Origin of the sequence: Enterobacter cloacae complex sp. P27C (assembly GCF_014895705.1) — a bacterium.
Classification (GTDB): domain Bacteria; phylum Pseudomonadota; class Gammaproteobacteria; order Enterobacterales; family Enterobacteriaceae; genus Enterobacter; species Enterobacter bugandensis.
The window spans coordinates 562562-619003 of the sequence record NZ_JADBQB010000001.1; the positions used below are offsets into that span (position 1 = coordinate 562562).

The 56442-nt window shown below is 57.2% G+C and carries 52 protein-coding genes and 1 pseudogene (1 of these 53 running past the window's edge); 19 read left to right on the forward strand and 34 right to left on the reverse strand.

Going from position 1 to position 56442, the window contains the following annotated elements; translation table 11 throughout:
* From fnr to IM291_RS02840, 5 genes are all read right to left on the reverse strand, one after another.
* Positions 1 to 651 carry the 5' portion of a fumarate/nitrate reduction transcriptional regulator Fnr gene (fnr, locus tag IM291_RS02820; protein WP_006174991.1) on the reverse strand. It extends 102 nt beyond the left edge of the window, so only the first 651 of its 753 coding nucleotides appear in the window; the start codon lies at positions 649 to 651; its stop codon lies off the left edge, out of view.
* A gap of 183 nt (positions 652 to 834) precedes the next feature.
* Positions 835 to 1350 carry a methylated-DNA--[protein]-cysteine S-methyltransferase gene (gene ogt, locus IM291_RS02825; protein WP_045261474.1) on the reverse strand — a complete coding sequence of 172 codons (516 nt, stop codon included), beginning with the start codon at positions 1348 to 1350 and terminating at the stop codon, positions 835 to 837.
* 10 nt (positions 1351 to 1360) lie between these two features.
* A complete protein-coding gene (gene abgT, locus IM291_RS02830) occupies positions 1361 to 2887 on the reverse strand; it encodes a p-aminobenzoyl-glutamate transporter (RefSeq protein ID WP_045261473.1) in 1527 nt (508 codons plus the stop codon).
* 41 nt (positions 2888 to 2928) lie between these two features.
* Entirely contained in the window at positions 2929 to 4374 is a 1446-nt protein-coding gene (locus IM291_RS02835) for a M20 family metallopeptidase (protein ID WP_192986072.1), read from the reverse strand.
* Complete coding sequence (locus IM291_RS02840; protein ID WP_192986074.1) at positions 4374 to 5684, reverse strand: M20 family metallo-hydrolase; 1311 nt, start codon at positions 5682 to 5684, stop codon at positions 4374 to 4376. The genes IM291_RS02835 and IM291_RS02840 overlap by 1 nt, the downstream gene beginning before the upstream one ends.
* Before the next feature lie 175 nt (positions 5685 to 5859).
* On the opposite strand from IM291_RS02840, the gene IM291_RS02845 reads away from it, so the two are divergent.
* The gene (locus tag IM291_RS02845) at positions 5860 to 6771 is read left to right on the forward strand and encodes a LysR family transcriptional regulator (RefSeq protein ID WP_045261470.1); all 912 of its coding nucleotides are present in this window, start codon (positions 5860 to 5862) and stop codon (positions 6769 to 6771) included.
* A gap of 355 nt (positions 6772 to 7126) precedes the next feature.
* The gene (gene smrA / locus IM291_RS02850) at positions 7127 to 7690 is read left to right on the forward strand and encodes a DNA endonuclease SmrA (RefSeq protein WP_045261469.1); all 564 of its coding nucleotides are present in this window, start codon (positions 7127 to 7129) and stop codon (positions 7688 to 7690) included.
* A gap of 27 nt (positions 7691 to 7717) precedes the next feature.
* On the opposite strand, the gene IM291_RS02855 is transcribed toward smrA, so the two are convergent.
* A complete protein-coding gene (locus tag IM291_RS02855) occupies positions 7718 to 9379 on the reverse strand; it encodes a methyl-accepting chemotaxis protein (protein WP_028012952.1) in 1662 nt (553 codons plus the stop codon).
* 143 nt (positions 9380 to 9522) lie between these two features.
* Here IM291_RS02855 and IM291_RS02860 point away from each other — a divergent pair, with 143 nt between their 5' ends.
* Positions 9523 to 10389, forward strand: a complete 867-nt coding sequence (locus IM291_RS02860; RefSeq protein ID WP_028012953.1) for an aldo/keto reductase family oxidoreductase — start codon at positions 9523 to 9525, stop codon at positions 10387 to 10389.
* Positions 10390 to 10435: 46 nt separating this feature from the next.
* Here IM291_RS02860 and IM291_RS02865 read toward each other — a convergent pair whose 3' ends face one another.
* Positions 10436 to 10636: a hypothetical protein gene (locus IM291_RS02865; RefSeq protein WP_028012954.1), complete on the reverse strand. Its 201-nt coding sequence runs from the start codon at positions 10634 to 10636 to the stop codon at positions 10436 to 10438.
* Between the two features lie 309 nt (positions 10637 to 10945).
* Between IM291_RS02865 and umuD the strand changes: the two genes are divergently transcribed.
* The gene (umuD, locus tag IM291_RS02870) at positions 10946 to 11380 is read left to right on the forward strand and encodes a translesion error-prone DNA polymerase V autoproteolytic subunit (RefSeq protein ID WP_028012955.1); all 435 of its coding nucleotides are present in this window, start codon (positions 10946 to 10948) and stop codon (positions 11378 to 11380) included.
* Entirely contained in the window at positions 11364 to 12626 is a 1263-nt protein-coding gene (gene umuC / locus IM291_RS02875; RefSeq protein WP_045630206.1) for a translesion error-prone DNA polymerase V subunit UmuC, read from the forward strand. Before umuD ends, umuC begins: the two co-directional genes overlap by 17 nt.
* An 83-nt stretch (positions 12627 to 12709) precedes the next feature.
* Here umuC and IM291_RS02880 read toward each other — a convergent pair whose 3' ends face one another.
* Positions 12710 to 13690 carry a nitronate monooxygenase family protein gene (locus IM291_RS02880; RefSeq protein ID WP_059356975.1) on the reverse strand — a complete coding sequence of 327 codons (981 nt, stop codon included), beginning with the start codon at positions 13688 to 13690 and terminating at the stop codon, positions 12710 to 12712.
* 136 nt (positions 13691 to 13826) lie between these two features.
* Here IM291_RS02880 and IM291_RS02885 point away from each other — a divergent pair, with 136 nt between their 5' ends.
* A complete protein-coding gene (locus IM291_RS02885; RefSeq protein ID WP_045261464.1) occupies positions 13827 to 14711 on the forward strand; it encodes a LysR family transcriptional regulator in 885 nt (294 codons plus the stop codon).
* Here the strand turns inward: IM291_RS02885 and IM291_RS22070 are convergent.
* The 5 genes and pseudogenes from IM291_RS22070 to IM291_RS02905 form a co-directional block, all read right to left on the reverse strand.
* Positions 14645 to 14827 (reverse strand): annotated as a pseudogene (locus IM291_RS22070) (hypothetical protein); the annotation flags it as partial. The gene IM291_RS02885 and the pseudogene IM291_RS22070 overlap by 67 nt on opposite strands.
* A 73-nt stretch (positions 14828 to 14900) precedes the next feature.
* Entirely contained in the window at positions 14901 to 17978 is a 3078-nt protein-coding gene (locus tag IM291_RS02890) for an efflux RND transporter permease subunit (protein ID WP_192986076.1), read from the reverse strand.
* Complete coding sequence (locus tag IM291_RS02895) at positions 17975 to 19123, reverse strand: efflux RND transporter periplasmic adaptor subunit (RefSeq protein WP_192986078.1); 1149 nt, start codon at positions 19121 to 19123, stop codon at positions 17975 to 17977. Before IM291_RS02895 ends, IM291_RS02890 begins: the two co-directional genes overlap by 4 nt.
* Before the next feature lie 78 nt (positions 19124 to 19201).
* The gene (locus tag IM291_RS02900; protein WP_045630209.1) at positions 19202 to 20398 is read right to left on the reverse strand and encodes a cell wall metabolism sensor histidine kinase WalK; all 1197 of its coding nucleotides are present in this window, start codon (positions 20396 to 20398) and stop codon (positions 19202 to 19204) included.
* Entirely contained in the window at positions 20395 to 21090 is a 696-nt protein-coding gene (locus tag IM291_RS02905; protein ID WP_192986080.1) for a response regulator, read from the reverse strand. The genes IM291_RS02900 and IM291_RS02905 overlap by 4 nt, the downstream gene beginning before the upstream one ends.
* A 124-nt stretch (positions 21091 to 21214) precedes the next feature.
* Here IM291_RS02905 and IM291_RS02910 point away from each other — a divergent pair, with 124 nt between their 5' ends.
* Positions 21215 to 22000, forward strand: a complete 786-nt coding sequence (locus tag IM291_RS02910) for a MipA/OmpV family protein (protein ID WP_192986081.1) — start codon at positions 21215 to 21217, stop codon at positions 21998 to 22000.
* Between the two features lie 28 nt (positions 22001 to 22028).
* Here IM291_RS02910 and yajD read toward each other — a convergent pair whose 3' ends face one another.
* Complete coding sequence (gene yajD, locus IM291_RS02915) at positions 22029 to 22376, reverse strand: HNH nuclease YajD (RefSeq protein ID WP_003857471.1); 348 nt, start codon at positions 22374 to 22376, stop codon at positions 22029 to 22031.
* A gap of 177 nt (positions 22377 to 22553) precedes the next feature.
* Between yajD and IM291_RS02920 the strand changes: the two genes are divergently transcribed.
* Positions 22554 to 23579 carry an LLM class flavin-dependent oxidoreductase gene (locus tag IM291_RS02920; protein WP_048956325.1) on the forward strand — a complete coding sequence of 342 codons (1026 nt, stop codon included), beginning with the start codon at positions 22554 to 22556 and terminating at the stop codon, positions 23577 to 23579.
* Between the two features lie 28 nt (positions 23580 to 23607).
* Entirely contained in the window at positions 23608 to 24555 is a 948-nt protein-coding gene (locus IM291_RS02925) for a zinc-dependent alcohol dehydrogenase family protein (protein ID WP_192986083.1), read from the forward strand.
* 3 nt (positions 24556 to 24558) lie between these two features.
* On the opposite strand, the gene IM291_RS02930 is transcribed toward IM291_RS02925, so the two are convergent.
* The gene (locus IM291_RS02930; protein ID WP_028012964.1) at positions 24559 to 25593 is read right to left on the reverse strand and encodes an AI-2E family transporter; all 1035 of its coding nucleotides are present in this window, start codon (positions 25591 to 25593) and stop codon (positions 24559 to 24561) included.
* A gap of 422 nt (positions 25594 to 26015) precedes the next feature.
* Between IM291_RS02930 and mdtJ the strand changes: the two genes are divergently transcribed.
* On the forward strand, positions 26016 to 26378 hold the full coding sequence (gene mdtJ / locus IM291_RS02935) for a multidrug/spermidine efflux SMR transporter subunit MdtJ (protein WP_028012965.1): 363 nt from the start codon (positions 26016 to 26018) through the stop codon (positions 26376 to 26378).
* Complete coding sequence (gene mdtI, locus IM291_RS02940) at positions 26365 to 26694, forward strand: multidrug/spermidine efflux SMR transporter subunit MdtI (RefSeq protein WP_028012966.1); 330 nt, start codon at positions 26365 to 26367, stop codon at positions 26692 to 26694. Before mdtJ ends, mdtI begins: the two co-directional genes overlap by 14 nt.
* A 38-nt stretch (positions 26695 to 26732) precedes the next feature.
* Here the strand turns inward: mdtI and IM291_RS02945 are convergent, their stop codons facing one another.
* The 9 genes from IM291_RS02945 to puuD all read right to left on the reverse strand — a co-directional run bounded on the left by IM291_RS02945 (position 26733) and on the right by puuD (position 35567).
* Positions 26733 to 27554, reverse strand: coding sequence for a serine protease (locus IM291_RS02945; protein ID WP_192986085.1), 822 nt, complete (start codon positions 27552 to 27554; stop codon positions 26733 to 26735).
* A 102-nt stretch (positions 27555 to 27656) separates the two neighbouring features.
* Complete coding sequence (locus IM291_RS22075; protein ID WP_023617729.1) at positions 27657 to 27740, reverse strand: hypothetical protein; 84 nt, start codon at positions 27738 to 27740, stop codon at positions 27657 to 27659.
* A 93-nt stretch (positions 27741 to 27833) separates the two neighbouring features.
* Positions 27834 to 28208 (reverse strand): acid resistance repetitive basic protein Asr, encoded by a 375-nt coding sequence (gene asr, locus IM291_RS02950; protein WP_032642591.1) that lies wholly within the window; start codon positions 28206 to 28208, stop codon positions 27834 to 27836.
* Between the two features lie 148 nt (positions 28209 to 28356).
* Positions 28357 to 29844, reverse strand: a complete 1488-nt coding sequence (locus IM291_RS02955; protein WP_192986086.1) for a carboxypeptidase M32 — start codon at positions 29842 to 29844, stop codon at positions 28357 to 28359.
* Between the two features lie 150 nt (positions 29845 to 29994).
* Positions 29995 to 31266, reverse strand: coding sequence for a 4-aminobutyrate transaminase (gene puuE, locus IM291_RS02960; protein ID WP_192986088.1), 1272 nt, complete (start codon positions 31264 to 31266; stop codon positions 29995 to 29997).
* 25 nt (positions 31267 to 31291) lie between these two features.
* A complete protein-coding gene (locus IM291_RS02965; RefSeq protein ID WP_192986089.1) occupies positions 31292 to 32572 on the reverse strand; it encodes an FAD-binding oxidoreductase in 1281 nt (426 codons plus the stop codon).
* Complete coding sequence (puuC, locus tag IM291_RS02970) at positions 32569 to 34062, reverse strand: aldehyde dehydrogenase PuuC (RefSeq protein ID WP_192970999.1); 1494 nt, start codon at positions 34060 to 34062, stop codon at positions 32569 to 32571. The genes IM291_RS02965 and puuC overlap by 4 nt, the downstream gene beginning before the upstream one ends.
* Positions 34063 to 34219: 157 nt before the next feature.
* Complete coding sequence (gene puuR, locus IM291_RS02975) at positions 34220 to 34777, reverse strand: HTH-type transcriptional regulator PuuR (protein WP_013096835.1); 558 nt, start codon at positions 34775 to 34777, stop codon at positions 34220 to 34222.
* Positions 34778 to 34802: 25 nt separating this feature from the next.
* Positions 34803 to 35567, reverse strand: a complete 765-nt coding sequence (puuD, locus tag IM291_RS02980) for a gamma-glutamyl-gamma-aminobutyrate hydrolase (protein WP_028012974.1) — start codon at positions 35565 to 35567, stop codon at positions 34803 to 34805.
* 214 nt (positions 35568 to 35781) lie between these two features.
* Between puuD and IM291_RS02985 the strand changes: the two genes are divergently transcribed.
* Together IM291_RS02985 and IM291_RS02990 are read left to right on the forward strand one after the other, a co-directional pair.
* On the forward strand, positions 35782 to 37200 hold the full coding sequence (locus IM291_RS02985) for a glutamine synthetase family protein (RefSeq protein WP_024909135.1): 1419 nt from the start codon (positions 35782 to 35784) through the stop codon (positions 37198 to 37200).
* Between the two features lie 356 nt (positions 37201 to 37556).
* A complete protein-coding gene (locus tag IM291_RS02990) occupies positions 37557 to 38948 on the forward strand; it encodes an APC family permease (protein WP_192986091.1) in 1392 nt (463 codons plus the stop codon).
* A 64-nt stretch (positions 38949 to 39012) separates the two neighbouring features.
* On the opposite strand, the gene IM291_RS02995 is transcribed toward IM291_RS02990, so the two are convergent.
* A complete protein-coding gene (locus IM291_RS02995; RefSeq protein WP_192986093.1) occupies positions 39013 to 40266 on the reverse strand; it encodes an MFS transporter in 1254 nt (417 codons plus the stop codon).
* Positions 40267 to 40387: 121 nt separating this feature from the next.
* Here IM291_RS02995 and IM291_RS03000 point away from each other — a divergent pair, with 121 nt between their 5' ends.
* From IM291_RS03000 to bioD, 3 genes are all read left to right on the forward strand, one after another.
* The gene (locus IM291_RS03000; protein WP_028012978.1) at positions 40388 to 41284 is read left to right on the forward strand and encodes a LysR family transcriptional regulator; all 897 of its coding nucleotides are present in this window, start codon (positions 40388 to 40390) and stop codon (positions 41282 to 41284) included.
* Between the two features lie 129 nt (positions 41285 to 41413).
* Positions 41414 to 42634 carry a sugar metabolism global transcriptional regulator Mlc gene (gene mlc / locus IM291_RS03005; RefSeq protein ID WP_041910244.1) on the forward strand — a complete coding sequence of 407 codons (1221 nt, stop codon included), beginning with the start codon at positions 41414 to 41416 and terminating at the stop codon, positions 42632 to 42634.
* Between the two features lie 130 nt (positions 42635 to 42764).
* Positions 42765 to 43460, forward strand: a complete 696-nt coding sequence (gene bioD / locus IM291_RS03010) for a dethiobiotin synthase (RefSeq protein ID WP_028012980.1) — start codon at positions 42765 to 42767, stop codon at positions 43458 to 43460.
* Here the strand turns inward: bioD and clcB are convergent.
* From clcB to IM291_RS03045, 7 genes are all read right to left on the reverse strand, one after another.
* Entirely contained in the window at positions 43395 to 44705 is a 1311-nt protein-coding gene (clcB, locus tag IM291_RS03015) for a voltage-gated ClC-type chloride channel ClcB (protein WP_192986095.1), read from the reverse strand. The genes bioD and clcB overlap by 66 nt on opposite strands.
* Positions 44706 to 44807: 102 nt before the next feature.
* Positions 44808 to 45956, reverse strand: a complete 1149-nt coding sequence (osmV, locus tag IM291_RS03020; protein ID WP_192986097.1) for an osmoprotectant ABC transporter ATP-binding protein OsmV — start codon at positions 45954 to 45956, stop codon at positions 44808 to 44810.
* The gene (osmW, locus tag IM291_RS03025) at positions 45956 to 46603 is read right to left on the reverse strand and encodes an osmoprotectant ABC transporter permease OsmW (RefSeq protein ID WP_028012983.1); all 648 of its coding nucleotides are present in this window, start codon (positions 46601 to 46603) and stop codon (positions 45956 to 45958) included. Before osmW ends, osmV begins: the two co-directional genes overlap by 1 nt.
* A gap of 8 nt (positions 46604 to 46611) precedes the next feature.
* A complete protein-coding gene (osmX, locus tag IM291_RS03030; RefSeq protein ID WP_041910236.1) occupies positions 46612 to 47511 on the reverse strand; it encodes an osmoprotectant ABC transporter substrate-binding protein OsmX in 900 nt (299 codons plus the stop codon).
* A gap of 18 nt (positions 47512 to 47529) precedes the next feature.
* Positions 47530 to 48240 carry an osmoprotectant ABC transporter permease OsmY gene (gene osmY, locus IM291_RS03035; RefSeq protein ID WP_028012985.1) on the reverse strand — a complete coding sequence of 237 codons (711 nt, stop codon included), beginning with the start codon at positions 48238 to 48240 and terminating at the stop codon, positions 47530 to 47532.
* A gap of 277 nt (positions 48241 to 48517) precedes the next feature.
* Positions 48518 to 49255, reverse strand: coding sequence for a YoaK family protein (locus IM291_RS03040; RefSeq protein WP_049137949.1), 738 nt, complete (start codon positions 49253 to 49255; stop codon positions 48518 to 48520).
* A gap of 155 nt (positions 49256 to 49410) precedes the next feature.
* Positions 49411 to 50034 (reverse strand): glutathione S-transferase family protein, encoded by a 624-nt coding sequence (locus IM291_RS03045; RefSeq protein ID WP_028012987.1) that lies wholly within the window; start codon positions 50032 to 50034, stop codon positions 49411 to 49413.
* Positions 50035 to 50285: 251 nt separating this feature from the next.
* On the opposite strand from IM291_RS03045, the gene catA reads away from it, so the two are divergent.
* Positions 50286 to 50951 carry a type A chloramphenicol O-acetyltransferase gene (gene catA / locus IM291_RS03050; RefSeq protein ID WP_028012988.1) on the forward strand — a complete coding sequence of 222 codons (666 nt, stop codon included), beginning with the start codon at positions 50286 to 50288 and terminating at the stop codon, positions 50949 to 50951.
* 63 nt (positions 50952 to 51014) lie between these two features.
* Here the strand turns inward: catA and IM291_RS03055 are convergent, their stop codons facing one another.
* Both IM291_RS03055 and IM291_RS03060 read right to left on the reverse strand, forming a co-directional pair.
* A complete protein-coding gene (locus IM291_RS03055) occupies positions 51015 to 51305 on the reverse strand; it encodes a YebG family protein (protein ID WP_192986099.1) in 291 nt (96 codons plus the stop codon).
* Between the two features lie 69 nt (positions 51306 to 51374).
* Positions 51375 to 51728, reverse strand: coding sequence for a helix-turn-helix domain-containing protein (locus IM291_RS03060; protein WP_028012990.1), 354 nt, complete (start codon positions 51726 to 51728; stop codon positions 51375 to 51377).
* Between the two features lie 333 nt (positions 51729 to 52061).
* On the opposite strand from IM291_RS03060, the gene IM291_RS03065 reads away from it, so the two are divergent.
* Positions 52062 to 53237: an efflux RND transporter periplasmic adaptor subunit gene (locus IM291_RS03065; RefSeq protein ID WP_028012991.1), complete on the forward strand. Its 1176-nt coding sequence runs from the start codon at positions 52062 to 52064 to the stop codon at positions 53235 to 53237.
* A gap of 24 nt (positions 53238 to 53261) precedes the next feature.
* Positions 53262 to 56414, forward strand: a complete 3153-nt coding sequence (gene oqxB / locus IM291_RS03070; RefSeq protein ID WP_028012992.1) for a multidrug efflux RND transporter permease subunit OqxB — start codon at positions 53262 to 53264, stop codon at positions 56412 to 56414.
* Positions 56415 to 56442 lie beyond the last annotated feature (28 nt).

Here is a 56442-nt window from a genome sequence, read left to right on the forward strand (position 1 = left end):
ACGACCCAGCAGACGGCTGATGGTCTCAACGGTCAGGCCCAGGTAGTTACCGATATCGCCACGGGTCATGGTCAGACGGAACTCACGCGGCGAGAAACCGCGCTCGGCGAAGCGGCGGGAGAGGTTGTAGATAAACGCGGCCAGGCGCTCTTCTGCGTTCTTTTTGGAAAGCAGCAGAATCATGTCCTGATCGCCTTTGATCTCACCGCTCATCAGACGCATCATCTGCTGACGCAGGTTAGGCATCTTACCGGACAGATCGTCCAGGGTTTCAAACGGAATTTCGCAAACCATCGAGGTTTCGAGTGCCTGAGCAAAGCTCGGGTGGTGACCAGTGCCGATGGCATCAAAGCCCACCAGATCGCCTGCCAGGTGGAAGCCGGTGATCTGCTCGTCACCCTGTTCGGTGATGGTGTAGCTCTTGATGGTGCCAGAGCGGATAGCATAGAGCGATTTCAGTTCGTCTCCCGCTTTAAACAGCGTCTGCCCTTTCTGAATCGGCTTTTTGCGCTCGATGATATTATCAAGCTGATCGAGTTCATGCTCATTCAGGGTAAACGGGATACAGAGCTGGCTGATGCTGCAATCCTGGCAATGGATAGCACAACCGCCAGACTGAATGCGTCGTATAATTCGCTTTTCCGGGATCATAGGTTTGCTCAAGCCTTAATTGATATTGGTCAATTTTAACATCTTTTTGGTAAGTACGTAAGCCTGACAAACCCTCAATAAGGACAAGAGACGGCAACGTGTTGCCATCTTCTTGAAATTCCACAGCTTGATTATGGATTTTTAGCCTAACCGGAAGAAAATTAAGCACAAAAAGCCTGGGATCTACAGCAAGAGATACCCTTCGTGACGTAGTAACCACTCCTTACGCTGCACGCCACCGGCATAGCCGGTCATGGTGCCGTTACGGCCAATGACCCGATGGCAGGGCACCACAATGCTGACCGGATTAGAGCCATTGGCGGCACCCACCGCGCGTGCGGCGCCTGCGCGGCCTAGCTGCTCCGCGAGCTGGCCGTAATGCATGACCTGCCCGCACGGAATCGACCGCAGCGCCCGCCACACTTCGCGCTGAAAAGGGGTACCTGCCGTGGCGGTTGGCAGAGTGTCAATGATGCTGAGATCGCCTTCAAAATACGCCGCCAGCTTGTCGCTCAGCCCGCCCGGGTTGGTGGCGCTGATGCGTTCATAACCTTGTGCGCGGTAATGAATATCAAGCAGTTCCTCCATGCGGTCGCTGTGCTCTTCCCACTCAACGGCGCGCAGGCAGAACTGCTCGTCCGCGATCACCCACAGCGGCCCGAGCGGCGTCGCAATTTTATCTTCGAGTAATCTCAGCATTTTCAATCCTTTAATTTAGCCTCGGGTATATCCCCGGCCCAATCGGCAGGCCGACAAGATACCATGCCACCAGCATCACCAGCCATACCCCTAAAAAGATAAGCGGGTAGGGTAAAACCAGCGAATAGTAGGTACCCAGTCTGGCCTCGGGCTTATAGCGCTGCAGGAAGCCTAAAAACAGCGGAACGAAAGGTGAGACGGGCGCCAGCGGGATCACCGAGGAGTCCGCGATGCGGAACAGGATCTGGGCAAACGCCGGGTGGAACCCGAGCATCATAAACATCGGCACGAAGATCGGCGCCAGAATTGACCAGATGGCGGAGCCGCTGGCAATAAACATGCACAGCAGGGATGACAGCAGCGCCAGGCCGACAAACGCCGGTACGCCGCTTAATCCGGCAGCCTCCAGCGCGTCGGTCAGGCCCACGGCCATAAACTTGCCCATGTTGCTCCAGTTAAACATCGCCACAAACTGCGCCAGCGGGAATACCATCACGATAAAGCCCGCCATCTCTTTCATCGGCTCGATCATCAGCTGCGGCAGATCGCCCTGACGGCGGATTTTGCCGGTAGCGATACCGTAGGCGAGCGAAACGACAAAGAAGAAGAGAATAATCAGCGGCACGATGCCCTGAATAAACGGCGACGGCAGGACGGTATGCTTAACCGGATCGCGCAGTATGCCGTTTTCCGGCACCACCATCAGCGCCACCAGCGCGATAAACGCCAGCGAGACCAGCCCGGCCACGCGCAGGCCGAAGCGCTGCTCTTTGCTCAGCGTCTCCAGCTTTTCATCGCTACGGCCTTCCCATTTGCCCAGACGCGGCTCGACGATCTTATCGGTAATCAGCCCGCCGACAATCGTCAGGACAATCACCGAGCTTGCCATAAAGTACCAGTTGTCGATCACGCTGACGTGCATGGCCGCATCAATGGTTTTCGCTGCCTCCGTGCTGATGCCCGAGAGCAGCACGTCGGTGGTGACGATCAGCAGGTTGGCGGTAAAACCGCAGCCCACGCCCGCAATGGCCGACAGCAGACCCGCCACGGGATGGCGCCCGACGGCGAGGAAGATCAGCGCCCCCATCGGCGGCATAATCACCAGCGCGGCATCGGATGAAATGTGGCTAAAGAAGGCGATAAACAGCACCATGTAGCTGGCATAGCGCGCGCTGACGTGGGACGCCATTTTTACCATCAGTGCGGGTAACAAGCCCACGCGTTCAGCCAGCCCGGCGCCCAGCACCAGCGCCAGAATGGCCCCCAGCGGAGCGAAACCGCTGAAGTTTTTGATGACGTTCGGTAAAAACCAGTGCAGCCCGTCAACGCTGAGCAGGTTTTTCACCGCCACCAGGCTGCCGTCTGCCGGGCTGCGCACGCTGACGTCAAAGGCCGAGAGCACGGCGGTGGCAACCATCAAAATCACAATCAGATAGATAAACAGCAGGAAAGGGTGCGGCACTTTATTGCCGATCCTTTCAACCCAGCCATAGAGCTTACCGGATGGGGAATGCGAAGGTATGGATGACATACTCATGGGCGTTCCTCGGGAGTGTTGTGTTGTTGTGTTGTGTTTTTTTATTTTAAAGGTGACGGTGTCACGCCCGGTGAGATCGGACACGCGTACGGTTTTTCTTCTATTTGTTGTTCGAACTCTTCACGGCATGTTTTCAGCAGGTCTGCATCCTGCAGCAGATTGAGTGCGGTTGCGCCCATCACTTTCCCGGCCAGCAGCATGCCTTTGTGGGCGATGGAGGTTCGTCCTTGCGCCACCAGTTGCCAGGTGTGCAGCGGCGTGCCGACGGTAAAGCAGGGGCTGAAGCACTGGGCGACCGGCATTTTCCAGCTGACGTCACCCACGTCTGTTGAACCCGCCAGCACGTTATCGGTGATGGCATAGGGCGCGACTTCATCCACCAGCAGCGTCTCCTGATGGCGGCGGGCAAAAGCTTTGCCTGCTTCTCCCCCCGTGGCGGCAATGTTTTTCAGGCTGTTCTGCAGATCGTTTGGCGTCAGCGTGGCGCGGATTTCGCGGGCAAAGTCGCGCTCTTCATCGGTCCACTCCGGCGTGCCGTAGTGCTGCAACGCGCGGTACATCGCAGCCTCAAGCGTGCGGTTCGGCAGGTAGCTGGAGCAGGCTTTATCAAAGCGGCATTCGACGGTGGTTTCGGTCATCATTGCCGCGCCCTGGGCAATTTTTTCGATGCGTTGGTAGATCTGCTGCGCGTCGGCCATCTCCGGGGCGCGGATCAGGTACAGCACTTCAGCCTGCGCCTGCACCACGTTGGGCGAAATCCCGCCGGTGTCGGTGATGGCGTAATGGACGCGCGCTTTCTCAATGATGTGCTCGTTAAGAAAGTTGGTCCCGGTGGTCATCAGCGTCACGGCGTCCAGCGCGCTGCGCCCTAAATGGGGCGAGTTGGCCGCATGCGCCGCCACGCCGTGAAAACGCCAGGCCGCCTGAATGTTGGCGAGCGTGCTGACGTTAAACATCCCGGCAAAGGCCTCCGGGTGCCAGGTGACGGCGGCATCAACGTCATCAAACAGACCTTCACGTACCATAAAGGTTTTCCCGGAACCGCCTTCCTCACCGGGACAGCCGTAAAAACGCACCGTTCCGCTGCCGCCGTGCTGCTCCAGCCAGCTTTTTACCGCCACCGCGCCCGCAAGCGCCGCGGTGCCCAGCAGGTTATGCCCGCAGCCGTGGCCGCTCGCCCCCGGCGTGGCGGATTGCGCCGTCGCGCAGTGCGCCTGCTGGCTTAGCCCGGCCAGCGCGTCGTACTCGCCCAGCAGAGCGATAACCGGTTTTCCGCTGCCGAAGCTGGCGATAAACGCGTTTGGGATACCGCCTGCCTCGCGGGTCAGCGTAAAGCCCTCGGCTTCCAGCTCGTCAGCGAGCCGTCTGGAGGACCAGAACTCTTCAAAGCGGGTTTCGGGATGATCCCAAATTGCATCGGCAATATCGGTTAGCGTCTGACATCGCGTGTCGATGGCATCGGCAATAAAAGCGTAGTTCTCCTGCATTACACACCTCGCGTCCACGGGAAATTGAGCGCAGTTCGCGCCAGCGTTTCAATGGCGACAGCCATGACCTGCTCATCGAAGTCGAATTTTTCGTTGTGATGTCCGGCGCTCAAATCCGTGCCGAACACCATATACGATGCCATGCCGCCGTTCTGCTGCACGCGGGCCATCATCAGCGTGGCGTCTTCAGAGCCTGCTGGCGCTTTCACCTTATCGATTGCGTGCACAATTCCTGATACCTGGCTCGCCTGTTCACGCAGGTAATCAACCCAGGCCGGCGTCGGCGCGCTGGAGGTGGCGGCCCCCATCAGGCGCATCTCCGCGCTCACGCCATAGAGCGCGGCCGCGCCGGTAATGACAGCCTGCGCGCGTTCAAAGACATACTGGTTTATTGCTTCGCTTTCGCCGCGGGTTTCAACCTTAATCAGTGCATTTGCGGCCACCACGTTGCGGCCGCTACCCGCCTGCATCACGCCGACGTTGACGCGGGAAGCGCCTTCGCTGTGCGGGGCGATGCTGTGCAGGGCGAGGGCGGCCTGCGCGGCGGCAAGCAGGGCGTTACGTCCATCCTCCGGTTTGCCGCCCGCGTGTGCGGCAACGCCGGTAAAGTTCACGTCGAACTTGGTGGTTGCCATAAAGTTATCGCTGCCGCAGATCGCCGTTCCGGCGGGGACGCCGGTACCAATATGGATGGCGGTAAAATAGTCCACGCCGTCCAGCGCCCCGGCGGCGACCATGGCGCGCGCGCCGCGGGTGCCTTCCTCGGCAGGCTGGAAGATCAGCTTGACGGTACCGTTGAGCTGCGCTTCGTTCTGCTTAAGCACCTTTGCCAGCCCCAGGCCAATGGTGGTGTGGCCGTCGTGCGCGCAGGCGTGCATCATTCCCGCGTTGCAGGAGGCAAAACCGTCGCGGAACGGGCGATGGCTGTCGTCGAGCGCTTCGCTTAAATCAAGGGCATCCATGTCGACGCGAAACGCCAGCGTCGGGCCCGGTCGTTCGGTATTCAGGGTCGCCACAATGCCGGTAAATCCGCCTTCAAACGGTGCCAGCCATTTCTCAGGCGCGCCCTGTGACCGCGCACGGGCAAACTCTCGCGAAAGGGTAGCGTCATCGGGCAGCCCCATACGGCTTTCTGCATCGATCACGTCGCGACCCATCGTCAGTTCGTAGCCCAGGGAGTCAAGGATTTCCGCAACCTTTGCGGCGGTACGGAACTCTACCCAGCCGGATTCCGCAAAATGGTGAAAATCGCGACGCCATGCGATCAGCTGGGGGGCTAATGTCTGGATGTACTGCGCCAGTGTGTCCATATCTGTTCCTGTCATCATTAAAAAATGTGAACTGCTTCACGCTGTGATAGTTTTTACTTATCACTAACCGTTTTTTCACAGTTTTAACCGTTCAGGAATTACCCTCGCACATCCCTTTCCATTAAAGTAGATGACAGTTTCTTTACTCTGATAAACAACGGTTATCGGTTGGGCTATGTCATTTCAGATTAAATTTCATCAAATCCGGGCGTTTGTTGAAGTGGCGCGTCAGGGCAGCATTCGCGGTGCCAGCCGGACGCTGAATCTCTCGCAGCCGGCGCTGACCAAATCCATCAAAGAGCTGGAGGAGGGCATGGCGGCGCAGCTTTTTGTTCGCCGGAGTAAAGGCGTTGCGCTGACCGAGTGCGGGGAAGGGTTTTACCAGCGCGCCAGGCTGATTCTGGAAGAGCTGCGTGCGGCGCAGGATGACATTCGCCAGCGGCAGGGGGATCTGGCCGGGCAGATCAATATCGGGATGGGGGCCAGCGTGTCACGCAGCCTGATGCCCGCCGTCATCACCCGTTTTCACGCCCAGCACCCGCAGGTTAAAGTGCGAATTATGGAAGGGCAGCTGGTGTCGATGATCAATGAATTACGCCAGGGCGAACTGGACTTCACCATCAACACCTATTATCAGGGGCCTTACGACCATGAGTTTACGTTTGAAAAACTCTTCGAAAAACCGTTTGCGGTATTTTGCCGGGAAGGGCATCCGGCGACAGGGGCAACATCCATTAACGATCTGCTGCATTATAACTGGACAATGCCAACGCCGCGGGGGAGTTATTATAAGCAATTAGAAGATCTATTTAGCCACCGCTCGCAAATACCGCGGATTGGCGTAGTGTGCGAAACCTTTTCTTCCTGCATTAGCCTTGTTGCGCAAAGTGATTTTTTAAGTATCCTTCCGCAGGAGTTAGGCTGTGATCCGCTGCTGGCGCACCGTCTGGTCATTTTGCCGGTTGCCGAGTCGCTTCCAAAAGCCGCATATTATTTAATTCAGCGCCGGGATTCTCGTCAAACTCCGCTTGCCGAATCATTAATTACGCAATTCAGAAGGGAAGCGAGAAAAATAATTTCAGGGTGAGTGTCGCATAATAAAAAAACAGAGTCTGCCCGACATCAGACAGACCCTATAGTACACACAGCAGTGCGTCCTTTCGCAAGTCCTGGGTATTATATCCATGAGGCAGGTAAATTTAGTTATAACACCTTTCCCGAAAAATGAAAGGAAGGTGAATGACTGATTTCACGAAAATTTAACGCAAATCACCTATTTTACCGTTGCTGGGGTTTTAGTTAAGTCAGGTTTAAGTACATTTTATAATGCCTATATATATTCATCGGGTTAATATTTATCTCGTGCCTCATCTTCTAAGGGTTATTGAGACACCTGTCTGGCGCAGGTATAGTACAAGCCCAGATGTAGCCGGAGGATTTCCATGAACCCTGACGACAAATCCCTTTTTCTTGACGCCATGGAGGATGTCCAGCCCCTGAAACGCTGCACCGATATCCACTGGCAGCAAAGCCGTAATACCCGGGCTCGCCAGGACATCGATACCGAACAGCTCGACAACTTTCTGACCCTGGGTTTCCTTGAGCTATTGCCGCTTGACGAGCCGCTGGCGTTCCAGCGCGAAGGCGTCCAGCAGGGCGTTATTGATAAGCTGCGTTCGGGTAAATACTCCCGACAGGCCAGCTTAAATCTGTTGCGTCAGCCCGCTGAACGCTGCCGCCAGATGCTGTATTCCTTTATTCGCCAGGCCAGTCGTGACGGATTACGTAACCTCATCATCATCCACGGGAAAGGGCGCGAGCAAAATTCGCATCCTAATGTGGTGCGTAGCTATCTGGCACGCTGGTTAACCGAGTTCAAGGAAGTGCAGGCGTTCTGCGTGGCGCTGCCGCATCACGGCGGCAGCGGGGCTTGCTATGTTTCCCTGCGAAAATCTGACGACGCGAAGCAGGAGAACTGGGAACGGCACGCCAAGCGCAGCCGTTAGCGGGCGATATCTTCGCCCGCCTGAGGCTTAGAAGGTTTCCCAGTTACTGTCGGGGGTGGCATTAGCCGTTGCCGGACGCAGCAACTGCGGCGTTTTAACGTTGGCCGGGCGCGGGGCGGTGGCGTTTGCTTTACCGTTCAGACGAAACGCGGCCACGGCCTGACGCAGCTGTTCGGACTGATCTTCCAGCGCCGCTGCCGCCGTGGCGGACTGCTGCACCAGCGCGGCGTTTTGCTGCGTTACGCTGTCCATCTGCGACACGGCCAGGCTCACCTGCTCAATTCCGCGGCTCTGTTCATCCGATGCGGACGAAATCTCGCCCATGATATCGGTGACGCGGGTGACGGCGGCGACAATCTCCTTCATGGTCGCGCCCGCTTCGCTGACCTGCTCAGAACCGGTGTTCACCCGGCTGACGGAGTTCTCAATAAGCCCTTTGATCTCTTTCGCCGCCTGCGCGCTGCGGCTGGCCAGCGTACGAACTTCACCGGCGACAACCGCAAACCCGCGGCCTTGCTCGCCTGCGCGTGCGGCTTCCACCGCGGCGTTAAGCGCCAGAATGTTGGTCTGGAACGCAATGCTGTCAATCACGCCGGTAATATGAGCGATTTGCTGCGAACTGTCGGCAATTTCGTTCATGGTGCGCACCACGTTATCCACGACGTGGCCGCCGCGAGCCGCTGTTTCAGAGGCATTCTTCGCCAGCAGCGTCGCCTGACGGGCGTTATCGGAGTTCTGTTTAACCGTTGCGGTCAGCTCTTCCATGCTGGCGGCAGTCTCTTCAAGCGAGGAGGCCTGCTCTTCGGTGCGGGCGGAGAGATCGTTGCTCCCTGCGGCAATTTCACCCGCGCCGGTGTAGATGGAGTCGGTGCTGCCGCGTACGGCGCTGACGGTCGTCACCAGCGACTGCTGCATCTCGTGCAGGCCAGCCGCCAGCTGACCCATCTCATTGCGGCCAGAGAGGGTGATATCCTGCGTCAGATCGCCTCCCGCAATGGCGCGAATATGGTTCATGATGGCGTTGAGCGGTTTTAACAGCAGGTGCTGTAAACCCTGCCAGATCACCACCAGCACGGCGATAACGGCCAGGAAAATGGCTGCCAGCGTCCACTGCATCTGCGTGAAGCTGCTTTGGTTCTCTTCGGTTGCCGCCTTCAGCAGCGTGTTGTTCTCGGCGCGCCAGCGGTTATAGACCGCTTCCATGTCGTCCTGGGCCTGCTGAGCGTCCAGATCGCCATAGGCCTGATAGTTGTCGGCACGCAGATACTCAATCGACAAACGCATCACCTCGTGCATCTGATTCCATGACTTCTGCATCTCGTCGGTTAACGCCGCATTCTGGCCGTTAACCTGCGGCATTTTCTGCCATTCTTTGTTATAGGCTTCAGCTTTAGCCAGCGAGTCGCCTGCGGTGCCGAGCAGTTTGTTAATCGCGGCAAGGGATGCCGGGTCGCGCTGGTTCTTCAGGTAGCGGATTGCCACGCGGGTGACGGTAACGCGCGTTTTCACCAGCGTGTTCACGCTGTCGCTCAGGCTTTCCTGCTGGGCATTCAGCACGCCGGAGTTCTGGAAGTTATGGCGATCGTTGCTGACGGCAGAGTAGAACAACCCTCCCGTGACAACTTGCAGCAGACAGAATATGGTGAGGGCAAAGATAATTCCGGTAATCACGTGCAGATTTTTCAGCATAGCGGTCGTCCGTTAGAAAAGATGCAGAGGTACACCCATACTATCGTCGTATAGAATTTAAACTTTAATTTAACTCGCGCTTAACTTAGGGCTTCGGTCAGGAACCTGTTGTAAATCCGGATCATTTTATGAGGAAGGTTAACATGAGCAGCATTGATAAAAGCGGGACGTACGCGCTCGGAACGCGAACGGTGAAACGACTGGGCTACGGGGCAATGCAGCTTGCCGGGCCGGGCGTATTTGGCCCGCCGAAGGATAAACAGGCCGCGCTGGACGTGCTGCGCGAAGCCGTAGCGGCGGGTGTGAATCATATCGATACCAGCGATTTTTACGGGCCGCATGTGACGAACCAGCTGATCCGCGAGGCGCTTCATCCTTACCGGGACGATCTCACCCTCGTCACCAAGATCGGTGCCCGTCGCGATGACAAAGGGGCCTGGCTGCCGGCCTTTTCCGCGCAGGAGCTGACCCAGGCGGTGCATGACAACCTGCGCAACCTGAAGCTGGATGTGCTGGACGTGGTGAACCTGCGGATCATGTTTAGCGCACACGGCCCGGCAGAAGGATCGATTGCTGAACCGCTTTCCACCCTCGCAGAATTACAGCAGCAGGGGCTGGTACGTCACATTGGCCTGAGCAACGTCACGGCCACGCAGGTGGCGGAAGCGCGGAAGATGGTGCAGGTCGTCTGCGTGCAGAACATGTACAACATTGTGAACCGCGGCGACGATGCGCTGGTAGATTTACTGGCGCAGCAGGGGATTGCGTATGTGCCGTTCTTCCCGTTGGGAGGCTTCACGCCACTGCAGTCCACCGGCCTGCAGGCCGTCGCGGATTCCCTGGGCGCAACGGCGATGCAGGTTGCGCTGGCATGGCTGCTGCAACGGTCGCCGAACATCCTGCTGATCCCCGGCACGTCATCCGTGGCGCATCTGCGGCAAAACCTCGCGGCGGGAGAGGTGCAATTGCCGCCTGAAGCACTTGAAAAACTGAATGCGCTGATGGGTTAATCACAGCATGGTCAAAGCCGGAAGGACACTTCCAGGCTTTGCCTGCTCAGACTCCGCATTGACTTTTTTGTCTGTGAAGCGCTAACGCTTCTGCCACAATTTCCTGCTTGCTTTTTCGCGTCTCAAAGGCGGTGATTCTGATGTATTCCATCAGGTCAGGCTCAATGCGGGCGCTCAACATCCTGAGATCGGCCTCCTTTGCTAAACCGCGGGCAACTCGCTTGTCGGGATAGTCACGGGCTGGCATAGAAAACGTCCTCCAAAAATCTTGATAATTCGTGCCCTAAAATATGCGTTATTCTGATATTTAAGTCAATTAATAGTGTTCAATTAGTGATTTAACTATATTTTTTCAAATGAAGTGATTTTAAATTCTTTTCTAATGACTTTTTTATGACTTTGGGTTGGCCCATCTGCGATCGCCAGCAGGAGAGGTTGCTAAATTAAATCCGCTCAAACTTCAACGCGTTTGCGGTCTTTGTCGGAAATGACCTTGATCCTGTGCCGTAATCCGTAATACTGTGTTTATATACAGTATCTGGCGGGGAAGGCAGTTATGGACACTCTCTTTTCTTATCATCCAAAGCAACTTATTGAATTACCTTTATATCTTGAGCGTGTTGCCTGTGGCTTTCCAAGCCCTGCGCAGGATTATGTGGAGGATCGTCTCGATCTTAACCGGCTGGCGGTCAGGCACCCCAGTGCGACCTACTTTATCAAAGTGAGCGGGGACTCCATGATCGGCGCAGGGATTAGCGACGGCGATCTGCTGGTGGTAGACCGCTCGTTAAATGCCGAACACGGGGACATTGTTGTGGCGTCGGTCGGCGGCGAGTTTACGGTGAAAGAGCTACAGACCCGCCCGGTTCTGCGGCTGCTGCCGCGTAATGCCCGCTATCAGCCGATCGCCTTTCAGTCCGAAGAGGAGCTGCAAATCTTCGGTGTCGTCACTCATACGCTCAAAACGCATAAACATGTTCGCGCTGGTTGATGTGAATAGCTTCTATGCCTCCTGCGAGAGGGTGTTTCGCCCCGATCTGGTGGGTAAGCCCATCGTGGTGGTGTCCAATAACGACGGCTGTATTATTTCGCTGTCGCGGGAGGCAAAGCAGTTCGGCATAAAAATGGGGGAGCCCTATTTTAAATTCAAAGAGAAGGGGTATCCGTCGCGGGTTTACGTCTTTAGCTCCAACTATGCGCTGTATGCCGATCTCAGCAGCCGGGTGATGCAGACGCTGACCGATCTCGCGCCGGCCATTGAGATCTACTCCATCGATGAAGCATTTGTGAACGTTTCGGGTGTCAGCAACTGCATCTCGCTGGAAGCATTCGGTCATCAGATGCGTACGCAGGTCTTTAAAAACACAGGCTTAAGCGTGGGCGTCGGGATTGCGCCGACTAAAACGCTGGCGAAGCTGGCCAACTATGCGGCGAAGCGGTGGTCAGCCACCGGTGGCGTGGTCGATCTCTCGGATCGTGGACGGCAGCGTAAGCTGCTGGCAAAGGTTCCGGTGGAGGAGGTGTGGGGCGTAGGACGACGTATCACGAAAAAGCTTAACGCGATGGGGATAACCACGGCGCTGGAGCTGGCGGAAGCGTCATCCTGGGTCATCCGCAAACATTTTAACGTGGTAATGGAGCGCACGGCGCGCGAGCTTCGAGGTGAGCCCTGCCTCGATCTGGAAGAGTTTACTCCCACGAAGCAGCAAATTATCTGTAGTCGTTCGTTTGGACACCGTATTACGCAGTACGAGGAGATGCATCAGGCCATTTGCGCCTATGCAGAACGTGCTGCGGAAAAACTGCGTGGCGAGCATCAGTATTGCCGCTTCATCAGCGTGTTTGTGCGCACCAGCCCGCATGCCGACAACGAAATTTATTACGGCAATCAGGCTTCCGTCACCCTGATGACGCCCACCAATGATTCGCGCGATATCATCCGTGCCGCCACGGAGGCGCTGGGGCGTATCTGGCTTGACGGATATCGCTATATGAAAGCGGGGGTGATGCTGGCAGACTTTTTCAGCAGCGGCGTTGCCCAGCTGAATTTGTTTGACGATAACCGACCGAGCGCCAACAGCGCCGCGCTGATGGAAACCATCGACAGCTTAAATCATTCCGGCAAAGGGAAAATATGGTTTGCCGGGCAGGGGATTGAGAAAGCCTGGGCGATGAAGCGCGAGATGCTGTCACCGGCCTATACGACGCGGTACGCGGATTTACCGGTGGCGAGGTAAAAGGCGGCTATGTGTGACAAAGAGCCGAAGACGGTTTACGGACGCCGCTCCTGTGCAGCGTCCATAGTATCAGGGTTAAGGGCTTACTCAACCGTTAACGCATCGACAACCTCGACCACGCTTCTCACGCTGCGGATATTCCCGATCCCCGTGCCGAGCGCGATATAACCTTCATCGGTGTTATTTTCCAGCATGCCCAGGCGCAGGCCCCGCAATCCTCCCATCGCCTTGCCCAGCGCTTCATTGCTTGCGCCAGCTTTATCCATCGCCGCCAGTTTTTCCGCCAGCTTGCCGGGGAGAGAACGATAGTAGTGAGGGACAGTGCGGAAAAGCAGCAGGTCCAGGCCGTTGGCGGCAACAATTTTCTCTTTGACCTCCTGCGGCACGCGGCTTTCTACGGTACTGATAAAGACCGAACCGGCAAACACGCCTTCCGCACCTAACGCATGCGCCGCTCTGGCGGTGCGGCGATCGGTAATACCGCCCGCCGCCATCACCGGAACATGCTTCACGGCATCGGCAATCAGCGGCACGATGGAAAAGGTACCCAGCGCCGTTGCGGGTAGCGTCCCGCCCTCGTCAAAACCGGTGGCGACGATAATGTCTGCTCCCATTTTTTCAGCCAGAAGGGTGTTCTCCGGCGTGGGATTGATGTCGCGGTAGATAATGGCGATACCCGCCTCTTTTAACTCATTGAACAGCGCAGGAATAATGCTGCCTTCACCATAGCCCGTATACACCACGGCCCTGACGCCTTCCTCTTTTATCACCTTAAGAATTGGCCCGGTCCAGACGTCATTAACGGCGGTGGGGATCAGGTTCACGCCGAAGGGTTTTTCGGTCAGCCGTTTGGTTTTGCGAATTTCTTCCCGCATTTTTTCGGCGGTTTCTTCCGGCGTGGAGACCGCGGTATCGGCGGTTAACCCTGCGTTGGGGCCGAGCACGCCGAGTCCTCCTGCATTGCTGACCGCGGCCACTAAACGGGCATCAGTAAGCCAGGATAACGGTCCCTGAATAACAGGCTTTTCGATCCCCAGGATCTGACAGATACGGTTATTTTTCATAGCAGAACATTCCTCACGTTTGAATGGAGGAGAGTGTAGGGCGGAAGATTGTTAGGAAAAATAGCCAAAAAGATTCATCACTGTTATAAAATAAGTAACAATCCTGACATTCCTGTGACGGCAAAAGAGACAACCAATGCAACTAAATCTCTTTGAATCAATTAGAGTTTTCATTGAAATTGTCGAGTCGGGCAGCCTGACCCAGGCGGCGGAAAATCTGCAGATCCACCGTCCGGCGGTCACCAAAGCGTTACAGCATCTGGAGCAGCACAGCGGCACGCGTTTGCTGCAGAGAACAACGCGGCGGATTAGCCTGACGCCGGACGGCGAGGCGTTTTATCGCCGAAGTAAACCCCTGCTGGCGCAGGCGGACGATTTACTGGAGTCGTTTGGCACTGGCCGGGCAATACACGGTCAGTTGCGGGTGGATATGCCCATCGCTTTTGCGGCGCTGAGGGTCATACCCAACCTGCCGGATTTTTATCGGCAGCATCCTGAGATCGACATCATACTGAGCAGCTCTGACCGCCGTCGGGATATGCTGCGCGATGGCCTGGACTGCGTGCTGCGAGTGGGGGAGCTGGACGATGGTGACTATGTCGCGCGCAAAATCGGGAACATTAAAATCACGACCTGTGCCAGCCCGGCCTGGCTGGCAAAACACGGTACGCCAGAAACGCTGGATGATTTATACAAACATCAGGCCATCAACTGGATTAATAACAACAGCAGAAAAATTCAACCCTGGACGTTTACTACGCCAGAAGGCATTGCGGAAATAACGCTGCCCGGCAAGCTGGTCGTGGATAACTCCGAAGCCTACATCGCGGCGGGCCTGGCCGGGTTAGGGTTAATACAGGGGATGAATCTTTTTCTGCAGCCCTATATTGACCGCGGCCAACTGGTTGAAGTGTTACCGGAGCATCGCTCCCCGGATCGTAAATTGTCGCTTCTCTATCCACACCGCCATCTCTCCCGCAAGGTGCGGGCCTTCACCGAGTGGCTGGAAAGTTTAGTGTAAAACCGCCACCGGAGAAGAGCCGCCAGTTCATGACACCGCGCGCCAATCTGTTCCATGGCATTCAGCAGGCGAGGCGTGGGTTCGTTTGCGCAGTTTAGCCGCAGCAGCTGACGGAGGATAAGATCCCCCGGATCCTGAGGAACCGTTTTGCGCTGACGGCTGTGTAATCTGCCGGGGAACGATTGAGCCTCAGCTCACCTTTCTTCTGCGGCTTTGCGCTGAGTCCCCCCACTGTAACAGCAGGCTAAACGACGCGGGTAATACGGTCAGCGTTACCAGCGTCGCGACCAGCAGCCCGCCGATAATCGCATAGGCCATTGGCCCCCAGAATACCTGATGAGAGATCGGGATCATGCCCAGAATGGCGGCGCAGGCGGTCAGACAGATGGGTCTGGCCCGATGCTCCGCGGCCGCCACAATCGCGGCATCGTTTGCCATCCCCTGAGCAAGATTACTGTCTACCTCGCTAATCAGTATCACCGCGTTACGCACGATCATCCCCGCCAGGGCGATGACGCCCAGCAGCGCGACAAATCCCATCGGCGTGCCGCCGGGCAGCATAGCCAGCACGATCCCCGGTAAACCAAACGGGGCCATCAGAAGCGCCAGCAGCATCCGGGAATATCGGCGCAACTGAAGCATCAGCAGCATCAACATGATGACAAGCGTCACCGGAAGAACGCTAAAAACGGAGCTGTTCCCCTTATCTGATTCGGCAACCGCGCCGCCTTCTTCTATGCTGTAACCGGCAGGCAGCTCCGCGCGCAGCGTGTCGATCGCCGGACGCAGCGCCGCCGATACCGCTTCGGCCCTCAGCCCCGGCGCGAGATCAGTTTGCACCGTAATAAAAGGCAAACGCTGTCGACGCCAGATGACCGGATCGTCCACGCTCCAGACCAGCGTCGCGACGGCGCTGAGCGGAATTTTTTTACCGTCATTCCCCTGAACGGTCAGCGAGGAGAGGGTGGCGGTGCTGTGACGTTCATTGTCCGTGGCCCGCAGTACCACGTCGACAAGGCGATCGTTATCCCTGACCGAGGTGACAACGCTGCCGGACCAGAGGGTATTCAAGGTGCGGGCGAGAGCTTCTGACGATATTCCTGCCGCCCTGGCCGCCGTCTGATTCACCTTCAGAGTAATGATCCTCTCCGGCTCTCCGGCCGTCTGGTTAACCTCGCGCGACAGCGGCGATTGGCCAATCGCGTCGGCCAGACGGTTCGCAAGCGCCCGGACCTGCAGATAATCAGGCCCGCTTACCCGGTATTTGATTGGCCAGCCGACGGGCGGCCCAAGCTCCAGGGGCGACACGCGCGTGATGATGTCGCTAAACTGCGCCGCCAGCAGCCTGTTCAACTGCCCATGCAGACGATCCCGCGCCTGAAGATCCTTCGCCACCACCACAATCTGGGCGATGTTTTCATTTTCCAGCAGCACGTCCATCGGCAGGTAAAAACGGATGGCTCCTGACCCGACGTACGTCGAGTAGCGCTCGATATTGCTGTTGCCGGCCAGCGCGTGTTCCAGCTTTTCCACCTCTCTTAACGTTTCGGGCTGCGACGCGTTGGCCGGAAGCGTCAGGCTGACCAGCAGCTCAGGCCGGTCCGACGCGGGGAAGAACTCACCCTGCATAAACGTCGTGCCGTACACGGACAGCCCCAGCGCGGAAAGCGCAATCAGCATGGTGGCGAGCCGGTGACGTAGCGCCAGCCCTAAAAGCCGCCCGTACCCGCGTGAGATCCTTCCAGGGCCTGCCGCGCGATGTCTGACCTTCTCCGGCAGCAGCCACGTGCCCGTCAGCGGCGAAAACAGGATCGCGACAACCCAGGAGCAGAGCAGGGCAATCAGCACTACCGCAAACAGGGAAAAACAATATTCACCGGCGCTGGAGGCCGCAAAACCAACGGGAATAAACCCGGCAATCATCACCAGGGTTCCGGTGAGCATCGGGAAGGCCGTCGTTTTGAATGCATGGGTGGCCGCATGCCGACGGGAATCCCCGGCTTCCAGTCGGGAGACCATCGTTTCGACGGCGATCATGGCGTCATCCACCAGCAGACCCAGCGCAATGATCAGCGCCCCAAGCGAGATACGCTGAAGCCCGATGCCGGCGAGCATCATGCCGGCAAACGTCATGGCGAGCACCAGCGGAATGGCCGCAGCCACCACCAGCCCAGCCCGCAAACCCAGCGAGACAAATGAAACCGCCAGCACGATAACAACAGCTTCAATAAGCACCCGGACAAAACCACTTACCGCGTCACTGACCACCGCCGACTGATCGGCAACTTTCACCATCTCAATACCGTGCGGCAGCCCGGCGCTGAGGACTGTCATTCTGTCGTTCAGCGCGGCGCCAAAACGCAGCATGTTGCCCGTTGGCGCCATTGACACCGCCAGCCCGATGGCCGGTTTGCCGTTTACCCGGTACGCGGGGGCCGGCGGCTCGGCGGCTTCCCGGGTGACGGTGGCGATATCGGTCAGCGGAATATAGCGATTGTTAATGTGCAGCGTGACGGCGCGTAAACTCTCTTCGGACGTGAGCGCCCCGCTGACCTTGATCGCGATGTTCTCCTGCCCGGTACGCATAACGCCAGCCGGGACAACCGCGTTTTGCGCCCGCAGCGCATCGGCGACCGCCTGAATATCCAGTCCCATACCCGCCAGACGGGCCGGAGAAAAGGCGAGAACCATCTGATCCTGCTGTTCGCCCAGCAGGGTGGTTTTGCCGATATCTGGCAAGGAGGCGAGCTCACGACGTATTGTCTCAACGCGATCCCGCACTTCCCGTAAGGTGTAGCCGTCGGGAATAAAGCCGTAAATCGTGCCGAACGTATCGTCAAATTCGTCGTTCACGGCCGGGCCCTGAACGCCTTCCGGTAAAGACGGCGCGATGTCCTGCATTTTTTTGCGGATCTGATACCAGATGTCCTGCACCATTTGCGGCGGGGTATTGTCACGGAGATTCACATGGATAACCGTGCTCCCGGCGCGGGTTTCACTTTCGAGATAATCAAGCCAGGGCGTTTCCTGCAGCTTTTTTTCAAGCGTATCGGTCAGCAGACGGGTGGTGTCCGTTACGGACGCGCCCGGCCACTGCGCTGAGACGACCGCCGTTTTAATGGTAAAAACCGGATCTTCATTACGCGGCAGTTTTTCATAGCAGAACACGCCCATCGCCACGATCAGCAGCATGAAGAAACTGACCATCTGCTGATGGTTAAGCGCCCATGCGGACAGGTTAAATTTCGCTTCCGGTTTCGTGTTCATGGCTGAACCTCCCCGGGTACCACCGGCTCTCCGGAACGGAGTTTGCTCACGCCAGCCGTAATCACCCGGTCGCCTGGCTCAAGGCCGGAGGCGATAATCACCGAGGAGGCCGTATAGCAGGCAGGCACCACCGCGCGCAGCTGCGCCTGCGAATGCGGGTTGATCACGAACACCGCCGGTCTATCTCCTGTTCGGCTCAGCGCCGATGCGGGAATGACGTAACCTCGCGGGCCAGTCGAGGGCAGGGTGACGGTGACGCTGGCACCCAGCGCTATCGCCGCTGGCGGGTTTATCAGGGTGGCTCTGACGCGCCAGGTGCGGGTCTGAGGATCGGCCTGCGGGGTGATATCCCGCAGCACGGCAGATGCCTGTACCGACGGGTCGCTGAGCAGGGAAACCCGCAATTCCGCCTTATCCAGCGGCGGTATCGCATCGGGCGTGGCGATATCAAACGCTACGTCGCGGGCTTCGCCGGTTGCCAGCGTAAGCACCGTCTGTCCCGCGCTGACAACCTGGCCCGCAGAGGCGCTCACCTCGGTGATCGTGCCGGTTTGTGGAGCGATAAGGCGCGTCCAGCCAAGGCTTTCGCGGGCGTTACGCCACGCGGCCTCGCTGCTTTTTAATCGCGCGCGGGCGACAAGCCAGTCCGCGCGGGCGCTGTCTAGTTGCGTGCGGGCTATTGCGCCCGTCGGCATGAGCTTTTGCATTCGGCTGACGTTAAGCGCGGCAACCTGCGCTGAGGCTGTGGCCCCTTCATAGTCGGCCGTTGCGCTGTCGAGCTGATTTTGTCCGGTGGTATTTTCAAGTGTGGCCAGCAGCTGTCCGGCATTAACCCGATCGCCAATATCAACGCTGCGCGTCAGTATTCGCCCCCCGGTTTGAAAGCTCAGCGTCGTTTCATCGTGGGCATGGATCTCACCGGTCCTTTCCAGCGCGGGGAGGGTTTGGGCTGTACGTACGACGACGTAGCGCACCGTACGCACTGGGGCAGGCTTATTTTCCTGTTTGTCACCGCAGCCGGTGAGCGGAAAAATCACCAGCGCGAGCAGGACCAGAGGGAGAAAATTTACCCAGGGAAGAGTGCGTGCCACGCCGTACAGATGGTGCAGGCAGTGGCGGAGGGAGAGAACAAATTCGTCTGACATAACGCCGCTCCATAAAGATGAGGGCGTTATTAAATGCGCGCTACGTCGAGAAAGATTCGATGTTCTGTCAAGGGTTTATCAAGAGTGGATATTTTCATTACCGGACGGCTGCCAGGGTAACAAAATACGCACAGCAAGGCCGCCCGTTTCCGGTAATGAGGCCTCGATCGTGCCCCCATGTGCCTGACAAATCGCCCGGGCGATAGACAAACCGAGGCCGCTGCCGCCGGAATGCCGCGCGCGGGACTGCTCCTCACGGCTAAAGCGCTTAAACATGTCCGGTAAGAACTGGGGGGATACGCCCGGTCCGTCATCGTGAAATTCAATGGCGTAATGCCCGCTGGCGTAGTGCAGCGCCACCTCAAGATGGCCGCCTTCGCGCCCGTAGCGTAGTGCATTTTCCATAAGGATAGTAAATACCTGCCCCATGCGGAACGCATCGCCTCTGAACGGGCACGTACGCGGGTTACGCAGCGTAATCGTAAAATGATGCGCTTCGGCCTGCGGCATGATCCAGGCCGCCCGCTCCTGAATAAGCTCATCCAGAGAAAAGGCCTGCTCTTCCAGCACCAGATTTCCCGCGTCCGCTAACGAGAGAAGGTGAAGCTCATCGGTCAGGCGATTAAGATGCTGAAGCTGTTTCATCACCATTCCCAGCTGCACCGGGCTGGCATCAAACACACCGTCCAACATGCCCTGCAGACGACCAATGGCGGCCGTCAGGGGCGAGCGCAGCTCGTGCGCCATCGCGACGTGCGAGGCGCGGAGCTCTTTTTCATAGCGGGCGAGTTGCCCCGTCATGGAGTTAAAGTCGTTTGCAAAGCTGACCATTTCCGCTGGCGCATCCTTGACCAGTTCAGCCTGACGGCCAAACTGCCCGTCGGCGACATCTTTGGCGGCATCGCGAAGACGGCTGAACTGCAGCGCCAGCGGTCGGGCGTGTTTTAACCCCATCACCACAATAAACGGGATCATCACCAGCACCAGCAGGGCCACCGTAACCCAGTCCGCAGAGGCGATGGATGGCGTGGAATAACTCAGCCCCCACCAGGTATCCACAATGCTGTGGAAGCGGGCCGGATCGGCCTGTGGGTTCTGGCTGAGCGTCAGGAATTCCTGCCGGACCGCCGCTGGCATTCTGCCCATTATCCAGTAGTTCTGTACCGCATAACGTAGCCACATGCAGGTGGCAATGACGATCACGCTGCCGATGGCCAGTGCCAGGATACGCGCGCAAATCCAGCGCCAGAGAGAGGAGTGCCGGTTTTTTATCATGGTTGTCTGAACCTGTATCCCACGCCGCGAACGTTAATCAACACGCCGGAAATACCCGCCGCTTCGAGTTTTTTACGCAGGTTATAAATATGGGTGTCCACCACGCGCTCCAGCGCCTCGCTTTCCGGCAGACAGTGTTCCAGCAGGTACTGACGGGAAAAGGGGCGAGCGGGAGAGCGCAGCAGCGTTGCCAGAAGCGAGAATTCCGTTGGCGTAAGATCGAGCATCACGGGCGCGTCGCCGCCGTTATCCACGCTCGCCACAATGGCGGCCACATCCACCTCCAGCGTTTGCCAGCGAAGGATCTCGTCGTCTGTCTCTTTTTTACTGCTGCGTCGCAGCACCGCCTGTACGCGAGCCACGACTTCTCCCGGATGATAGGGTTTCACAACATAATCATCGGCACCGTACCGCAGGGCACCAATGCGATCGGGGGTGTCGCCCATGGCGGTGACCATGATCACCGGTACATCGCTTTTACGACGCAGTCCGGCCAGCACTTCGGTGCCGTTAAGCCCGGGCAGCATCACGTCGAGCAGGATGAGGTCGGGTTTCCACCGCTGCGCCATATCCAGCCCGGAAAGACCGTCTCCGGTAATGGTGACATCGTAATTTTCACGACGTAAATAGGCTTCAAGCACGCCAGCCGCATCGGCGTCATCTTCAATAATCAGCACTCTTCTGTACAACATCCGTTCACCTTGACCGTTTCTTAACACTATCCCGACGATTCATTGATTTAGCCAAACCATACTGCGCCAACATTGTGTGGCAGACCCTGAATCAGCAGACGCCAGCGTCTGCGTGGAGAACAGTATGATAGCGATAAAAAAAGGCCTGTATATGACCGTTCCGCTTCTGATGGCCGTTGCCTCAGGTGTGCAGGCGGATGATGACGCCGCTTCCGGCTCTTTAACCGTCGGGCTGGGCGGTCACTATGCCCCCCGTTATTCAGGCTCAGACAAGCAGGTGTGGCAGGTGGTTCCTGTGCTGCAGGGGCGCAAGGGTGCTTTCTTTATTGATGCACAAAAAGGAGTGGGATATGACCTGCAAAACGACAGCGGTTGGTACCTGGAACATACGCTGGGTTACGACCTCGGGAGGGCAGAGAAAAATTCTGGCTGGCGTGAGGGCGCAAACAATCTGAAAGGGATGGGGGACATTGATGCCACCCTGAATACCGGCCTGGCCGTCGGCTGGCAGGCTGCGTCCTGGCTAAGCGTTGAGGGTAAGGCGACGCTACCGTTAACGGTCAGCCAGGGCGTAAGTTATCAGGCGTCCGTTACGTTGATTCCCCTGCAAAACAGCGAGGACACGATCGCCCTTCAGTCTGCGGCTCTGTTTGGCGACAGCCGTTATCTGAATACCTGGTATGGGGTCAGCGAGCAGCAGAGCCGCCGCACCGGCTATCGCCGCTATTCAGCGCCGGGGGGATTTTATGGCGTCGACACCAGCCTGACCTGGAGCCATCAGTTCGATGCTCACTGGGGAACGGTCCTGAGCGCGGACTATACCTGGCTTGGCGACCATGCGAATGAAAGCCCAATAGTGATGCGGCGCAATGAGGGGTCTGCAACCGCCGCTATCACCTGGACATTTTAAAATCACGGAGCACGAGCGGACGAGAAGATTATTTCTTCTTATCCATCATCGCTTTTAAATCGGCAAACGGGTTAAACGTGGCGACACCCACGTCTTTTTGCGCGTCTTCACCGGCGACCACGGTGGTGCCGTACTGATCCGCTTCGGTGTATTTCGAATGCTCGTGATCGTGGCAAAATAGGCACAACAGCTCCCAGTTGCTGCCATCTTCCGGGTTGTTAGTATGGTCATGATCGATATGGTGAACCGTCAATTCACGCAGGTTGGAATAGACGAACTCCCGCGAGCAGCGTCCGCAGACCCAGGGATAGATTTTTAATGCTTTCTCGCGATAGCCGCTTTCCAGTCGCGCGTAGTTTTTAGGGATCAGAGCCATTGCCGGTTTTACCTGCCATGAAAAAAGTGGGGAATATTATATCCATTATGGAGCGGAATGACGAACCCCTCTATTCCGTCAATTTATTTGATGCATTCCGTTAAATAAACGGCATTTATTCTTACCGGGTAATGCGTAAAGTGGACAGAACGCAACGCATTATCAGGACACAGGGTTATGAAAAAGATCGGTTTTTTATCGTTTGGTCACTGGACGCCTTCTCCGCAGTCCGGCACGCGCTCGGCGGCAGACACGCTGCTGCAGTCCATCGACCTGGCCGTGGCCGCTGAAGAGCTGGGCGCGGACGGCGCCTATTTCCGGGTGCACCACTTCGCCCGTCAGCTTAGCTCGCCGTTCCCTCTGCTGGCGGCAATAGGCGCGAAAACGAAAACCATTGAAATCGGTACGGGCGTGATTGATATGCGCTATGAAAACCCGATGTATATGGCCGAGGATGCGGGCGCGGCAGATCTGATCTCCGGCGGCCGTTTGCAGCTTGGCATCAGCCGCGGCTCCCCGGAGCAGGTCATTGATGGCTGGCGTCATTTCGGCTATGTCCCGCAGGAAGGGGAAAACGAAGCGGACATGGCGCGCCGTCATACCGAGGTGCTGCTTGAGGTGCTGCGCGGCGAAGGGTTTGCAAAGCCGAATCCACAGCCGATGTTCCCCAATCCGCCTGGGCTGCTGCGCCTGGAACCGTATTCTGAAGGACTGCGGGAGCGTATCTGGTGGGGCGCCGGTTCGAATGCGACGGCGGTATGGGCCGCTAAGCTCGGCATGAACCTGCAAAGCTCAACCCTGAAAGACGACGAAACCGGTGAGCCGTTCCATATTCAGCAGGCAAAACAGATCCGCGCCTATCGTCAGGCCTGGAAAGAGGCAGGGCATGCGCGCGAGCCGCGCGTCTCGGTCAGCCGCAGTATTTTTGCCCTGATGGACGACCGCGACCGGATGTACTTCGGTGCCAGCCGTAACGACAGCGATAGCGTGGGGTATCTTGATGAAAAAACGCGCGCGATCTTCGGGCGCAGCTATGCCGCGGAGCCTGACAGGCTGATCGAACAGCTGAAGAAGGACGAGGCGATTGCCGAGGCTGATACGTTATTACTGACCGTACCGAACCAGCTCGGTGTGGATTACAATGCGCACGTGATTGAGTCCATTCTCAAACATGTCGCACCGGCAATGGGCTGGCGCGATTAAGTATTCCGCCGTCAGCCGTGAGATCGTAATGGAAAATCTGGCCCTCTGGTATCGCCGTTTTGGCGAGCCAGAATCTGTTCTGCAACCTGAAACCGCGCCGCCGGGCGCGCTTGCGCCGGGATACCTCCGCGTGCAAATGCTGTATGCGCCGGTGAACGCGTCCGATCTCATTCCCATTACCGGCGCTTACCGCCACAGAACCCCGCTGCCCGCCGTCGCGGGGTATGAAGGCGTCGGCGTTGTCATTCAGGCGCCCGCGTCTTTTGCATATCTGCAGGGTAAACGCGTTCTGCCGCTGCGCGGGCAGGGCACCTGGCAGCGCTATGCGGATTGCCCGGCAGAGTATGCGATACCCGTGCCGGATGATGTCGATTCACGCCTGGCCGCGCGGGCCTATATCAACCCGCTGGCGGCGCAGATGATGTTGAGCCACTATCCACCGCGGGGAAAGCGGGTGCTGCTCACGGCCGCCGGTTCGGATTGCGCCATTCTGCTCGGGCAGTGGGCGCGTCTGGCGGGGGCAGAGGCGGTGTACGGTATTCATCGTTCGCCCGCTCACGCTGAACGGCTGGCGGCGATGGGGATCGTTCCTGTCGCACAGCATGACATGCAGCGGATTCTCTCCGTTGCCGCGCGTGCCGACGTCGTTTACGATGCAACCGGCGGGGCGCTGGCGGAAGCGATCCTGAGCGTGCTGCCGGAGCAGGGCATATTTGTCTGCTACGGGCTGCTCTCCGGGCAGACCTTCCGCCAGCAACGGCCCCTGCCGCGCGTGGCGTGGTTCCATATTCGTAACTATCTGGATGGGCTCAGCGCAGAGGCGTGGCGCGCGGAGTTCGATCAAATCTGGCCCCGGATGCGCGCCAGTGAATACAGCCCCGGAACGGTGTACCCTCTGACGGACTGGCAGAGGGCGCTCAGGGCATACTGTGAAGGAGGAAGGGCAAGCAAGCCCCTCATGTCGATGGCGGAATGACGGCTATTGATGGCTCATATCGCTCAGCAGCACGGCGATGCTTTGCCCGCCCGCCGTCTGTTCCAGACCAATCTTCACGATGATGGTCAGCGGAACGGAGAGCAGCATGCCTACGGGGCCGAGCAGCCAGCCCCAGAAAATCAGGGACAAAAAGACGACCAGCGTCGAAAGCCCCAGCCCACGCCCCATCATTCGCGGTTCAAGAATATTCCCGAATACCAGGTTAATCGCCAGATAGCCGGCCAGCAGAATCAGCGCATCATAAAATCCGCTGAACACCAGCACCTGAAGAATAGGGGGGATAGCCGCCAGCACGGAGCCGATGTTAGGAATGTAATTGAGCGCAAATGCCAGTAACCCCCAGACGAACGCAAAGCGGACGTCCAGCGCCACCAGCATTCCCCAGACCACCACCCCGGTGACCAGGCTTATGACGGTTTTCAGTACCAGATAACGTGAAACGCTGTCCAGCGCGCGCTGAATAGCGCCCATTCCTTCAACCGGACGAACCATGATTTGCTGTAACTTTGCGGGCAGCTGTGGCACCTCCAGCAGCATGAACACCACCGTTAAAAACAGCAGGAAAATGGAGGTCATGGCATTGGAAAGCTGCGTCAGCAGGCCTGTGACGATGGTCATGGCCGCATTAGGGTCGATATATTTAAGAAGCTCCTCAACCGAGACTTCTATTCCCGCGCGCTGAAGCCAGGGCTCAAGCTGCAGCAGCGGTATCGCCAGCGAGGAACGGTATTTCGGCAGCGTTCGCGCCAGTTCGTTCAGCGAGGTACCCAGATACGCAACCAGTAACACCATGGCGAAAATAATGACGCTAATTAGCAGAGTAATTGCCAGCACGCGCGGGATGCGCAGCCGCGTCATGCGCTGGACCAGTGGGTTAAGGATCACCGCAACAAACAGGGCCAGAATAAAGGGCACAATGATGTCGGCGGCAAAACGAACGCCCGTGAGTATGATCACCAGCATGCCCAGCATGATGACAATTTTTAACCCGTTCAGGGTAATAATGGGTTTAGCCATGGTGACTCCAAAAAACGCTTTTTATTTATAATAGAGGGTAAACGTCCTGCAATAAACTAACCAAAATCAAACGGGATGGGTAAAGAATTGAAAAGACTTTGAGTAAAATCTTCAGTTATGGTACAAATTTGGCGTGTTCAACTACCGAGGACAATTTTCATCCGCAAAGACGAGAAGCAACAACGCGGATAATTGTAATTTTATGGACAATTTGTTCAGGACCTATTCTTCAAACAACGCTGCTCTATTTTCTACCTCCTTCTGCCTGATTGCTGGTGAGCAACACTGGCGCACTGCACTATAGTCACCTCTTCTGCCTGAGCTGGCGCTACGCGCTTAGCTGTCTGATTTAATTTCATATTTTTTTGGTTTGCTGCATGCGGCGGGCCACGATGGATTATATTCTCAAGCAGGAGAAAAACATGTTTTACTGGATCTTATTAGCCCTGGCTATCCTCGCTGAAATTACCGGCACGCTGTCAATGAAATGGGCAAGCGTCAGCGAGGGCAATACCGGTTTTATTTTAATGCTGGTGATGATATCCCTTTCCTATATTTTCCTCTCATTTGCGGTGAAGAAAATTGCGCTGGGTGTGGCCTATGCGCTGTGGGAAGGGATCGGTATTTTATTGATTACGCTGTTCAGCGTTCTGATATTCGACGAAACATTAACAACAATGAAGGTCGCCGGGTTAACGACGCTGGTCGCGGGTATCGTGCTGATTAAATCAGGTACCCGTAAACCGACAAAACAGCAGAAGGAGCAGAACCATGCAACAGTTTGAATGGGTTCATGCGGCCTGGCTGGGCTTCGCCATCGTGCTGGAAATTCTGGCGAACGTTCTGCTGAAATTCTCTGACGGTTTTCGCCGTAAGGTTTATGGCCTGATGTCGATTGCCGCAGTGCTGGGGGCATTTAGCGCCCTGTCACAGGCGGTCAAAGGTATCGATCTGTCTGTGGCCTATGCGCTGTGGGGCGGTTTTGGTATCGCCGCCACCCTGGCCGCAGGGTGGGTGCTTTTCGGGCAGCGTTTAAATAATAAAGGCTGGATAGGGCTGATCTTGCTGCTGGCGGGCATGATCATGATAAAACTCGCCTGATCAATCGGTCACGCTGATCCACAGACGGCCGCGCTGGCTTACTCTTTAGCCAGCGCTTCCAGCTTATCGCGAAAACCGGTGACGGATAAGGCCCGGTTATCGGCTCGCCAGCGGTCTTTCGCCGCCGGGGCGGAGCTTTGAACCCCAATCAACTGCCAGCCGTTATCGGTTTTCAGCATCAGCGGTGAACCGCTGTCGCCCGGCAACGTATCGCACTGATGGGAAAGCACGCTGGTCTGCGCCCAGCCCGTCACGATACAGTCCGTGTGGGTGTAAAGCGCATCCAGATGATCGACCGGGTAGCCTGACTGCGTTACCTTGCGGTCGGCGGCTTTCAGCGCGGCGGTGAGCGCCGCTTTATCGCCGTCAAATAACGGCAGCGGCGTAATGCCCGAAGGCGGGTAGCGCAAAATAATCAGGCCAAAATCCCACGAGGCTGCCGCGGGCGGCACAATCCAGCCGTCTCCATCCGGTTTAAGACGTTTCCCAAGAGAAGCATCAACCCGACCTTCAATGCCGTGGATTTCATAGCGCCAGATCCCTTTTTGCGACACAAATCGTAAGACAACCGCTTTGTCTGGCTTACCGTTGGGTGGCGTCAACAGGCAGTGGCCCGCCGTCAGCGCTAATTGCGGGGTGATTAACGTCGCGGTACACAGGTTGCCGCTGGCGGTTTCCAGTTGGCCTATAGCGTCCCAGGGAGCCTGGGTAGGATCGGTGACGCGAGTACGATCGTCATGACCGAAAAAAAGGGTCTTTAGCTCTTTCGCGCTAATGGCGCTATCACCGCCATCATCCGCCTGTGAAAATCCAGAAAAAAGGCCAAACGTTCCCAGCAACAACACAACAGATTTACGCATATCACACTCTGGTGGGGGTAATTATGATTATTAAAAGTGAACCCTATGAAAATACTATAGACGGGACGGCGCTAAAGTGGGAGTAAAATCAGCGTGCTACAGTCAGGAAAGATAAAAGCGGCTGGCGATGAGCGCGCATAAAATAAGCAGGATAAGAATCAGCTCAAACCGATAGCGTCGCAGCATACGCCCTCCGGATAAAAAAAACGGCGCAGAACCTTTTCCGGTTCAGCGCCGGTTTACCAACGTACCCCGCAGGGCACGGTTAAGCTTGTACGCTTACGCAGCTGGCTGTGCAGCTGGTTTAGCAGCTTCGTGTTTTACTGCTTTTTTGTGATGCTTTTTCGCAGCCTGGGCTTTCTGCTCTACGGCTGGTTTAGCGGCTTTTTTGTGGTGCTTTTTCGCAGCCTGAGCTTTCTGCTCTACGGCTGGTTTAGCGGCTTTTTTGTGGTGCTTTTTAGCTGCCTGCGCTTTTTGCTCTGCAGCCGGTTTAGCGGCTTTGTGGTGTTTCTTGTGATGTACGGTTTTTGCTGGCGCCGCGGTGGTCGTTGCAGCAGGCGCAGCAGCAGCTGGTGCAGCAGTGGTTTCAGCAGCAAACGCAGCAGAAGACAGACCCATAGCAGCGGCAACAACCAGAGCTAATACTTTTTTCATGTTCATACCCTCGAATTTGGTTTTTCATTTAACCCCACTGCGGGGCCGTTGAAATAACTATATCCCTGTAAATTCGGGGTTTCCGTGAGTGATTGGTATCGGCGTGTAACCATATGTACAAGGCCGGGGAAGAACCCCGGCCTTATCATTACAGGTAGCGTGAGGTCAGGTGTTCGCGGAAGTAGCGGATATTCAGATCTTCACCCGTCGCCTGGGTGATTAACTGCGACGTGCTAAAGCGGCTACCGTGCTGCCAGATGTTCTGACGCAGCCACTCAAAGAGGGCGGAAAAATCCCCTTCAGCGATGGAGGACGCCAGTCCCGGAAGCGCGGCCTTTGCAGCATGGAACAGCTGCGCGGCATACATCGCGCCGAGCGTGTACGACGGGAAGTAACCAAACCCGCCGTCGGTCCAGTGGATATCCTGCATGCAGCCGTTGCGGTAGTTATCTTTGGTGGATAATCCGAGCCAGGCCTGCATTTTCTCATCCCACAGGGCGGGGATATCGTCCACCTCGATCTCGCCGTTGATCAGCGCGCGCTCAATCTCATAGCGCAGCACCACGTGTGCCGGGTAGCTCACTTCGTCGGCATCGACGCGGATATAGCCCGGCTTCACGCGCTGGTTCCAGGCGATAAAGTTCTCTTCGCTGAACGCCGCCTGGCTGCCAAAGCGGGCGTGAACGGCTGGGAGGAGGTGCTTAAGGAAGGCTTCGCTGCGTCCCAGCTGCATCTCAAAGAACAGGCTCTGGGATTCATGGATCGCGGTTGAGCGTGCCAGGGCAATCGGCTGGCCTGCCCACGCGCGCGGCAGGTTTTGTTCGTAGCGCGCGTGTCCGGTTTCGTGGATCACGCCAAACAGCGCGCTGAGCAGCTCGTCCTCATCATAGCGCGTGGTAATGCGCACGTCTTCCGGTACGCCGCCGCAGAACGGGTGCGCGCTCACGTCCAGGCGACCGCCGTTGAAATCGAAGCCGAGCATCTTCATGGCTTCCAGACCCAGTTCGCGCTGGGTTGCCGTCGGGAAGGGGCCCTGCGGCGGAACGAACGACCGCTGAGCCTGTTTCTCCACCGCGCTTGCCAGCAGGTCCGGCAGCCAGGTTTTCATATCACCAAACAGCACGTCCAGGCGCGCGCTGGTCATGTCCGGTTCAAAAATATCCAGCAGCGCGTCGTACGGCGTACAGCCTTTGGCTTCTGCGCGCAGGCGGGCTTCTTCACGGCTGAGTTTCACCACTTCTTTCAGGTTGGCGGAAAAGCCCTGCCAGTCGTTGGCGGGACGCTGCGTACGCCAGGCGTGCTCGCACCTGCTGCCCGCGAGAGATTTGGCTTCAACCAGCGATTCCGGCAGCAGGGTAGCCTGCTGATACTGTCGCGTCATTTCACGCAGGTTGGCCTGTTCGACGTCATTCAGATCTTCCCCTGCTGCGGCCGCTAACAGGTCGCCGACTTTTTTATCGGTCAGGATCTGATGTTGCAGGACGCTCATCTCTGCCAGCGCTTCACCGCGCGCGGCGCTGCCGCCTGGCGGCATCATGGTGAACATGTCCCAGCTGGCGATGGAGGAGAGATGCGAGAAGCGTGAGAGGCGCTGGAAGGTTTTCACAAGTGACTGATAGGCGGATGTTTTTTGCAATTCTTATTTCCTCTTGCCAGGGATGTGTTTCAGGGAGCATACAATGAAACAGACCAAATTCCCCAGCATTTCCCACACGGAGGAAATCTGTGCCGATCTCCTCCGTTGAAACCGTCTCCGGAATGCCGGGAGACGGTTTTCAGTGGGCACTCAGGACTTATCGCGCATAACCTGTTGCAGGATCGCCAGTGCCTGGTTGAACTGGGCATCCGGAATGGTCAGCGGATAAAGGAAGCGGATCACGTTACCGTACTGGCCGCAGATCAATAACAGCAGGCCCAGGGCGAGCGCCTTTTGCTGGATCGCCTGCGCGATGGCGGCCGACGGTTCACGGCTCTCGGGATCAAAAAACTCCGCCGCAATCATCGATCCTCTCCCCCTTATCGCCACGAGCGCAGGGAAGGTGCCCTGAATCTCCTCCAGCGTGGCTTTCAGTCGATCCCCCAGATGGCAGGCGCGGGCGCACAGTGACTCGTTGTCGATAATATTCAGCACCGCGTGCGCGGCGGCCACCGCAAGCGGGTTGCCTGCATAGGTCCCCCCCAGACCGCCGGGAGCCGGCGCGTCCATGATTTCGGCGCGACCCACCACGCCAGACAGCGGCATTCCGCCTGCCAGGCTTTTCGCCATCGTCATCAGGTCTGGCTTGTCCACGTAGTGTTCCATGGCAAACAGTTTACCCGTACGGGCGAAGCCGCTCTGCACTTCGTCGGCAATCATCACGATCCCGTGCTCATCACAGATTCGGCGGATGGCGGCCACCAGCTCTGGCGGGGCGACGTTGAATCCGCCTTCACCCTGAATGGGTTCAAAAATAATCGCCGCCACCTGTTTCGCCTCAATATCCGCTTTGAACAGGCGTTCTATCGCCGTGATGGCATCCTGCGTCGTGATGCCGTGCAGCTCGGAGGGATACGGCACGTGATAAACCGACCCCGGGAAGGGGCCAAATCCCAGCTTATAAGGCGCGACCTTGCCGGTTAAGGCCATGGTCATATAGGTTCGGCCGTGGAAGCCTCCGCCGAAGGCAATCACGCCCGGTCTGCCGGTGTGGGCCCGGGCGATTTTAATGGCGTTTTCCACCGCTTCCGCGCCCGTGGTGAAGAACGCCGTTTTGGCCGGGCTCTGGACCGGGGCCAGCTCGTTAAGTTTCTCGGCTAATGAAACGTAGCTTTCATACGGCACAATCTGGTAGGCCGTGTGGGTGAACTGGTGAAGCTGTTTTTCCACTGCGGCCACCAGTTCAGGATGACGATGGCCGGTATTCAGCACCGCGATCCCGGCGGCGAAATCAATATAGTCGTTGCCTTCCACGTCGGTGAGGGTGGCATTCTCCGCCGTGCGGGCAAAGAAATTACACATTACGCCTACGCCGCGCGGGGTGGCAGAAAGTCTGCGCTGATGAAATTCCTGGTTACTCATGTCAGATACCCTTTTGTCGAAACGATCATACGCCAAGACGATCGCGCAGGCTGTAAAACGCCGCGCCCATCGCCGTGAATGGAATCCGCAGGCTGCGGCCGCCCGGGAAGGGGTAGTGCGGGAGGTTGGCAAACGCATCAAAGCGCTCAGCGTCACCGCGCAACAGTTCCGAGATCAGCCGCCCGGCCAGGTGGGTGCAGGTCACGCCGTGGCCGCTGTAGCCCTGCATGTAATAGATGTTTTTATCCAGACGCCCAAACTGCGGCATACGGGACAGGGTCAGCAGGAAATTGCCCGTCCAGCGGTAGTCGATTTTGACGCCTGCCAGCTGAGGGAAGGTTTTCAGCAGCTTTGGCATCACCAGGCGTTCGACATCGTCCGGATCGCGCGCGCCATAGACGACGCCACCGCCGTACAGCAGGCGGTTGTCGGCGGTGAGACGGTAGTAATCCAGCAGATAATTGCAATCTTCCACGCAGTAGTTATTGGGGATCAGCGTACGGGCGACCTCCTCCGGCAGCGGGGCGGTGGTCACCACCTGGGTGCCGCAGGGCATGCTGCGTTTTGCCAGCTCCGGTTCTATCTTATCGCCCAGATAGGCATTCCCGGCGACGATCACGTAGCGGGCCGTGACCTGGCCATGCTGCGTGCTTACTACTGCCGGGCTGGTGTGCTGAATGGCGGTCACCGGAGACTGTTCATATACACGCCCACCGTTCAGGCGAATGGCGTCCGCTTCGCCGATCGCCAGGTTCAGCGGATGAATGTGCCCCCCGCTGCGGTCCAGCAGCGCGCCGGTATAGCGGTCGCTGTCGACTTCCCGGCGGATGGCGCTGGCGTCCAGCAACTCCAGCTGCGTGTTGCCGTAGCGTTCCCAGTTGGACTTTTGCTCTTCCAGCGTCTCCAGTTGCTTATGGTTTAGCGCCACAAACAGCCCGCCGGGACGATAGTCGCACTGGATCTGATAGCGCTGGATACGCTCCCGAATAATTTCCCCGCCTTCAAACATCATGCTCCCGAGCACTTTGGCGGCATCGGGCCCGTAGTTTTTCTCGATCACGTCGATATCGCGGCTGTAGGAGTTAACCAGCTGGCCGCCGTTGCGTCCGCTGGCGCCGAAGCCGATGCGCGCCCCTTCAAGGAGCACCACGTCGTAGCCCATTTCGGAGAGATGTAGCGCGGAGGAGAGGCCGGTATAGCCGCCGCCCACCACGCACACGTCACAGCTGATCGACTCGTTAAGCGTCGGGAAAGGTTCATAAGCGTTCGCGCTGGCCGCGTAGTAGCTGGTGGTATGTTCGGTCATGATTGAGGCTCCAGGGCAATCCAGATGGTTTTCAGTTCGGTAAATTTTTCCAGCGCGTGCAGGGACTTATCGCGACCGTTGCCGCTCTGCTTATAGCCGCCAAAGGGGACGGTCATATCACCGTCGTTGTAGTTATTGACGAAGACCGAGCCGGCTTTCAGGCGGCGGCTCATGCGGTGCGCCCGGGAGAGATCGCGGGTCCATACCGCCGCGCCAAGCCCGTATTCACTGTCGTTGGCCAGCGTTAAGGCTTCCTCTTCGGTTTTAAAACGGGTGACGACCAGCACCGGCCCGAAAATCTCTTCCCGGCACAGCGGGGAGGCAGGGTCGATGTCGACAAAAATGGTGGGACCGACTGCGGAAGGCCATGATTGTTCCCGCCCGTCCAGCAGCAGCGTACCTTTCCGGGTTCCTTCGCGAATAAACGTGTGGACGGTATCGGCGTGCGCAGCGTCGATGAGCATGCCCATCGTGCTGTCAGGGTCGAGCGGATCGCCAGGCTGCCAGCGGTGGGCCTGCGCTTTCAGCCTTGCCAGGAAGTCATCGGCGATGCTGTCTTCGAGCAGCAGGCGGGTACCGGCGATACAGACTTGCCCCTGGTTGTAAAAAATCCCGGCGGCGGTCGCGCTCACGGCCTTGTCCAGGTCCGGACAGTCGGCAAAGATAATGTTGGCGCTCTTGCCGCCTGCCTCCAGCCAGACGCGCTTCATGTTGCTTTCTCCCGCGTCCTTCAACAGCTGCTTGCCGGTACGGGTAGAGCCGGTAAACGTCAGCACTTCGACCTCCGGATGCAGTGCCAGCGCCTGGCCCGCTTCGTGGCCGTAACCGCTTATCACATTCAGCACGCCGTCCGGCAGGCCCGCCTCTTTCGCCAGTCCGGCCAGGCGCAGGGCGGTGAGCGGTGATTTCTCCGACGGTTTTAATACCACGCTATTGCCCGCGATCAGCGCCGGGCCCAGCTTCCAGCAGGCCAGCAGCAGCGGGAAGTTCCAGGGGACGATGGCCGCAACAACCCCGATCGGCTCGCGCACGATCATCGCCAGCTCGCCCGGACCCGTAGGCGCCACTTCGCCGTAGACTTTATCCGCCGCTTCGGCGTACCAGCGAATGGCGCGAGCCGCGCCGGGAATATCGTCGCGCAGGCTGTGGCGGATGGGTTTACCGGTGTCCAGCGTTTCCAGTAAGGCCAGCTCTTCGCCGTGGCGCTCCATCAAATCGGCGAGCTTATTCAGCACTGCCTTGCGCTGCGCCGGAGACGCCTGTGACCAGTCGCCGCGTTCAAATACCTCACGTGCGGCCTGAACCGCGCGGTCCACGTCCGCCTGCTTGCCCCGGGCCACGTTCGCCAGCGTCTGTTGGGTAGCGGGATTGACGGTTTCAAACGTGGCATTATCGGCGGCGTCACAATAGGCGCCGTTAATAAATAACCGGGTCTCAATGGCGCTGTTTTTTGCTTTATCCTGCCAGTAAGTCAGGTGCTGAAAATGCATATTCACTCCTTTCTTTCGCAATCAGATAAATAAAGGCATGGCCGTTTCAGGCAATACGAAGCCGTGGGGCATCTCGGGAATTAACCCGTTGAATGCCGACATTGATCGTTTTTATTTGTCCCGGCGTAAGCGCGCTTACGCCGGGACTGAGTGGTAATTAGAACGTGGTGGGGGTGTGGGCACTGATAATGCGGCAGATGCCTGCCGAGGTATTGCTGAAGCTGTGCGGTATGCCGGTATTGATGGCATAGCTCTGCCCCGCAACCAGGTGATAAGGCTGGCCATTAATGGTCAGCACTATTTCACCTTCCAGTATCGTACCGATCTCCTCACCCTGATGTTTGATCCTCTCTCCGGTCGTGGTTCCAGGCTGGTAAGTTTCAAAAATCATCGCCAGCGTACGGTTCGGATTTCCGTTATGAACCAGCTTCATCGAAACCCCCTGACTGCCTATTTCGATAAGGTCTTCCTGATTAATAACCACCTGCGGTTCATCAGGTTTTTCCGGTTCCGAAAAGAATTCCGAGAGCGACAGCCCATAGACTTTCAGCAGCTTTTGCAGCGTACTGATGGCAGGACTCACTTTGTCCTGCTCAATGGTGCTGATGGCACTGTGTGTTAACCCAGACAGTTCGGCGGCACGCCGCTGCGAGAGACCCAATTGCTGGCGGATCTCAGACAGACGTTTCCCTGGCGCCAGTCCGTCATCGCTCATAGTTGCATTTCCTTTACGGTAGTGGTCAAAGCCGTTGCTTCTCGGCAATGTGGCTTTGACAGGCGGTGATAAAACCATCAAACAACATACGTGAGAGGGCGTACTCGCTGCTGTTCCATTCGGGGTGCCATTGCACGCCGAGGGCAAAAGGGTGGTCATGAACGCTGACCGCTTCCACCAGCCCGTCCGTCGAGCGGGCCTCCACGCGAAGCCGTGGTCCTAACGTTCGTGCACCTTGCCCGTGTAACGAGTTTACCCAAAATGTGTTACAGCCTGGTATTAATTGAGACAGCAGTCCTCCCTCCTGAACCTGAACCTCATGAGAAGGGGCGTATTGTAGCTCAACCGGCAGTTCAGGATCTTCCCGGTGTTCAAGCAGGTCGTTCTGCTCGAACAGGCGGCGATACAGCGTTCCTCCCGTCGCAACAACCAGTTCCTGCAGCCCCCGGCAGATGGCGAAAATGGGGATGCGCCTTTCGAGCGCGGCGGCAATCAGCGCCATACTCAGAAGATCTCGCCCGGGATCGGCGTCAGGCTCATCGCCGTTTTCACCATAAAGGTGCGGCTGCACGTTACTTGGGCTGCCCGGCAGGTAAATCCCGTCCAGGGTTGGCAGCAGAGCGGTAAGTAGCTCTGGCTCTGCCAGCGCATGGGGTAAGGCAATCGGTAAGCCCCCCGCGTTAATAATGGCATTCAGGTACTTTTCTTGCAGGGTCTGGGTCTCATGACCCTTAAGCCTGTTTCTGCACATCACTACGCCAATAACTGGCTTGTTCATTATATTTTCCATGATCGCCCTCACAAAGTGGACTAAATTTAGGCCATTCTCGCCTGTGAAACGGCCTTTTCGTTCAATATTTTCTCAATTTAGCAACGGGATCTGCCTTTTGCAAACTTAATTTAACATTTGACAAACAATTTGTTTGCATACAGATTCGATAGGGTGGACATTATATTTGACAGTCCAGAGCAGCGAACGCAAATCCCAAAAACGGTGGTAAATCATGGAAACCAATATCGTAGAAGTTGAGAACTTTGTGCAGCACACGGATGAGAGGCGGGGCAGCGCCTTTACGCAGGAAGTGAAGCGCTATTTAGAAAAGTATCCTGACACCCAGTTTATTGATGTCCTCCTGACCGACCTGAACGGCTGTTTTCGCGGCAAGCGCATCCCGGTTGCCGGACTGAGCAAGCTTGAAAAAGGCTGCTATTTCCCGGCATCGGTTTTCGCCATGGACATTCTGGGTAACGTCGTGGAAGAGGCGGGCCTGGGGCAGGAGCTCGGCGAGCCGGACTGTATCTGCGTGCCGGTACCGGGCACCCTGACGCCGTCCGCCGCCGACCCGGAATACATTGGTCAGGTGCAGCTCACCATGGTCGATGAAGATGGCGCTCCCTTTGACGTTGAGCCGCGGAACGTACTCAACCGACTCTGGCAGCAGCTGCGCCAGCGCGGTCTGTTCCCCGTGGTAGCGGTAGAGCTGGAGTTCTATTTACTTGACCGTAAGCGCGATGCCGACGGCTATCTGCAGCCACCCTGCGCGCCGGGCACCGACGTACGTAACACGCAGAGTCAGGTCTACTCGGTTGATAACCTGAACCACTTTGCTGACGTGCTGAACGACATTGACGAACTGGCGCAGCTGCAGCTGATCCCCGCCGACGGGGCCGTGGCTGAGGCCTCCCCGGGCCAGTTTGAAATTAACCTGCATCATACGGAAAACGTGCTCGACGCCTGCGATGATGCGCTGGCGCTAAAACGTCTCGTCAGGCAGATGGCGGAAAAACATAAGATGCACGCCACGTTTATGGCAAAGCCGTATGAAGAGCATGCAGGCAGCGGGATGCATATTCACATCAGCATGCAAAACAACCGAGGCGAAAACGTGCTCGCAGACGCCAGCGGCGAGGATTCCGCGCTGCTGAAACGCGCGCTGGCCGGAATGATCGATCTGATGCCCGCGTCCATGGCGCTGCTGGCGCCGAACGTCAACTCCTACCGCCGCTTCCAGCCGGGAATGTACGTACCGACGCAGGCGTCATGGGGACACAATAATCGCACCGTTGCCCTGCGTATCCCCTGCGGCGATCGCCATAACCATCGGGTCGAGTACCGCGTGGCGGGAGCAGACGCGAACCCGTATCTGGTGATGGCGGCGATTTTTGCCGGCATTCTGCACGGGCTGGATAACGATTTACCCCTGCAGGAAGAAGTGGAAGGCAATGGCCTGGAGCAGGACGGACTGCCGTTCCCGATTCGTCAGAGCGATGCGCTGTGGGAATTTATGCAAAACGATCATCTTCGCGAGCGGCTGGGCGAACGTTTCTGCCACGTCTATCACGCCTGCAAAAATGATGAATTACTGCAGTTTGAACGCCTGATTACCGAAACAGAAATTGAGTGGATGCTGAAAAACGCCTGATGACGTGCCCCGGTAAGGGGCCGCTTTGTTTCACCGCATACGTATCACCAAACGGCCTGCGCGGAGCCTGGCCGAAACGTTCGCTGGCACGCCAGCTATCTCCCGGGAGTCGCGTTATGGAGCGCAGGCGGCACAGGGACTTTCTTAACGACACTGTGTGACGAGGTAGGAAATGATGCAGATGTTCAACTATCCGCAGGGCGAAGGGGGCCAGTCAGGCGCCTGCTGTGAGTGCGAGCGAGAGACGCTGCGCTGGTACGATCGCGTATGTTCTTTACAACTTCCCCCTTTGCTAAGCAGGTTTGCGTTACGGTCAGCGCGATTGCAAACCACGGTAAGCATGGGGGGGATGGTTTATGGCGACTAACACCTCTCTTGATTCGCCGCGCATGGCCGGAAGAACCCGGCTGCGCAGTTCCCTCAAGCTCTGGCAGGTGGTCATGATGGGGCTGGCTTACCTCACTCCCATGACCGTGTTTGATACCTTCGGCATTGTGTCCGGTATCAGCAACGGCCACGTGCCCGCCTCGTATCTGCTGGCGCTGGCGGGCGTCATGTTTACCGCCATCAGCTACGGCAAACTGGTACGACAGTTCCCGGAAGCGGGCTCCGCGTATACCTACACGCAGAAATCGATCGGCCCCCACTTAGGCTTTATGGTCGGCTGGTCATCGCTGCTGGACTATCTCTTCCTGCCGATGATCAACGTGCTGCTGGCGAAGATCTACCTTTCCGCGTTGTTCCCTGAAGTCCCGCCCTGGGTCTGGGTGGTGGGTTTTGTGACGATCCTGACGCTGGCGAACCTGAAAAGCGTTAACCTGGTCGCCAACTTTAACACCCTGTTTGTGCTGGTGCAGGTCGCCATCATGGTGGTCTTTGTCATACTCGTAGTGCATGGCTTGCACAAGGGTGAGGGGGTTGGCACCGTCTGGTCGCTCCAGCCGTTTATCAGCGAGAACGCGCACCTGCTTCCTATCATTACCGGCGCGACTATTGTCTGCTTCTCTTTCCTCGGCTTTGACGCAGTCACCACGCTCTCGGAAGAGACGCCAAACGCGGCGCGGGTTATTCCCAAAGCCATTTTCCTGACCGCACTGTATGGCGGGCTGATATTTATTGTTGCCTCGTTTTTCATGCAGCTCTTTTTCCCGACGATCGCGCGCTTCAAGAACCCGGACGCCGCGCTGCCGGAAATCGCGCTGTACGTGGGCGGCAAGCTCTTCCAGTCGGTGTTTCTCTGTACCACGTTTGTGAACACGCTCGCTTCAGGCCTGGCCTCGCATGCCAGCGTCTCGCGCTTACTGTATGTGATGGGGCGTGACAACGTCTTTCCGGAGCGGGTGTTTGGCTACGTGCATCCAAAATGGCGGACTCCGGCCCTGAACGTCATTATGGTAGGGATAGTGGCGCTGTCGGCCCTGTACTTTGATCTCGTGACCGCGACGGCGCTGATCAACTTTGGCGCGCTGGTGGCGTTTACGTTTGTCAATCTCTCGGTGTACAACCATTTCTGGCGGCGTAAGGGGCTGAACAAAACGTGGAAAGATCGGTTCCACTATCTCCTGCTGCCACTCATTGGTGCCGTCACGGTCGGCGTGCTGTGGATAAACCTGGAAGCGACGTCCCTGACGCTTGGCCTCATCTGGGCGGCACTGGGGGTCCTTTACCTGACGTGGCTCACGCGCCGTTTCCGAAAACCGCCTCCGCAGTTTGAAGCCGGTAAGATAGAACAGGCCTGGGATTCCTGAACGAACAACGGCACCAGTACGCTGGTGCCGTTGTTCGGGAAACGGATATCAGCCCGCAAGCCTATTATTTCAGACGTTTATGAAGGCTTGCGCCCACCAGCAGTGCGGCACAAAGCATCAGCGCAATAAACCCGCCTACGCCGTTCCAGCCGTAGTAATGCCAGAACACGCCGCCGAGCGTCCCGGCAATGCTGGACCCCAGGTAATAGCTAAACAGATACAGCGAGGATGCCTGGCCTTTGGCACGACGCGCGCGCGGGCCAATCCAGCTGCTGGCGACCGAGTGGGCGGCGAAGAACCCTGCCGAGAAGAGCAGCATGCCGGCAAAAATCAGCCACAGGGAAGAGAAGAGCGTCAGCAGCAGGCCGAGCAGCATTACCGCGGTAAACACCAGCATCACCGGCCCGCGGCCAAAGCGTGCCGTCATCGCCCCGGCTTTCGGCGAACTCCACGTACCGGTGAGATAGGCCACGGAAAGCAAACCCACAACGGCCTGATTCAGATGCCACGGCGAGAGCATCAGGCGATAGCCAATATAGTTAAACAGCGTCACGAAGGAACCCATCAGCAGGAATCCCATCAGAAACAGTCGCGGTAAACCTTTGTCACGCCAGTGCAGGCGGAAGTTGATAAACAGCGTTTTCGGGCGCAGAGACGTCGGGCGAAAATGGCGCGATTCCGGCAGGATTTTCCAGAACATCAGGGCCGATGCCAGCGCAAAACAGCCGATCACCGCCAGCGCAATGCGCCAGCTGAAGAAGTCCGTGAATACCCCGCTCAGCAGACGCCCGCTCATGCCGCCAATCGAGTTCCCGCTGATGTACAGCCCCATCGAAAAGGCGACGAAGCTCGGATGGATCTCCTCGCTGAGATAGGTCATCCCGACCGTCGCCACGCCGCTGAGCGAGAGCCCGATCAGCGCGCGCATCATCAAAATGCCGTGCCAGCTGGTCATCATCGTCGAGAGTAACGTACAGACCGAGGCCAGCATCAGGGCGGTTACCATCACCTGTTTACGGCCAACGGCGTCGGAGAGCGGGCCGGTAAAAAGCAGGCCAATTGCCAGCATCCCGGTTGAAATGGAAAGCGAAACGCTGCTGCTGGCGGGCGATACGCCAAACTCGTGGGAGAGAACGGGCAGAATCGGCTGAACGCAGTAGAGCAGGGCAAACGTTGCCAGACCGGCGGAAAAGAGCGCCAGCGTGACGCGCATAAACTGGGGGGTACCACGTTTGATGAACTGAACCGGCTGCGATGCTACAGGCAAATCATTAATATCTCTGGCCGGCTCGATATCAATGGTAGATGTACGACTCACACAGTTTCCTTGCTTAAACATCCCCGTGATTTTTGGTGACGGGTATGACCACACGTTTAGAGTAGGAAAATGTAAATATTCTGTCTAATATATTAATAATCTCAAATGATACTTTAAAAATATGAATATCGAACTGCGTCATCTTCGCTACTTTGTCGCCGTCGCCGAAGAGCTGCATTTTGGCCGCGCGGCGGCACGGCTGAACATTTCTCAGCCGCCCTTAAGCCAGCAGATTCAAATCCTCGAACAGCAGGTCGGGGCGCGTCTACTGGCCCGCACCAACCGCAGCGTGAGCCTGACGGCAGCGGGTAAGCAGTTTCTGATCGACAGCCGACAAATTCTGAGCATGGTCGACGACGCCGCTGCCCGGGCGGAACGGCTCTATCTTGGGGAAGCCGGGGAGCTGCGGATCGGGTTTACCTCGTCCGCGCCGTTTATCAGCGCCGTCTCGCAGACGCTTTCGTCATTCCGCCGTCATTTTCCGGACGTGCATATTCAGACGCGCGAAATTAATACCCGCGAGCAGATTGCGCCGCTTAACGAAGGTGCGCTCGATCTGGGGCTGATGCGTAATACCCAGCTGCCGGACACGCTGGCATGGGAGGTTATCCTGCGCGAACCGCTGATGGCCATGATCCCGAACGATCACCCGCTGGCGTCGCGTCCGGCGGTTTCGCTGGCAGAGCTGGCAAAAGAGCCGTTTGTCTTTTTTGACCCGCAGGTCGGGACGGGCCTGTATGACGATATTCTGGGGCTGATGCGCCGCTACGATCTGGCGCCGGTCATTACCCAGGAAGTGGGAGAGGCGATGACCATTATCGGCCTGGTCGCCGCCGGGCTGGGTGTGTCGATACTCCCGGCCTCCTTTAAGCGGGTACAGCTACGCGAGATGCGCTGGGTTGCTATCGCCGAGGAGGATGCCGTTTCGGAGATGTGGCTGGTGTGGTCAAAACATCGCGAACAGAGTCATGCTGCCCAGCGCTTCAAACAGCGGTTAATCCAGGCTTCCGCGGTCTGATATTTCCCGGGAAAACGGGTAAAAATGTGCGGTAAATCACAAGGCTAAGTAAATATTTGACGACACCCATGGAAGTGCTTCACCATAGCCAACAGTTTATTTCGAAGCTCGAAAATAAGGGAGTACGAGGTGGTTGCTGATAGTCAGCCAGGGCATATTGATCAGATTAAGCAGACCAACGCTGGCGCGGTGTATCGCCTGATTGATCAGCTTGGTCCGGTTTCGCGTATCGATCTGTCGCGCCTGGCACAGCTGGCACCTGCCAGTATCACCAAAATTGTCCGCGAAATGCTGGAAGCGCACCTGGTCCAGGAGACGGAAATTCAGGAGCCGGGCAGCCGTGGTCGTCCGGCGGTCGGCCTGGTGGTCGAGACGGAAGCCTGGCACTACCTCTCGCTGCGCATCAGCCGCGGAGAGATCTTCCTTGCACTGCGCGATCTCAGCAGCAAGCTGGTGGTGGAAGACCGGCTTGAGCTGCCGCTCAACGCCGAGGAACCGCTTCTCGATGCGATTGTCTCCCATATCGATCGCTTCTTTATTCGCCATCAGCAGCGGCTTGAACGCTTAACGGCGATTGCCATCACCATGCCCGGCATTATTGATACCGAAAATGGTATTGTTCACCGCATGCCGTTTTACGACGATGTTAAAGAGATGCCGCTGGGCGAAGTGCTGGAAAACCATACCGGCGTGCCGGTCTATATTCAGCACGACATTAGCGCCTGGACGATGGCGGAAGCGCTGTTTGGCGCGTCGCGCGGCGCGCGGGATGTGATTCAGGTGGTTATCGATCATAACGTCGGGGCGGGGGTGATCACCGACGGACGGCTTCTCCACGCCGGGAGCAGCAGCCTGGTGGAAATTGGTCATACCCAGGTCGACCCGTACGGTAAACGCTGCTACTGCGGGAACCATGGCTGTCTGGAGACGATCGCCAGCGTGGAAAGCGTGCTCGAACTGGCGCAGGTGAGGCTCAGTCAGTCCATGAGTTCCTCGCTGCACGGCCAACCCTTAACGGTGGATTCCCTTTGCGCCGCCGCGCGTCAGGGGGATCTGCTGGCGAAGGACATTATTACCGGGGTGGGTAATAACGTAGGCCGCATTCTGGCGATTATGGTGAACCTCTTCAATCCGCAAAAAATCCTGATCGGCTCACCGCTCAGCCAGGCGGCGGAGATCCTTTTTCCGGCGATTACGGCCTGTATTCAGCAGCAGTCGCTTCCTGCCTACAGCAGAAATATTGCGGTAGAAAGTACCCAGTTTTCCAACCAGGGCACAATGGCCGGCGCGGCGCTGGTCAAAGATGCCATGTACAACGGCTCGCTGCTTATCCGCCTGTTACAGGGTTAACTCTTTTCCGCAGATGTAAGAAAAATTGCGCTATCTCAAGCCGGGTAGCGCACGCATCCCGTAGACTTCCTCCACTGAATTATTTACCTGGTTGATATTTTCGAAGCATACCCAAGAGGTGGAGTGAGTCATGCTTAAGCGTTTCTTTGTTACTGGTACAGATACCTCTGTCGGCAAGACCGTTGTATCCCGCGCATTGCTGCAGGCTCTGACAGCAAGCGGTAAACGCGTCGCTGGGTACAAACCGGTCGCAAAAGGGAGTAAAGAGACGCCAGAGGGATTGCGAAATAAAGACGCCCTGGTGCTGCAAAGCGTCTCGTCACTGGAACTGCCTTACCACGCGGTCAATCCTATTGCGTTAAGCGAAGATGAAAGCAGCGTGGCGCACAGCGGCCCGATCAATTATTCCCTGTTATCCGACGGGCTGGCGAACCTGAGTGAGCAGGTCGATCACGTAGTCGTCGAAGGAACGGGCGGCTGGCGCAGCCTGATGAATGATTTACGCCCGCTGTCTGAATGGGTCGTGCAGGAACAGCTGCCGGTAGTGATGGTAGTGGGGATCCAGGAAGGGTGTATCAACCACGCGCTGCTGACGGCGCAGGCGATTGCCAATGACGGCCTGCCGCTGGCTGGCTGGGTGGCAAACCGTATTAATCCAGGCCTCGCGCACTACGCGGAGATCATCGACGTACTGAGCACCAAACTGCCTGGCCCGCTGGTGGGCGAGCTGCCTTATCTGCCTCGCGCCGAGCAGCGCGAGCTAGCGCAGTACATCGATCTCTCTGCCCTCGGTGGCGTGTTGACCGTAGATCGAGTCGTGGCGTAACGTCCGCGACAGTACGGACGCTATCACGCAGGCGACCAGTAAACCGGGCAGTAAAAAATACTGCCCGGTCATTTCACAGACCATCAGCGCCGACATAATGGGCGCATGCGTGGTCGCAGCGAGCAGCGTTGCCATCCCGGCCAGCCCCAGCAACATGGCCGTCTCAGAACCCGGCAGCCACAGCGCGAAAAGCTGCGCGAACAGCATCCCCGTAGCCATACCGACAAACAGCGTAGGCGTAAATACCCCGCCCGGCGCACCCGAACCGCTGCTTGCGAGCACCGCCAGCAATTTACAGATGAACACGCCGGCAATCACCGACAGCAGCGGCGGGGCGAGCAGAAAAGCCTGAACCACGCTGTAGCCGTTTCCCCAAACTTTCGGCGTCAAAAGAGACAGCAGCCCGACAATCAAGCCGCCGAGCGCCAGCTGCAACGGCGGCGAAAGCCTGAGGCGCAGGAACAGCCCGTGGCTGAACGCCATCAGCCACATCAGCAGCGGTCCGCAGAGACCTGCCAGCAGCCCCATCGCGACCAGCAGGGCATAATCTGCCGCGGTGAGAATGCCGCTCAGATGGACCTCGTAGAGCGTACCGGCACCCGGTGCCAGGAGTTGCGTCGTAAGAAGCGCCACCACCGCCGCAATCACCACGGGGCCGAGCGAGGCCAGCATCAGCGTGCCAAACAGAATCTCTGCAATGAACAGGCTTCCCGCTAACGGAGCATGGTAGGCGCTGGCCATCCCGGCGGCGGCGCCACAGGCGATCCAAAGCTTCCATTCCGATTTGGGCGTAAAGCGCCGGGCAAAAAAGGAGGCGGCGAGGGCGGCAAGCAGGATCATGGCCCCTTCGCGGCCGATGGCGCTTCCGCTGGCAACGACCAGCAGCGAAGCAAGAGATTTAACGAGGCTCGCGCCGTAGTCAAACTGACCGTCCCCGGTCTCCAGCGCTTCCATATAATCGCTCGGCGCGTGGGGACGCTGGGCGGTCAGGCGCTGCCATCCCCAGAGCAACAGCCCGGCAGCCAGCCCGCCCAGCGCGGGTGTCAGCGCGCGCCTCCAGGGGGAGAGCGACGCGGCGGCATTCACCAGGCTGCCGCTGTCGTTGCTCAGAAGCAGCCACTCCAGCAGGTACATGCTGTGGCGGAACACCGCAACGGCCAGCGCGGCCAGCACGCCGGTGACGGTGGCAATCAGGAGTCGGCGAAACATTGCGCGGATGTCGGGGTACGTATGAAGACGTTGCATGGGTCGCGATTAAACGGGGACGATACAATATTGTGGCGGGAAATCGTGGGGTTAGCAAAAGGTATGCGTGCGAAAAAGCCGGGCGATGCCCGGCCGGAAAAATTAACTCTCGCTATGAATATTCAGCGCCCGGCGCGTACGCCCTGAACTCAGATACTCGGCAATATAATCCTGCGAAATCTCGCCGTTGTAGCGCCCGTCCTCATCCACGATCGGCATCCAGCTGGTGTTGCTCTCATACAGGCGTGACAGCACCACGCGCAGGTTGTCTTCGGCTTTGCCAGTCATGCGGAACGGATGCAGGATGTCGGCGCAGGTCCCGCTGGCGTTACGCGCTTCGCGACGCTTCACAAAGCCCAGCGGCTTGCCGTGCTCGTCAACCACGGTAATCGCGCGAATATCATTATCGTCCATGGTGGCAAACGCGTCAGTAAGCGGGGTAGAGCCTCGCACCGTAATAGTAGGCTGCTGGTCGGTGACATCTCCCGCCGAGACCAGCAGCAGGCGCTTCAGCGTGCGGTCCTGACCAACAAACGAGCCGACAAACTCGTTCGCCGGTTTCGCCAGCAGTTCATCCGGGCTGGCACACTGGACGATTTTTCCCTGACGGAATACCGCAATGCGGTCGCCGAGCTTCAGGGCTTCGTCGATATCGTGGCTCACCAGCATGACGGTTTTTTTCAGCTTGCGCTGCATCTCGAGGAACTGGTTCTGGATCACCTCGCGGTTGATCGGGTCCACCGCGCCGAACGGTTCATCCATCAGCAGTACCGGAGGATCCGCCGCCAGGGCGCGAATAACGCCAATACGCTGCTGCTGGCCGCCGGACATCTCGCGCGGATAACGGTGGAGGAACTTGTGCGGATCCATTGCCACCATATCCATCAGCTCTTCGGCGCGGGCTTTGCAGCGCGCTTTATCCCAGCCCAGCATGCGCGGCACGACGGTGATGTTCTCTTCAATGGTCATGTTCGGGAACAGGCCAATCTGCTGGATCACGTAGCCGATGTTGCGGCGCAGGGTCACGGTGTCCATCCCGTTGGTGTCCTCGCCGTTAATCAGGATGTTTCCGCTGCTTGGGGTGATGAGACGGTTAATCATCTTCAGGGTGGTGGTTTTCCCGCAGCCGGATGGGCCGAGCAGGACGCACATTTCCCCTTCGGGCACGTTCAGGTTGACGTTATCGACGGCCTTAAAGGTCTGGCCGTGCTTCTGTGAAAATTGTTTGGTGAGGTTTTCCAGTTTTATCATTATCGAATCCCCTTTGGAGTCAGAACCACCTGCAGACGGTGCAGCAGCCAGTCGAGCACAATCGCTAAAAGACAGATCATCAGCGCGCCCGCAATCAACATACGAATATCGCTTCCGCCGATGCCGTTAAGCAGCAGCAGGCCAAGTCCGCCCGCGCCAATCACGGCGGCAATCGCCATCACGCCGATGTTCATCACCACGGCGGTGCGGATCCCGCCGAAAATCACCGGCAGCGCCATCGGAATTTCCACCCAGCGCAGACGCTGCCAGAACGTCATGCCGATGCCGCGTCCGGCTTCGCGCAGGCCCGGCGGCAGGCTGTCGAGCGCCGTGTGGGTGTTACGCACGATTGGCAGCAGCGAGTAGAGAAACACCGCCGTGATTGCGGGCAGGGCGCCAATCCCCTGACCGATCAGCGAAAACAGCGGGATCATCAGGCCAAACAGGGCAATGGACGGGATGGTCAACACGATGGTGGCAATCCCCAGCACCGGCGTCGCCAGCCACTTGTGGCGCACAATCAAAATGCCCAACGGGACGCCGATGATAATCGCTAAGCCCACGGCCAGCGCCACCAGCCACAGATGCTGCAGCGTCAGGGTTAACAGATAGTCCCAGTTGTCCAGAATGTAGTGAACGGTATCCATAGCGCCTCCTACAGCAGCTGTTTGCTACGCAGGAAATCGCGGGCGACCTGCTGCGGTGACTGATGGTCAATATCCACCTTCTTGTTCAGCTCGGTGATAACGTCGTTGTTGAGCTGGGCCGAGAGGGTATTGAGCGCCTCTTCCAGACCGGGATTGGCCTCCAGGGTGTCCTTGCGCACCACCGGGGTGACCGCGTAGCTCGGGAAGAAGCCTTTATCATCTTCCAGCACTTTGAGATCAAAGCCCTTCACGCGCCCGTCGGTGGTATAAACCAGCCCGGCGTCGACGAAGCCGTCGCGCACGGCGTTATAGACCAGACCCGGGTCCATCTGGCGGATTTGCGGACGGTCCAGATCCATCTTATAGGCCTCCTGCAGTGGCTTCATGCCGTCGCTGCGCCCGGCAAATTCAAGGTCTAAGCCCAGCAGCCAGTTTTTGTCCGGGTTGGTTTTGCGAACCTGTTCAATTTTCGCCACCATCTCCGACATGGTGTTGATATGCTCCGCCTCGGCGCGCTTGCGCTGCATGGCGAAAGCGTAGGTGTTGTTCATATCGGCGGGTTTGAGCCACACCAGACCGTGCTTCGCATCCAGGCGCTTCACCGTCTCCCAGGACTCCTGCGGCGACATGCGCTTGTTGATGTGGTTGAAGATGATCAGCGACGTGCCGGTGTACTCCCAGGTCATATCAATCTGCTTGTTGATCATCGCGTTGCGGGAGATCACCGTGGCGATATTGGTTTTTGGCTGAACCTGAAAACCTTTCTTTTGCAGGTACTGCACGGTCATCGCCGAGAGAATGTGCTGTTCGGTAAAGCTCTTGGTCGCCAGAATCAGCGGGGCTGCCATCGCCTGGCCGGTGAACAGCGCCGCGGCACACAGCGCCGCAAGGCTGGATATCAGTCTCATAAAAGCTCCTTGTTATTGTTATCGAGCGAGATGGGGACTCATCACGCGACCCAGCGCCGCCAGCAGGGTGTCGAGGATCAGGGCGAACAGGGCGGTGGCCGCCGCGCCGAGGATCAGGGTTGGGAAATCGTTCAGGTAAATGCCCGGGAAAATCAGCTCGCCGTAGCTGCTGGCGCCAATCAGAAACGCCAGCGGCGCGGTACCGACGTTAATGGCGGTGGCGATGCGGATCCCCGAGAGCATAACCGGCCAGGCGTTGGGCAGCTCAACCTGGCACAGGCGCTGCCATTTGGTCATCCCAATCCCGTTTGCCGCTTCCAGCAGCGACGACGGGACCGAGCACAGCCCGGCGTAGGTATTGCGCACAATCGGCAGCAGCGAGGCGAGGAACAGGGCGATGATGGCGGGCGTATCGCCGATACCAATCACCACCATCGCCAGCGCCAGCACGGCCAGCGGCGGCAGGGTGTTGCCGACATTAAAGATTTGCATCACGTATTCGGCGACGCCCCGCGCGGCCGGACGGCTCAGCAGAATACCGGCCGGAATGCCCACCAGCAGGGCAAAAAACATCGACGAGAAAACCAGAATCATGTGCTGTTGCCCGAGGTAGACCAGGTCAACCTGGCGCGCCTTGATTGTCTCAAGCCCGATTCCCCAGACGAGGAGGGCTAGGACCACGAGAATGGCGCCGACAAACAGCAGCGAGCGTTTGAGTAATGGGTGCATTGCGGTGTGTCTCCCTGTGCGCATGCGTTATAGCAACCACCGGTTGCCTGTTGTTATGCCATGTTTCGGCAGGGGTAATTGACCTATAGCAAGCGTTTGGGAAGGGTTCCAGCGAAGGGGGAAAATCAGTAACCCCATGAAATTAGTGACAACCTTAATTAAAGCCTTATGGCGTAAGGGCTGGTTGCGTGCCGGGCAGAATAGTCCTAAAGCGAATTTTCAATAGTGACAGTGTCACATATTAAAGGGCGCCCTTACGCCGAGAGTCGTTCGTTATTTAGATAGAGGCACGAACCCGGCGAACGCGAACCGAGATGCTAATGATAGAAAAAATGGCAACAATCGCGAGCAGCAGCCCAAGCGCCAGCATGGCGTTAAACCCAATCCATCTGAACAGCAGCAGCCCAGCAATACCTCCGCTCATAAACGAGAAAATAGTGGTTAAGTGAGTTTTCAGCTGACTTTTTTGTGCCGCGGTATCCTTCGAGTAATCCCTGCGAAGCATCGCCACCAGCACGGAGGCCAGTGATATGCCTGCATCCGTTAGCGTGCCGGTAATGTGCGTCGATCTCACCCGCCCTCCGGAGAGCTGCGTGGAGGTTGAATTATGAATACCCATCAGGCCGCACAGAAAAATAATAATCTCGCGGTTGCTCGTGAGGGCGTGGAAATACATCTCGTAGAGAGAGATGCCGGTCAATAGTATTCCCTCGACGAAAAGGATTTGGCAAAAAACCAGCCTGATATTGTGGATAATGCCCCAGAGTACAATAAGACGGGCAAGGATGGCGCCGGTGACAAAAGAGAGAATAATCGAGCCAAAGAAAATCATATCGCTCAGATCGGTGGAGGAGACTTCGCTGGATAATTGTGAGGTATTGCCGGTCATGTGAGAGGGGAAAAAGCCAAATGCCCCAAGGGCGATGGCGTTAAGCAAACCTGCCGAGGTCGCCAGCCAGAGGGCAAGCCGACGATCCTCCTTATGCGTTCGTTCTTTCTTGAGTCTAATCAGCAAGAATACCTCCGGGTTGAGCTTTGCCTGAATAGTCAGGCTAGCAAAGCGGTGCAACGGGCTGTCCAGGATATGGCTTAATTATTATTCCCTCTGACGCCAATCAGGGTTTAGTAATTAAATAAAATATCCTTGCTCAAGGTGGGGGCGTAAATAATTTATATCATGCCGTTATTGCCGTGACGCAAAAACGCCGGGCGCTGGTTGAGGCGCTCATACCAGGCCTCAATCGCCGGCACGTCGGGCTTGTCAAACGGCGTCATCTTCCACCGATTCACCGACAGCCCAAGCACCACGTCGGCAAGGGTAAACGTCTCGCCTGCCGCAAAGGCCCCGGTGCGCTGCAGCTGGTTTTCCAGAATGGTGATGCAATGGTTCCACTCTTTTATTCCCGCCGCAATGCGCGCAGGGTCGTTAAAGTCCGGGTTTTTTCGTCCCAGCGCCGGGAAGACATAGCGCCAGGCGTTATTGAATTCAGTTGCCTGCCAGTCCATCCAGCGCTCAACGTTGGCGCAGGCCTGCGGCTCTGCAGGCAGCAGATCGTGACGTCCGGCCTTGCGCACCAGATAGCGGCAGATGGCGTTGGACTCCCACAGCACGAAATCGTCATCCATCAGCACCGGCACCATGGCGTTGGGGTTCAGCGCGCGGAAGTCATCCGTTTCTGTTGAGGCAAAACCGCTGCCGTAGTCTTCCTGCAGGTAAGGGATGCCCGCTTCTTCACAGGTCCAGAGCACTTTACGAACGTTGATGGAGGTGGTTTTACCGAGGATGTTAATCATGACGCCGCTTCTCTTCAGGGGGATTAATCATTTAAAAACAATACACCCTTTGCGCGAAGAGGGAGGGATAATATTGAGTGAGGAGTGCTCTGTACGGGCAGGTCAGCGCGTTTTAAGCGGAAACGTTACGTCTTCAGGGTGCGTAATGGCGGTTATTCCGCGCCGTTTTCTCCAGAGGCGCCTGCTTGCTTAATGCATGGAAAAAATTTAGGCTAACATCAGAGATATGCTTGCTCATTAAAGGTTTAGAAATGGAAAAAATAACCCCTGAATATACGTCCGTTGACTTATCTCGTTGGGCAAGGAAGGAACATTTTGAGATTTTTCAGGGGTTCGCTCAGTCGACGTTTAACCAGACGGTTTTAATCGATATTACTGCGCTGTTAAAACATATCAAAGCGGTCGGCTGGAAATTTTACCCGACTATTATTTTTCTCATTTCTAAGATCGTCAACAGTCATCCTGAGTTCCGTATGGCTATGAAAGACAATGAGCTTATTATATGGAACGAAATTCATCCAAACTATACCATTTTCCATAATGAAACAGAGACCTTTTCATCATTATGGAGCCATTACGATGGCAATATTCAGCACTTCCAGAACACCTATACTGAAGACATTGCGCGCTACGGTAATAATTTTTCTTATTGGCCTAAAGAAGAATCCCGGGAAAATATTTTTTTCATATCGGGTATTCCCTGGGTGAGTTTTACCAGCTTTAACGTCAACGTTGCGCACATGAAGAACTTTTTTGCCCCTATGTTTACGCTTGGAAAATACTATGAACAAGATGGCAAAGTATTATTGCCCCTTGCCGTTCAGGTTCATCATTCCGTGTGCGATGGTTTCCATGTGGCTAGATTGTACAATGAACTACAAGAGATGATTGATGCCTTGCCGCAATCCGGCGCGTGACGTTAATAAAAAGCCGCAAGCAGCATGCTGCTTGCGGCGTCAGGCTCGGTGACGATGTGGCAATCAGGCAGCTTTTATCGCTCTGATTTTTTTACTGTCAGCCGCAGGGGCATCGAGAGCAGGGAGCTTGCTGGTGCGCAGAATATGCTGCACGGTCTCTTTCTGCTCGGCGAGATACAGACCAAGATTTTCAGCCTGCGTTTCATCCATCTGCATTCCGCTTTGCAACAGCCAGTCGGTGAACGCGTCTGCCATATCGAGCAGCTTGTCGTGAGCGTCAGCCTCTTTCTTACTGGCAAATGTCATTTTCTCTTCACCTTTTCTTACGACAACATATTTTATTTCAACAGCCATCACGCACCTCTCATACTGTATTTATATACAGTATAACAGCTTCGGGATGATGTTGCAGTAAAAAGTGAGCTACTGGTGCATCGGCTGCGTTTCACGGCCGCCGATACTGCGTCGCCATGCGCCAGGTGCCTGACCGAATTGGCGCTTAAAGCTGCGGTTGAACGACTGCTGAGAGTCAAACCCGAGCGCGATTGCCACGTTCAGGATGGGCTCATCGCTGTGGGCTAAGCGCTCAACCGATTTTTGCAGCTTTTGCGCGCGAATATAGCCGGCGAGGGGATAGCCCGTGTGCTCTTTAAACAGGCGCTGGAGGTGCCATTTCGAGTAGCCGGAGCGCCTGGAGACGGTCTCAATGTCCAGGCGACTGTCGAGGTTGTTATCAATCCAGTCGAGTAAATCATGCATAAATGCGCCAGTGTTCATCAGGTTTCCCCCACGCAGCGATAGAAAGGTATCTTTATCTGTTGCATTTTAAGGTGGCCTGGTTTCTCGATAATTGCAAGTTTTATTGTTGCATTTAAATCCTTGCCCGAAACGGACCTTTTAACGCCGCCTCAAATAGCACATAAAGTGCAACAATTATTCTTGCACTTAGTTAGGCGCATTCCTACAATCGCCGCGATAGTGTATTCGAAACTGTTACAGTTTTGTGGCGATGAACGACACAAATGGCCTTAAGCCAGCCCGGACAAAGGAAGTGGCGCGGCACCTCCCGCTGCGTCTTGCCCGGCGGCTACAATTACCGGAATAAAAATAATGAGCCTGCAAAAAACCTGGGGAAACTATCATCTGAATGCGCTGGGAGCGATGATGCTCTCCGTGCTGCTCGTCGGATGTGATGACAGCGTCGCGCAAAACGCCGCGCCGCCCGCGCCCGCCGTTAATGCTGCAGACGTGGTTGTGAAATCCATTAGCCAGTGGGATAGCTTTAACGGCCGGATTGAAGCCGTGGAAAGCGTGCAGCTTCGTCCCCGTGTCTCTGGCTACATCGACAAAGTGAATTTCACCGACGGCCAGGAGGTGAAAAAGGGTGAGGTGCTGTTCACGATTGATGACCGAACCTATCGCGCCGCGCTGGAGCAGGCGCAGGCGACGCTGGAGAGAGCCAAAACGCAGGCCAGCCTGGCGCGAAGCGAGGCTAACCGTACCGATAAACTCATTAATACCAACCTGGTATCCCGTGAAGAGTGGGAGCAGCGCCGTTCGGCCGCCATTCAGGCGCAGGCCGATATTCGCGCGGCCCAGGCTGCGGTAGACGCCGCGCAGCTGAATCTCGACTTCACCAAAGTGACGGCTCCTATTGATGGCCGCGCCAGCCGGGCGTTAATCACCAGCGGCAATCTGGTCTCCGCGGGCGACAGCGCCAGCGTGCTCACCACTCTGGTCTCGCAGAAGACGGTTTACGTCTACTTTGACGTGGATGAGTCAACCTATCTTCACTATCAAAATCTCGCCCGCAACGGGCAGGGGGCGTCCAGTCACCATACGGCGCTACCGGTTGAGATCGGCCTTGCCGGCGAGGAGGGCTACCCCCATCAGGGTAAAGTGGATTTCCTTGATAATCAGCTCACGCCGAGTACCGGTACGATCCGCATGCGCGCGCTGCTGGATAACGCGCAGCGTCAGTTCACGCCGGGACTCTTTGCCCGCGTGCGCCTGCCGGGCAGCGCGGAATTCCAGGCCATGCTTATTGACGACAAAGCGGTACTGACTGACCAGGATCGCAAGTATGTCTATATCGTGGATAAAGAGGGTAAAGCGCAGCGTCGCGATATTACGCCGGGGCGTCTGGCCGACGGTTTACGCATCGTGCAGCAGGGGCTGAAACCTGGCGATAAGGTCATCGTTGACGGTCTACAGAAAGTGTTCATGCCGGGTATGCCGGTGAACGCGAAAACCGTCGCCATGACCGCCAGCACCGCCCTCAACTGATCACTTGACCTGAGAATCCTTCCCATGGACTTTTCCCGCTTTTTCATCGACAGGCCGATTTTCGCTGCCGTACTGTCGATTCTGATTTTTATCACAGGATTAATCGCCATCCCGCTTCTGCCGGTGAGTGAATATCCTGACGTCGTACCGCCAAGCGTACAGGTGCGCGCGGAGTATCCGGGCGCCAACCCGAAAGTGATTGCCGAGACCGTGGCGACGCCGCTGGAAGAGGCGATCAACGGCGTCGAGAACATGATGTACATGAAATCCGTTGCCGGCTCGGACGGCGTGCTGGTTACTACCGTCACGTTCCGTCCGGGTACCGATCCGGATCAGGCGCAGGTGCAGGTGCAAAACCGCGTAGCGCAGGCCGAGGCGCGTCTGCCGGAAGACGTGCGGCGCCTGGGCATCACGACGCAGAAGCAGTCGCCAACGCTGACGCTGGTGGTGCATCTGTTCTCGCCCAACGGTAAGTACGATTCACTGTATATGCGCAACTACGCCACGCTGAAGGTGAAGGACGAGCTGGCGCGTCTGCCCGGCGTCGGCCAGATTCAGATTTTCGGCTCCGGTGAATACGCGATGCGCATCTGGCTGGATCCGAACAAGGTCGCGGCCCGCGGGCTGACCGCCTCGGACGTGGTCACGGCAATGCAGGAGCAGAACGTGCAGGTCTCCGCGGGCCAGCTTGGCGCCGAGCCGCTGCCGAAAGAGAGCGATTTCCTGATCTCCATTAACGCCCAGGGTCGTCTGCATACCGAAGAAGAGTTTGGCAACATTGTCCTGAAAACGTCGGAGGACGGTTCGGTCGTCCGCCTGCGCGACGTGGCGCGTATCGAAATGGGTTCCGGCAGCTATGCGCTGCGTTCCCAGCTTAACAATAAAGACGCGGTCGGGATTGGTATCTTCCAGTCACCGGGGGCGAACGCCATCGATTTGTCAAACGCGGTGCGCGCCAAAATGGACGAGCTGTCCACCCGTTTCCCGGAAGATATGAAGTGGGCGGCACCTTACGATCCGACGGTTTTCGTGCGCGACTCCATCCGTGCGGTGGTGCAAACCCTGCTGGAAGCGGTGGTGCTGGTTGTACTGGTGGTGATCCTGTTCCTGCAAACCTGGCGCGCGTCGATCATTCCGCTGATCGCGGTGCCGGTGTCGGTGGTGGGGACGTTCAGCATTCTCTATCTGCTGGGCTTTTCGCTTAACACCCTGAGTTTATTCGGGCTGGTGCTGGCGATTGGTATCGTGGTGGACGATGCCATCGTGGTGGTGGAAAACGTCGAGCGAAACATTGAAGAGGGGCTTGCGCCGCTTGCGGCGGCGCATCAGGCGATGCGTGAAGTTTCCGGGCCCATTATCGCGATTGCGCTGGTGCTGTGCGCGGTGTTCGTGCCGATGGCGTTCCTCTCCGGCGTAACCGGTCAGTTCTACAAGCAGTTTGCGGTGACGATAGCGATTTCCACGGTGATCTCCGCCATCAACTCGCTAACGCTCTCTCCGGCGCTGGCCGCGCTGCTGTTAAAACCGCACGGCGCGCCGAAAGACTTCCCGACCCGGCTTATCGATCGCCTGTTCGGCTGGATTTTCCGTCCGTTTAACCGCTTTTTCCATCGTAGCTCTAACGGTTATCAGGGGCTGGTGGGCAAAACGCTTGGTCGACGCGGCGCGGTGTTTGTGGTGTATCTGCTGCTGCTGTGTGCCGCGGGCGTCATGTTTAAAGCGGTACCCGGCGGGTTTATTCCGACACAGGATAAGCTCTACCTGATTGGCGGCGTGAAGATGCCGGAAGGCTCGTCGCTGGCGCGCACCGACGCGGTGATCCGCAAAATGAGCGAAATCGGCATGAATACCGAAGGCGTGGACTACGCGGTGGCTTTCCCGGGGCTGAACGCGCTGCAGTTTACCAACACGCCGAATACCGGGACGGTGTTTTTTGGCCTGAAGCCGTTTGACCAGCGCAAGCACTCTGCGGCGGAAATTAACGCGGAGATCAACGCGAAAATCGCGCAAATCCAGCAGGGCTTTGGTTTCTCCATTCTGCCGCCGCCGATTCTGGGGCTGGGTCAGGGGTCTGGCTACTCGCTGTATATTCAGGATCGCGCGGGTCTGGGCTATGGCGCGCTGCAAAACGCGGTGAACACCATGTCCGGTGCGATTATGCAGACGCCGGGAATGCACTTCCCGATCTCAACCTATCAGGCTAACGTTCCGCAGCTGGACGTGCAGGTTGACCGCGATAAGGCGAAAGCGCAGGGCGTGTCGCTGACCGATCTGTTCGGTACGCTGCAAACCTATCTGGGCTCGTCGTACGTGAACGACTTCAACCAGTTCGGGCGCACCTGGCGCGTGATGGCGCAGGCAGACGGGCAATTCCGCGACAGCGTGGAAGATATTGCGAATTTACGCACCCGGAATAGCCAGGGCGAAATGGTGCCGATTGGCAGTATGGTGAAAATCACGACCACCTACGGACCGGATCCGGTGATCCGCTACAATGGCTACCCGGCGGCGGATCTGATTGGCGATGCCGACCCGCGCGTGCTCTCGTCCGCGCAGGCGATGACGCAGCTGGACGCGATGTCTAAGCAGATCCTGCCGAACGGAATGAACATTGAATGGACGGATCTGAGCTTCCAGCAGGCCACGCAGGGCAATACGGCGCTGATCGTCTTCCCGGTCGCGGTACTGCTGGCGTTCCTGGTGCTGGCGGCGCTGTATGAAAGCTGGACGCTGCCGCTGGCGGTGATCCTCATCGTTCCGATGACCATGCTTTCCGCGCTGTTTGGTGTCTGGCTGACCGGGGGCGATAACAACGTCTTCGTGCAGGTGGGGCTGGTGGTGCTGATGGGACTGGCCTGTAAAAACGCGATTCTTATCGTGGAGTTTGCCCGCGAGCTGGAAATTCAGGGGAAAGGCATCATGGAAGCAGCGCTGGAAGCGTGCCGCCTGCGTTTACGTCCGATTGTGATGACATCCATCGCCTTTATCGCCGGGACCATTCCGCTGATCCTCGGCCACGGCGCGGGCGCAGAAGTGCGCGGCGTCACCGGGATTACGGTCTTCTCCGGGATGCTGGGCGTGACGCTGTTTGGTCTGTTCCTGACGCCGGTCTTTTACGTGACGCTGCGTAAGTTCGTGACGCGCGGCAAAGTGGAAAGAGAGGTTCTGCCTGCGTAGGGATATCGCAGATAACAAAAAACCGCAC

What these genes read in the sequence shown, in the direction of transcription:
- puuC (WP_192970999.1), bottom strand. Translation starts at nt 34,062, where the DNA reads ATGCATTTTCAGCACCTGACTTACTGGCAGGATAAAGCAAAAAACAGC.
- IM291_RS22075 (WP_023617729.1), bottom strand. Translation starts at nt 27,740, where the DNA reads ATGCTGCGACGCTATCGGTTTGAGCTGATTCTTATCCTGCTTATTTTA.
- osmX (WP_041910236.1), bottom strand. Translation starts at nt 47,511, where the DNA reads ATGAGACTGATATCCAGCCTTGCGGCGCTGTGTGCCGCGGCGCTGTTC.
- IM291_RS02930 (WP_028012964.1), bottom strand. Translation starts at nt 25,593, where the DNA reads ATGGCTAAACCCATTATTACCCTGAACGGGTTAAAAATTGTCATCATG.
- IM291_RS02860 (WP_028012953.1), top strand. Translation starts at nt 9,523, where the DNA reads ATGAGCAGCATTGATAAAAGCGGGACGTACGCGCTCGGAACGCGAACG.
- IM291_RS02920 (WP_048956325.1), top strand. Translation starts at nt 22,554, where the DNA reads ATGAAAAAGATCGGTTTTTTATCGTTTGGTCACTGGACGCCTTCTCCG.
- IM291_RS02965 (WP_192986089.1), bottom strand. Translation starts at nt 32,572, where the DNA reads ATGACCGAACATACCACCAGCTACTACGCGGCCAGCGCGAACGCTTAT.
- ogt (WP_045261474.1), bottom strand. Translation starts at nt 1,350, where the DNA reads ATGCTGAGATTACTCGAAGATAAAATTGCGACGCCGCTCGGGCCGCTG.
- IM291_RS02890 (WP_192986076.1), bottom strand. Translation starts at nt 17,978, where the DNA reads ATGAACACGAAACCGGAAGCGAAATTTAACCTGTCCGCATGGGCGCTT.
- IM291_RS02880 (WP_059356975.1), bottom strand. Translation starts at nt 13,690, where the DNA reads ATGAAAAATAACCGTATCTGTCAGATCCTGGGGATCGAAAAGCCTGTT.
- IM291_RS03060 (WP_028012990.1), bottom strand. Translation starts at nt 51,728, where the DNA reads ATGAACACTGGCGCATTTATGCATGATTTACTCGACTGGATTGATAAC.
- IM291_RS02895 (WP_192986078.1), bottom strand. Translation starts at nt 19,123, where the DNA reads ATGTCAGACGAATTTGTTCTCTCCCTCCGCCACTGCCTGCACCATCTG.
- IM291_RS02945 (WP_192986085.1), bottom strand. Translation starts at nt 27,554, where the DNA reads ATGCGTAAATCTGTTGTGTTGTTGCTGGGAACGTTTGGCCTTTTTTCT.
- IM291_RS02835 (WP_192986072.1), bottom strand. Translation starts at nt 4,374, where the DNA reads ATGCAGGAGAACTACGCTTTTATTGCCGATGCCATCGACACGCGATGT.
- osmV (WP_192986097.1), bottom strand. Translation starts at nt 45,956, where the DNA reads ATGATAAAACTGGAAAACCTCACCAAACAATTTTCACAGAAGCACGGC.
- IM291_RS02905 (WP_192986080.1), bottom strand. Translation starts at nt 21,090, where the DNA reads ATGTTGTACAGAAGAGTGCTGATTATTGAAGATGACGCCGATGCGGCT.
- mdtJ (WP_028012965.1), top strand. Translation starts at nt 26,016, where the DNA reads ATGTTTTACTGGATCTTATTAGCCCTGGCTATCCTCGCTGAAATTACC.
- IM291_RS02865 (WP_028012954.1), bottom strand. Translation starts at nt 10,636, where the DNA reads ATGCCAGCCCGTGACTATCCCGACAAGCGAGTTGCCCGCGGTTTAGCA.
- IM291_RS03055 (WP_192986099.1), bottom strand. Translation starts at nt 51,305, where the DNA reads ATGGCTGTTGAAATAAAATATGTTGTCGTAAGAAAAGGTGAAGAGAAA.
- IM291_RS02900 (WP_045630209.1), bottom strand. Translation starts at nt 20,398, where the DNA reads ATGATAAAAAACCGGCACTCCTCTCTCTGGCGCTGGATTTGCGCGCGT.
- IM291_RS02845 (WP_045261470.1), top strand. Translation starts at nt 5,860, where the DNA reads ATGTCATTTCAGATTAAATTTCATCAAATCCGGGCGTTTGTTGAAGTG.
- asr (WP_032642591.1), bottom strand. Translation starts at nt 28,208, where the DNA reads ATGAAAAAAGTATTAGCTCTGGTTGTTGCCGCTGCTATGGGTCTGTCT.
- puuD (WP_028012974.1), bottom strand. Translation starts at nt 35,567, where the DNA reads ATGGAAAATATAATGAACAAGCCAGTTATTGGCGTAGTGATGTGCAGA.
- IM291_RS03045 (WP_028012987.1), bottom strand. Translation starts at nt 50,034, where the DNA reads ATGATTAACATCCTCGGTAAAACCACCTCCATCAACGTTCGTAAAGTG.
- mdtI (WP_028012966.1), top strand. Translation starts at nt 26,365, where the DNA reads ATGCAACAGTTTGAATGGGTTCATGCGGCCTGGCTGGGCTTCGCCATC.
- umuC (WP_045630206.1), top strand. Translation starts at nt 11,364, where the DNA reads ATGTTCGCGCTGGTTGATGTGAATAGCTTCTATGCCTCCTGCGAGAGG.
- umuD (WP_028012955.1), top strand. Translation starts at nt 10,946, where the DNA reads ATGGACACTCTCTTTTCTTATCATCCAAAGCAACTTATTGAATTACCT.
- osmY (WP_028012985.1), bottom strand. Translation starts at nt 48,240, where the DNA reads ATGCACCCATTACTCAAACGCTCGCTGCTGTTTGTCGGCGCCATTCTC.
- smrA (WP_045261469.1), top strand. Translation starts at nt 7,127, where the DNA reads ATGAACCCTGACGACAAATCCCTTTTTCTTGACGCCATGGAGGATGTC.
- oqxB (WP_028012992.1), top strand. Translation starts at nt 53,262, where the DNA reads ATGGACTTTTCCCGCTTTTTCATCGACAGGCCGATTTTCGCTGCCGTA.
- IM291_RS02990 (WP_192986091.1), top strand. Translation starts at nt 37,557, where the DNA reads ATGGCGACTAACACCTCTCTTGATTCGCCGCGCATGGCCGGAAGAACC.
- IM291_RS02910 (WP_192986081.1), top strand. Translation starts at nt 21,215, where the DNA reads ATGATAGCGATAAAAAAAGGCCTGTATATGACCGTTCCGCTTCTGATG.
- IM291_RS02855 (WP_028012952.1), bottom strand. Translation starts at nt 9,379, where the DNA reads ATGCTGAAAAATCTGCACGTGATTACCGGAATTATCTTTGCCCTCACC.
- IM291_RS03000 (WP_028012978.1), top strand. Translation starts at nt 40,388, where the DNA reads ATGAATATCGAACTGCGTCATCTTCGCTACTTTGTCGCCGTCGCCGAA.
- IM291_RS02985 (WP_024909135.1), top strand. Translation starts at nt 35,782, where the DNA reads ATGGAAACCAATATCGTAGAAGTTGAGAACTTTGTGCAGCACACGGAT.
- IM291_RS02840 (WP_192986074.1), bottom strand. Translation starts at nt 5,684, where the DNA reads ATGGACACACTGGCGCAGTACATCCAGACATTAGCCCCCCAGCTGATC.
- IM291_RS03065 (WP_028012991.1), top strand. Translation starts at nt 52,062, where the DNA reads ATGAGCCTGCAAAAAACCTGGGGAAACTATCATCTGAATGCGCTGGGA.
- yajD (WP_003857471.1), bottom strand. Translation starts at nt 22,376, where the DNA reads ATGGCTCTGATCCCTAAAAACTACGCGCGACTGGAAAGCGGCTATCGC.
- catA (WP_028012988.1), top strand. Translation starts at nt 50,286, where the DNA reads ATGGAAAAAATAACCCCTGAATATACGTCCGTTGACTTATCTCGTTGG.
- puuE (WP_192986088.1), bottom strand. Translation starts at nt 31,266, where the DNA reads ATGAGTAACCAGGAATTTCATCAGCGCAGACTTTCTGCCACCCCGCGC.
- osmW (WP_028012983.1), bottom strand. Translation starts at nt 46,603, where the DNA reads ATGGATACCGTTCACTACATTCTGGACAACTGGGACTATCTGTTAACC.
- clcB (WP_192986095.1), bottom strand. Translation starts at nt 44,705, where the DNA reads ATGCAACGTCTTCATACGTACCCCGACATCCGCGCAATGTTTCGCCGA.
- bioD (WP_028012980.1), top strand. Translation starts at nt 42,765, where the DNA reads ATGCTTAAGCGTTTCTTTGTTACTGGTACAGATACCTCTGTCGGCAAG.
- IM291_RS02925 (WP_192986083.1), top strand. Translation starts at nt 23,608, where the DNA reads ATGGAAAATCTGGCCCTCTGGTATCGCCGTTTTGGCGAGCCAGAATCT.
- IM291_RS02885 (WP_045261464.1), top strand. Translation starts at nt 13,827, where the DNA reads ATGCAACTAAATCTCTTTGAATCAATTAGAGTTTTCATTGAAATTGTC.
- puuR (WP_013096835.1), bottom strand. Translation starts at nt 34,777, where the DNA reads ATGAGCGATGACGGACTGGCGCCAGGGAAACGTCTGTCTGAGATCCGC.
- abgT (WP_045261473.1), bottom strand. Translation starts at nt 2,887, where the DNA reads ATGAGTATGTCATCCATACCTTCGCATTCCCCATCCGGTAAGCTCTAT.